The 57413-nt window shown below is 66.1% G+C and carries 49 protein-coding genes and 1 tRNA gene (1 of these 50 running past the window's edge); 36 read left to right on the forward strand and 14 right to left on the reverse strand.

The window, feature by feature from the left end; all coding sequences use genetic code 11:
* The 5 genes from PMI12_RS01085 to PMI12_RS01105 all read left to right on the forward strand — a co-directional run.
* Positions 1–3517: beta strand repeat-containing protein (locus tag PMI12_RS01085; protein ID WP_049965301.1), on the forward strand; the 3517-nt coding region annotated here is incomplete at its 5' end.
* A gap of 52 nt (positions 3518–3569) precedes the next feature.
* Positions 3570–5282, forward strand: coding sequence for a type I secretion system permease/ATPase (locus tag PMI12_RS01090; RefSeq protein ID WP_007828148.1), 1713 nt, complete (start codon positions 3570–3572; stop codon positions 5280–5282).
* Between the two features lie 61 nt (positions 5283–5343).
* The gene (locus tag PMI12_RS01095) at positions 5344–6681 is read left to right on the forward strand and encodes an HlyD family type I secretion periplasmic adaptor subunit (protein ID WP_007828149.1); all 1338 of its coding nucleotides are present in this window, start codon (positions 5344–5346) and stop codon (positions 6679–6681) included.
* Positions 6682–6810: 129 nt separating this feature from the next.
* On the forward strand, positions 6811–7800 hold the full coding sequence (dusA, locus tag PMI12_RS01100; RefSeq protein WP_007828151.1) for a tRNA dihydrouridine(20/20a) synthase DusA: 990 nt from the start codon (positions 6811–6813) through the stop codon (positions 7798–7800).
* A 162-nt stretch (positions 7801–7962) separates the two neighbouring features.
* Complete coding sequence (locus PMI12_RS01105) at positions 7963–8748, forward strand: IclR family transcriptional regulator (RefSeq protein WP_007828152.1); 786 nt, start codon at positions 7963–7965, stop codon at positions 8746–8748.
* A gap of 103 nt (positions 8749–8851) precedes the next feature.
* On the opposite strand, the gene PMI12_RS01110 is transcribed toward PMI12_RS01105, so the two are convergent.
* Positions 8852–9487, reverse strand: a complete 636-nt coding sequence (locus PMI12_RS01110; RefSeq protein WP_007828153.1) for a GntR family transcriptional regulator — start codon at positions 9485–9487, stop codon at positions 8852–8854.
* Between the two features lie 128 nt (positions 9488–9615).
* On the opposite strand from PMI12_RS01110, the gene scpA reads away from it, so the two are divergent.
* From scpA to PMI12_RS01145, 7 genes are read left to right on the forward strand one after another with little or no spacing between them, the layout of a single operon-like run.
* Positions 9616–11778: a methylmalonyl-CoA mutase gene (gene scpA, locus PMI12_RS01115; RefSeq protein ID WP_007828154.1), complete on the forward strand. Its 2163-nt coding sequence runs from the start codon at positions 9616–9618 to the stop codon at positions 11776–11778.
* Between the two features lie 8 nt (positions 11779–11786).
* On the forward strand, positions 11787–12260 hold the full coding sequence (locus PMI12_RS01120; protein WP_007828155.1) for a GNAT family N-acetyltransferase: 474 nt from the start codon (positions 11787–11789) through the stop codon (positions 12258–12260).
* On the forward strand, positions 12254–13303 hold the full coding sequence (gene meaB / locus PMI12_RS01125; protein ID WP_007828156.1) for a methylmalonyl Co-A mutase-associated GTPase MeaB: 1050 nt from the start codon (positions 12254–12256) through the stop codon (positions 13301–13303). The genes PMI12_RS01120 and meaB overlap by 7 nt, the downstream gene beginning before the upstream one ends.
* A 40-nt stretch (positions 13304–13343) precedes the next feature.
* Entirely contained in the window at positions 13344–14888 is a 1545-nt protein-coding gene (locus PMI12_RS01130; RefSeq protein ID WP_007828159.1) for an acyl-CoA carboxylase subunit beta, read from the forward strand.
* Between the two features lie 20 nt (positions 14889–14908).
* A complete protein-coding gene (gene accC, locus PMI12_RS01135) occupies positions 14909–16957 on the forward strand; it encodes an acetyl-CoA carboxylase biotin carboxylase subunit (RefSeq protein WP_007828161.1) in 2049 nt (682 codons plus the stop codon).
* On the forward strand, positions 16957–17985 hold the full coding sequence (gene bioB, locus PMI12_RS01140; protein WP_007828162.1) for a biotin synthase BioB: 1029 nt from the start codon (positions 16957–16959) through the stop codon (positions 17983–17985). Before accC ends, bioB begins: the two co-directional genes overlap by 1 nt.
* Positions 17982–18470 carry a VOC family protein gene (locus PMI12_RS01145; protein WP_007828164.1) on the forward strand — a complete coding sequence of 163 codons (489 nt, stop codon included), beginning with the start codon at positions 17982–17984 and terminating at the stop codon, positions 18468–18470. The genes bioB and PMI12_RS01145 overlap by 4 nt, the downstream gene beginning before the upstream one ends.
* Here the strand turns inward: PMI12_RS01145 and PMI12_RS01150 are convergent.
* Positions 18460–18957 carry an Lrp/AsnC family transcriptional regulator gene (locus PMI12_RS01150; protein WP_007828166.1) on the reverse strand — a complete coding sequence of 166 codons (498 nt, stop codon included), beginning with the start codon at positions 18955–18957 and terminating at the stop codon, positions 18460–18462. The two genes, PMI12_RS01145 and PMI12_RS01150, sit on opposite strands and share 11 nt — an antisense overlap.
* Positions 18958–19073: 116 nt before the next feature.
* On the opposite strand from PMI12_RS01150, the gene PMI12_RS01155 reads away from it, so the two are divergent.
* Entirely contained in the window at positions 19074–19985 is a 912-nt protein-coding gene (locus PMI12_RS01155) for an EamA family transporter (protein WP_007828167.1), read from the forward strand.
* A 112-nt stretch (positions 19986–20097) separates the two neighbouring features.
* Here the strand turns inward: PMI12_RS01155 and PMI12_RS01160 are convergent, their stop codons facing one another.
* The 4 genes from PMI12_RS01160 to PMI12_RS01175 all read right to left on the reverse strand — a co-directional run bounded on the left by PMI12_RS01160 (position 20098) and on the right by PMI12_RS01175 (position 24152).
* Positions 20098–20736, reverse strand: coding sequence for a LysE family translocator (locus PMI12_RS01160; protein WP_007828170.1), 639 nt, complete (start codon positions 20734–20736; stop codon positions 20098–20100).
* Positions 20733–21374 carry an RnfABCDGE type electron transport complex subunit B gene (locus tag PMI12_RS01165; RefSeq protein ID WP_007828177.1) on the reverse strand — a complete coding sequence of 214 codons (642 nt, stop codon included), beginning with the start codon at positions 21372–21374 and terminating at the stop codon, positions 20733–20735. The genes PMI12_RS01160 and PMI12_RS01165 overlap by 4 nt, the downstream gene beginning before the upstream one ends.
* A 20-nt stretch (positions 21375–21394) precedes the next feature.
* Positions 21395–22801 carry a polyhydroxyalkanoate depolymerase gene (locus PMI12_RS01170; protein WP_007828179.1) on the reverse strand — a complete coding sequence of 469 codons (1407 nt, stop codon included), beginning with the start codon at positions 22799–22801 and terminating at the stop codon, positions 21395–21397.
* Between the two features lie 154 nt (positions 22802–22955).
* Positions 22956–24152, reverse strand: coding sequence for an amino acid aminotransferase (locus tag PMI12_RS01175; protein WP_007828180.1), 1197 nt, complete (start codon positions 24150–24152; stop codon positions 22956–22958).
* Positions 24153–24257: 105 nt separating this feature from the next.
* Between PMI12_RS01175 and uvrB the strand changes: the two genes are divergently transcribed.
* The 14 genes from uvrB (at position 24258) to PMI12_RS01240 (ending at position 35703) form a co-directional block, all read left to right on the forward strand.
* Positions 24258–26375: an excinuclease ABC subunit UvrB gene (uvrB, locus tag PMI12_RS01180; RefSeq protein WP_007828183.1), complete on the forward strand. Its 2118-nt coding sequence runs from the start codon at positions 24258–24260 to the stop codon at positions 26373–26375.
* 246 nt (positions 26376–26621) lie between these two features.
* Complete coding sequence (iscR, locus tag PMI12_RS01185) at positions 26622–27158, forward strand: Fe-S cluster assembly transcriptional regulator IscR (RefSeq protein ID WP_007828186.1); 537 nt, start codon at positions 26622–26624, stop codon at positions 27156–27158.
* Between the two features lie 82 nt (positions 27159–27240).
* A complete protein-coding gene (locus tag PMI12_RS01190) occupies positions 27241–28461 on the forward strand; it encodes an IscS subfamily cysteine desulfurase (RefSeq protein ID WP_007828187.1) in 1221 nt (406 codons plus the stop codon).
* Positions 28462–28511: 50 nt separating this feature from the next.
* On the forward strand, positions 28512–28931 hold the full coding sequence (gene iscU / locus PMI12_RS01195) for a Fe-S cluster assembly scaffold IscU (RefSeq protein WP_007828189.1): 420 nt from the start codon (positions 28512–28514) through the stop codon (positions 28929–28931).
* 1 nt (position 28932) lies between these two features.
* Positions 28933–29256, forward strand: coding sequence for an iron-sulfur cluster assembly protein IscA (gene iscA / locus PMI12_RS01200; protein WP_007828190.1), 324 nt, complete (start codon positions 28933–28935; stop codon positions 29254–29256).
* 153 nt (positions 29257–29409) lie between these two features.
* On the forward strand, positions 29410–29928 hold the full coding sequence (gene hscB, locus PMI12_RS01205; RefSeq protein ID WP_007828191.1) for a Fe-S protein assembly co-chaperone HscB: 519 nt from the start codon (positions 29410–29412) through the stop codon (positions 29926–29928).
* A gap of 4 nt (positions 29929–29932) precedes the next feature.
* Positions 29933–31795: a Fe-S protein assembly chaperone HscA gene (gene hscA, locus PMI12_RS01210; protein ID WP_007828192.1), complete on the forward strand. Its 1863-nt coding sequence runs from the start codon at positions 29933–29935 to the stop codon at positions 31793–31795.
* 9 nt (positions 31796–31804) lie between these two features.
* Positions 31805–32143 carry an ISC system 2Fe-2S type ferredoxin gene (gene fdx, locus PMI12_RS01215; protein ID WP_007828193.1) on the forward strand — a complete coding sequence of 113 codons (339 nt, stop codon included), beginning with the start codon at positions 31805–31807 and terminating at the stop codon, positions 32141–32143.
* A 12-nt stretch (positions 32144–32155) separates the two neighbouring features.
* Positions 32156–32863 carry a DNA polymerase III subunit epsilon gene (dnaQ, locus tag PMI12_RS01220; protein WP_007828194.1) on the forward strand — a complete coding sequence of 236 codons (708 nt, stop codon included), beginning with the start codon at positions 32156–32158 and terminating at the stop codon, positions 32861–32863.
* 75 nt (positions 32864–32938) lie between these two features.
* A tRNA-Val gene (locus PMI12_RS01225) sits at positions 32939–33013 on the forward strand.
* A gap of 204 nt (positions 33014–33217) precedes the next feature.
* Positions 33218–33340 carry a hypothetical protein gene (locus PMI12_RS27930; protein WP_007828195.1) on the forward strand — a complete coding sequence of 41 codons (123 nt, stop codon included), beginning with the start codon at positions 33218–33220 and terminating at the stop codon, positions 33338–33340.
* A gap of 31 nt (positions 33341–33371) precedes the next feature.
* Positions 33372–34475, forward strand: a complete 1104-nt coding sequence (locus PMI12_RS01230) for an NAD(P)/FAD-dependent oxidoreductase (RefSeq protein ID WP_007828197.1) — start codon at positions 33372–33374, stop codon at positions 34473–34475.
* A gap of 154 nt (positions 34476–34629) precedes the next feature.
* Positions 34630–34926 carry a glycine zipper domain-containing protein gene (locus PMI12_RS01235; protein WP_007828200.1) on the forward strand — a complete coding sequence of 99 codons (297 nt, stop codon included), beginning with the start codon at positions 34630–34632 and terminating at the stop codon, positions 34924–34926.
* A 54-nt stretch (positions 34927–34980) separates the two neighbouring features.
* On the forward strand, positions 34981–35703 hold the full coding sequence (locus PMI12_RS01240; RefSeq protein WP_007828202.1) for a phage holin family protein: 723 nt from the start codon (positions 34981–34983) through the stop codon (positions 35701–35703).
* Between the two features lie 19 nt (positions 35704–35722).
* On the opposite strand, the gene PMI12_RS01245 is transcribed toward PMI12_RS01240, so the two are convergent.
* A complete protein-coding gene (locus PMI12_RS01245) occupies positions 35723–36802 on the reverse strand; it encodes a quinone-dependent dihydroorotate dehydrogenase (RefSeq protein WP_007828204.1) in 1080 nt (359 codons plus the stop codon).
* Between the two features lie 40 nt (positions 36803–36842).
* Here PMI12_RS01245 and rpiA point away from each other — a divergent pair, with 40 nt between their 5' ends.
* Positions 36843–37547, forward strand: a complete 705-nt coding sequence (rpiA, locus tag PMI12_RS01250; protein WP_007828206.1) for a ribose-5-phosphate isomerase RpiA — start codon at positions 36843–36845, stop codon at positions 37545–37547.
* Positions 37548–37572: 25 nt separating this feature from the next.
* Here rpiA and PMI12_RS01255 read toward each other — a convergent pair whose 3' ends face one another.
* The 5 genes from PMI12_RS01255 to PMI12_RS01275 form a co-directional block, all read right to left on the reverse strand.
* Positions 37573–38214 (reverse strand): glutaredoxin family protein, encoded by a 642-nt coding sequence (locus PMI12_RS01255; protein ID WP_007828208.1) that lies wholly within the window; start codon positions 38212–38214, stop codon positions 37573–37575.
* Positions 38215–38244: 30 nt separating this feature from the next.
* Entirely contained in the window at positions 38245–40302 is a 2058-nt protein-coding gene (locus PMI12_RS01260) for a M3 family metallopeptidase (RefSeq protein ID WP_007828209.1), read from the reverse strand.
* Between the two features lie 5 nt (positions 40303–40307).
* Positions 40308–41159 (reverse strand): bifunctional methylenetetrahydrofolate dehydrogenase/methenyltetrahydrofolate cyclohydrolase FolD, encoded by an 852-nt coding sequence (gene folD, locus PMI12_RS01265; RefSeq protein ID WP_007828211.1) that lies wholly within the window; start codon positions 41157–41159, stop codon positions 40308–40310.
* Between the two features lie 80 nt (positions 41160–41239).
* Positions 41240–41875, reverse strand: a complete 636-nt coding sequence (locus tag PMI12_RS01270; protein WP_007828214.1) for a response regulator transcription factor — start codon at positions 41873–41875, stop codon at positions 41240–41242.
* Entirely contained in the window at positions 41872–44412 is a 2541-nt protein-coding gene (locus PMI12_RS01275; protein ID WP_042672599.1) for a PAS domain-containing sensor histidine kinase, read from the reverse strand. The genes PMI12_RS01270 and PMI12_RS01275 overlap by 4 nt, the downstream gene beginning before the upstream one ends.
* A gap of 216 nt (positions 44413–44628) precedes the next feature.
* On the opposite strand from PMI12_RS01275, the gene aceE reads away from it, so the two are divergent.
* The 4 genes from aceE to lpdA all read left to right on the forward strand — a co-directional run bounded on the left by aceE (position 44629) and on the right by lpdA (position 51534).
* Positions 44629–47343 carry a pyruvate dehydrogenase (acetyl-transferring), homodimeric type gene (aceE, locus tag PMI12_RS01280; RefSeq protein ID WP_007828218.1) on the forward strand — a complete coding sequence of 905 codons (2715 nt, stop codon included), beginning with the start codon at positions 44629–44631 and terminating at the stop codon, positions 47341–47343.
* Positions 47344–47394: 51 nt separating this feature from the next.
* Complete coding sequence (gene aceF, locus PMI12_RS01285; protein WP_007828220.1) at positions 47395–49059, forward strand: dihydrolipoyllysine-residue acetyltransferase; 1665 nt, start codon at positions 47395–47397, stop codon at positions 49057–49059.
* Between the two features lie 70 nt (positions 49060–49129).
* Positions 49130–49723 carry an MFS transporter gene (locus tag PMI12_RS01290; RefSeq protein ID WP_007828222.1) on the forward strand — a complete coding sequence of 198 codons (594 nt, stop codon included), beginning with the start codon at positions 49130–49132 and terminating at the stop codon, positions 49721–49723.
* Positions 49720–51534, forward strand: a complete 1815-nt coding sequence (lpdA, locus tag PMI12_RS01295) for a dihydrolipoyl dehydrogenase (protein ID WP_007828227.1) — start codon at positions 49720–49722, stop codon at positions 51532–51534. Before PMI12_RS01290 ends, lpdA begins: the two co-directional genes overlap by 4 nt.
* Positions 51535–51608: 74 nt before the next feature.
* Here lpdA and PMI12_RS01300 read toward each other — a convergent pair whose 3' ends face one another.
* Complete coding sequence (locus PMI12_RS01300; protein WP_042672602.1) at positions 51609–52184, reverse strand: C40 family peptidase; 576 nt, start codon at positions 52182–52184, stop codon at positions 51609–51611.
* Positions 52185–52425: 241 nt separating this feature from the next.
* Here PMI12_RS01300 and PMI12_RS01305 point away from each other — a divergent pair, with 241 nt between their 5' ends.
* Entirely contained in the window at positions 52426–53556 is a 1131-nt protein-coding gene (locus PMI12_RS01305; RefSeq protein WP_007828235.1) for a PQQ-dependent sugar dehydrogenase, read from the forward strand.
* Between the two features lie 15 nt (positions 53557–53571).
* Here the strand turns inward: PMI12_RS01305 and PMI12_RS01310 are convergent, their stop codons facing one another.
* Positions 53572–54369, reverse strand: a complete 798-nt coding sequence (locus PMI12_RS01310) for an alpha/beta fold hydrolase (RefSeq protein WP_007828236.1) — start codon at positions 54367–54369, stop codon at positions 53572–53574.
* A 132-nt stretch (positions 54370–54501) separates the two neighbouring features.
* Here PMI12_RS01310 and PMI12_RS01315 point away from each other — a divergent pair, with 132 nt between their 5' ends.
* The 3 genes from PMI12_RS01315 to PMI12_RS01325 form a co-directional block, all read left to right on the forward strand.
* Positions 54502–55104: an isochorismatase family protein gene (locus PMI12_RS01315; RefSeq protein WP_007828237.1), complete on the forward strand. Its 603-nt coding sequence runs from the start codon at positions 54502–54504 to the stop codon at positions 55102–55104.
* A 111-nt stretch (positions 55105–55215) separates the two neighbouring features.
* Positions 55216–57153, forward strand: coding sequence for a propionate--CoA ligase (locus PMI12_RS01320; protein WP_081502603.1), 1938 nt, complete (start codon positions 55216–55218; stop codon positions 57151–57153).
* A gap of 178 nt (positions 57154–57331) precedes the next feature.
* A protein-coding gene (locus PMI12_RS01325; RefSeq protein WP_007828239.1) for a 2-oxoglutarate dehydrogenase E1 component crosses the window boundary here: on the forward strand, positions 57332–57413 show its beginning. It continues 2795 nt past the right edge of the window; only the first 82 of its 2877 coding nucleotides appear in the window; it begins with the start codon at positions 57332–57334; the stop codon falls past the right edge of the window.

The raw sequence follows: 57413 nt of genomic DNA on the forward strand, positions 1-57413 counted from the left end.
GGTGACCGAGGATGCCTCGACGCCGAACCTGAGCACCAGCGGCGCGCTGACGATTGCCGATGTAGACCAGGGGCAGTCGAACTTCACGCCCCAGGCTGGCACCGCGGGTAGCAACGGCTACGGCAACTTCACGCTGGCGGCCGACGGCACTTGGATCTATGCGGCCGACAACAGCCAAAGCGCGATCCAACAGCTTGGCGCAGGTCAGTCGATCAGCGAGAGCTTCACCGCAGTTTCCTCCGACGGCACAGCCAACCAGCTCGTGACCGTGACCATCACCGGCACCAACGACGTGCCGGTGATTGGTGGCGTCGCCAGCGGCGCGGTGACCGAGGATGCCTCGATGCCGAACCTCAGCACCAGCGGTGCGCTGACGATTGCCGATGTGGATGCGGGCCAGTCGAACTTTGCGCCCCAAGCGAGCACGGCCGGCAGCCATGGCTATGGCAACTTCACGCTGGCGGCGAATGGCAACTGGAGCTTCACGGCCGACAACAGCCAAAGCGCGATCCAGCAGCTCGGTGCGGGTCAGTCGATCAGTGACAGCTTCACCGCCGTGTCGTCCGATGGGACGGCCAGCCAAATGGTGACTGTGACCATCACCGGCACCAACGACGTGCCGGTGATCGGCGGCGTCGCCAGCGGCGCGGTGACCGAGGACGTATCGACGCCGAACCTGAGCACCGGTGGTGCGCTGACGATTGCCGATGTGGATACGGGCCAGTCCAGCTTCGCAGCCCAGGTTGGCACTGCCGGAAGCAGCGGCTATGGCAACTTCACGCTCGCAGCCAATGGCAACTGGACCTACACGGCCAACAATGGCCAAGCGGCGATCCAACAGCTCGGTGCAGGTCAGTCGATCAGCGAGAGCTTCACCGCGGTCTCGTCCGACGGAACGGCCAGCCAAGTGGTGACGGTAACGATCACCGGCACCAACGACGTGCCAGTGATCGGCGGCGTCGCCAGCGGCGCGGTGACCGAGGATGCCTCGACGCCGAACCTGAGCACCAGCGGTGCGCTGACGATTGCCGATGTCGATCAGGGCCAGTCGAACTTCGCGCCCCAAGCGGGCACTCCCGGCAGCCATGGCTATGGCAACTTCACGCTGGCGGCGAATGGCAACTGGACCTACGCGGCCAACAATGGCCAAACGGCGATCCAACAGCTTGGCGCAGGTCAAACGATCAGCGACAGCTTCACTGCAGTCTCGTCCGACGGAACGGCCAGTCAAGTGGTGACCGTGACGATCACCGGGACCAACGACGTACCGACGATTGGTGGTATGGCCAGCGCTACGGTGCAAGAAGACGTCGCGGTGTCCGGTGGCAGTCTCGCGGCCAGCGGCGCGCTGACGATTGCCGACGTGGATGCGGGTCAGTCGAATTTTGCGCCTCAAGCGAGCACCACCGGCAGCAATGGCTACGGCAGCTTCGCATTGGCAGCCGACGGCAACTGGACCTACACGGCCAACGACGGCCAGACGGCGATCCAGCAACTGGGCGCCGGTCAATCAATCAGCGACAGCTTCACCGCAGTCTCGTCCGACGGCACCGCCAGCCGGGTTGTGACCGTGACCATCGCCGGCACCAACGATGCCCCTGTACTGAATGCTGCCGCGACACCCGCCCTGGCGTCGGTCAACGAGGATGCCGGCGCGCCGGTCGGTGCCGTCGGGACGCTCGTATCGAGCCTGGTGAATCTGAATCCGCCGGCCGGCGGCCTCGACAACGTGACCGATGCGGACAACGGCGCCATCACCGGCATCGCGTTGTCGGGGGTGAATGCCTCCAACGGAAGCTGGTGGTATTCCACCAACGGCGGCGCCAGCTGGGCAGCGGTGGGTGCGGTGTCGGACGCGTCCGCGCTGCTGTTGGCCGCGGACGCGAACACGCGTGTCTACTTCCAGGCGAATTCGAACTTCAATGGGACAATCGGCAATGGCGTCACCTTCCACGCCTGGGACCAGACGAGCGGCACGGCAGGCACCACGGCCAGCACCGTGACGAATGGAGGCAGCTCCGCGTTCTCGAGCGCCACCGACACGGCGAGCATCACCGTCAACGCGGTGAACGACGACCCGGTCGCCGCGACCGACAGGGTCATCGTGTCCAGCAGCACGCTGGTCACGCTGTCGGCGAGTTCGCTGCTCGGCAACGACACCGACATCGACGGTCTTGCCTTGACGATCACAAGTGTCAGCGGCGCGGTCGGGATTTCGGGCCTGACCCTGGACGCCACCAACGGCACGATCAGCTTCACCAGCGGCAGCACGGCGGGCGCCGCGGCCGGCAGTTTCCAGTACACCGTGTCGGACGGGGCCGGCGGCACCGCCACGGCAACGGCGACGATCGACGTCATGGCCGTGTCCACCGGCAACGCAGCCGACACGATCGATCTCAGCGCGGCCGGCACCTACCAGGCCTCCTTCATCGATGGCCGCGGCGGCGCCGACAACCTGACCGGCGGTGCGGGCGGTGACGTCTTCATCGGAGGCAGCGGCAACGGAGCCGACACGCTGCTCGGCTCTTCCGGCAACGACCTCCTGATCGGTGGCGACGGCAACGACACCCTGTCGGGCGGTGCCGGCAACGATGTGCTGCGAGGCGGCCTGGGCAGCAACGACTCGATGGATGGCGGTGCCGGCACCGAGGACCTGCTCGACTTCTCGGATGGGACCGTGGCGGTCAATTTCACGCTGGTCCAGAGTGCCGTATCGACCAGCATCGTCAACGGCACCGGCGGACTCGGTAACAACGACACCTACCAGAACATCGAAGGCGTGATCGGAACGGGCCTGGCCGACACCCTCACCGGCAGCGCCTCGAACGACATCATCCGCGGTGGTGCCGGCAACGACACGCTCGATGGGGCAGGGGGCACCGGTGACCTGCTCGACTTCTCGGACGGCACCGCCGGGCTCACGTTCACGCTGACGCAAAGCAGCAGCCCGACGAGCTTCAATGCCAGCGCCGCCGGGCTTGGCACCGACAGCTACAGGAACTTCGAGGGCGTCATCGGCACGGCCTTCGCCGACACGATCACCGGTTCGGCGTCGAACGATCAATTGCGCGGCGGCGGCGGCAATGACGTGATCAACGGCCTTGCGGGCGACGACCGCATCGTCGGTGGGGCCGGCGCCGACATACTCACCGGCGGCGCGGACAACGACACCTTCGTCTTCGACTCGGCACCCAATGCTGTGGATTCGATCACCGACTTCGATGCGTCGGGATCGGCGGCGAGCGGCGACCTGATCGAGCTGTCGCGCGGCACGTTCACGGCCCTCACGACTGCGAGCGGAAGCACGCTGTCGGCGGCCGAGTTCGCGTCCTTGAACGGCGGTGGCGCGGGAGACGTGGTGGGGGCGGGCGTGCACGTGATCTACGACAGCGCGACGGGCAACCTGTATTACGACGCCGACGGCCTGGGCGCCGCCAACCGCACGCTGGTGGCGACGTTGACGCTGAGCAATCCGGCCGACACCTTCGACAGCAACGACATCAAGGTCGGGCTGTGAGAAACCGCCCGCCGCCCGCGGGTGCGGGTGGCGGCACAAGAGAGAAATCGACATGAAGCCACTTCTCCAGCTTCTCGAGCGGCCGCTTCTTTTCGTTGCGGGCTTCTCGTTCTTCGTGAACCTGCTGCTGCTCGCCCCCGCGCTTTTCATGCTGCAGGTTTTCGACCGCGTGCTGACGAGCCAGAGCCGGGAGACGCTGCTGGTGCTGCTGATCGGCGTCGCTGTGGCGCTCGGCCTGATGCTGATGCTGGACTACCTGCGCAGCCGGCTGCAGGGCGTCGCGGGCAATCTGATCGCCGATCAGCTGTCTCCGGTGGTGGCCAAGGTCATGCTGGCCCGCACGGCGCGGCGCGCCGAGCGCGTGCCTTCCGAAGGCTTGCGCGACGTCGCAGCGCTGCGCAGCCTGTTTTCCGCCCAGGGCCTGCTGGCCCTGTTCGATGTGCCATGGACATTCGTCTATGTCGCGGTCATCTGGATGGCGCATCCGATGCTGGGCATGGCCGCCGCCGCCGCGTCGGTGCTGATGCTCATCCTTGCCGTGGTGAACGACCGCATCACGCGCCGCGACATCGAAGCCTTGCAGAAGGACGCCGCCAGGGCCACGCGCTACCTCGAATCCTCGATGCAGAACGCGGAGCTGGCGCAATCGCTCGGAATGGGGGAGGCGGTGATCGGGCGCTGGCGGGATCTCAACGCCGGCGTCGCCGCGCGGCAGGGGCCGACCGCGCGCAAGTCGGTGGCGATGGCTGCGCTCACGCGCACCACGCGCCAGGCGGTGCAGGTCCTGTTGCAGGCACTGGGTGCCTACCTCGTCATCACGGGCGAAGGCACGCCGGGCATCCTGGTGGCCTGCACCATCCTGCTCGGCCGGGCGCTGGCGCCGGTCGAACAGGTGGTGGGGAGTTGGCGCGTCCTGGCCGAGGGGCGCCTTGCCTTCGCGCGCCTGTCCGAGGTGCTGGGTGCCGCCGAGCGGCAGCCGCAACGCATGGCGCTGCCGGCGCCGAGTGGCCGCCTGTACGCGGAGGGCCTCGTGTTCCGGCCTCCGCAGGGCGAGCGGATGATCCTCGCGGGCGTGTCGCTGAGCCTGGAGCCCGGCGAGTCGCTGGCCATCACCGGCCCCAGCGGTGCCGGCAAGTCGACCCTGGTGCGCCTGTTGACCGGCCTGTGGCGACCGCATGCAGGTGTCGTACGGCTGGACGAGGTCGACCTCGCGCAATGGCCGCGCGAAGAACTCGGCCCCTGGCTCGGCTATGTGCCGCAGGATGTCGAGCTGTTCGCCGGCACCGTTGCCGACAACATCGCGCGGCTGGGCGAGGTCGATGCGGACAAGGTCGTGCAGGCGGCACAGCGTGCCGGCGTGCATGCGCTGATCCTGGCGTTGCCCGAGGGCTACGACACCGTCGTCGACAACATGGGCGTGATGCTGTCGCCGGGCCAGCGCCAGCGCATCGCGCTGGCGCGCGCGCTCTATGGCAACCCGAAGCTGCTGGTGCTGGACGAGCCCAACTCCAACCTGGACGGGGCGGGCGAACTGGCGCTGGGCGAGGCCTTGAAGGCGCTGCGCGGGCAGGTCACGGTGGTCGTCGTCACGCACCGCAGCGCGCTGGTGCAGCATATGGACAAGCTCCTGGTGTTGGAGGCCGGCCGCGTCAAGCAGTACGGACCGGCGGCGGAGGTGATGCAGACGATCAGGCGTTCGGGCCAGAACACGGGCAGCGCCCAGGTGGTGATGATGCCGTCGCGCCCTGCGGAGAAGGTGTCATGAGCGCCGCGCCGGGCCGCCCCAAGCAAGCTCGCACCGCAGTGCGCAGCACGGAGGTTGTCCGATGAATCACGCGGCGCATGCCATCGCGGCCAACGACCCTCTCGCGCTGCATGTGCGCGAAGCGCGCCGCCTGATGCACTGGGGCCTGGCCGTGCTGGTCTGCGGATTTCTGCCGGCCGCCGCGTGGCTGGGCTTCGCGCCGCTGTCGTCCGCCGTGGTGGCGCAGGCCTATGTGAAGGTGGACCTGAACCGGCGCCCGGTGCAGCATGCCGAAGGCGGCATCGTGCGCGAGGTCCTGGTGCGCGACGGCCAGCATGTGCGGCTGGGCGAGCCCCTGCTGGTGCTGGGCGACGTCTCGGTCGATGCCGACAGGAACCGGCTGGACCACCGCGTCAAGACCGAGCGCGCCAGCCTCGCGCGGCTCGACGCGGAGCAGACCATGGCGCGCACGATCACCTTCGCTCCCGACGTGGTCGAGACCGCGGCGGCCGACCCACGCCTGGCAGCGCAACTGGACAAGGAGCGCGCGCTGTTCGAGGCGCGGCGCGATGCGCTGGTGGGGCAGGTGCGCCTGCTGCGTTCGCAGCGCGAGAAGGTGGCCGAGGAGATCGGCGCGCTGCGCGCTCAGATCATGCAGGCGAGCGAGTCGATGAAGTTCCAGAAGAACGATCTGGAGACCAACCGCAAGCTGCTCAAGGATGGCTTCATTTCGGCCACGCGCATCGCGCAGCTCGAAGGCACCGTGGCCGACTACGGCGTGAAGATCGAGGAGCGGCGCGCGGAGCTGGCGCGCGCCGAGCAGCGCACGGTCGATGCCGATCTGCGCATCCGCTCGCTCGAGAGCGACTACCGCCAGCAGGCGAGCGACCAGCTCAAGGTCACGGCGGCGCGACTGGCCGAGATCGAGCAGGAGCGGCGCAAATCGGCCGACGCCTCGGCGCGCCAGGTGATCACGGCGCCGGCCAGCGGCGAGATCATCGATCTGAAGTATTCGACGCCCGGCGCGGTGATCCCGCCTCGCGAGACCATCGCCGACGTGGTGCCGGACGACACCCGCCTGGTGACCGATGCGCGCGTCCGCCCCGAGGACATCGGGCGGATTCAACGCGGGCAGCCGGCCGACATCCGGTTCACGGCATTCAAGTACCGCACCACGCAATTGGTGCACGGCAAGGTGATCTATGTGTCGGGCGACCGCCTGGTCGACCATGCGACCGGCGCTCCCTACTACTCGGTGCTGGTCGAGGCCGACCCGGCTTCTCTCGCGACGGCGGGAGACCTGAAGCTGCTCGCCGGCATGCCTGCCGAAATCTACCTGCGGGGAGAGGAGCACACCGCGCTCCAGTACATGGTGGAGCCGATCACCCAGGTGCTGCGCCGCGCCGCGCGCGAGCGTTGATGCGCCGCAGCCCTGCGTGCGGCGGCGCTGGCGCAGGGGGCAAAATGCGGGCATTCGCCGTGCGCGCCTTGCGCTTGAAAAATGTTCTGCTGCTTCGGCGGGACCTGAAGCGGCAAGTCATCGTTATCTATGGACATTGAACACACCTGGGCCGGCCGCTTGTCGGTTGCACCGATGATGGATTGGACGGACCGCCATTGCCGGTACTTCCATCGCCTTCTGTCGCGCCACGCATTGCTCTACACCGAGATGGTGACGACCGGTGCGCTGGTGCATGGCGACGTGCCCCGGCACCTGCGCTTCCACGCCGAGGAACACCCGGTCGCACTGCAGCTGGGCGGCAGCGAGCCGGCGGACCTGGCGCACTGCGCGAAGCTCGGCGAAGAGTGGGGCTACGACGAGATCAACCTGAACTGCGGCTGCCCCAGCGAGCGCGTGCAGCGCGGCGCTTTCGGCGCCTGCCTGATGAACGAGCCGCAACTGGTGGCCGACTGCGTGAAGGCGATGGTCGATGTGGTGAGCGTGCCCGTCACGGTCAAGCACCGCATCGGCATCGACAAGATCGAGAGCTACGAATTCGTGCGCGACTTCGTGGGCCAGGTGAGCGAGGCTGGTTGCCAGACCTTCATCGTGCACGCGCGCAATGCGTGGCTGAAGGGACTGAGCCCGAAGCAGAACCGCGAGATTCCGCCGCTGCGCTACGAGCTGGTGCACCGGCTGAAGCACGAGTTTCCGTCGCTGCGGTTTTCCATCAACGGCGGTATCTCGGTCAGCGCACAGGTGCACGAACACCTGCGCCTGCTCGACGGCGTGATGGTCGGGCGCGAGGCGTATCACAACCCCTGGTGGCTGGCCGAGTGGGACGCAGAGTTCTACGGCGCAGAAGCGCAATCGCTGACGCGCGACGAGGTCGAGTCGCTGATGTGCGACTACATGGCGCGCGAGGCGGCCGAGCATGGCACGCAGTGGTGGTCGATCGCGCGGCACATGCTGGGCCTGCGCAACGGCTTGCCGGGCGCGCGGCGCTGGCGCCAGGTCTGGAGCGATCACCGGCTCAAGATGCTGCCTGCGCACGAGGTGATGGCGATGGCGCGCGAGCCGGCTGCGCAAGCCGCCTGAAGCCCCACACGCATCGCACGCTTTCCCCAAAAGCAGGCCCGCCGCGGCTTGCTGCCTTTTGTTGAAACATTGTTCCGAAATCTCTACTTCGCGATAAGTGGCGCGTCAACCGTTTTTTGCTGAAAAATGAGGAGCATCAGGGACATAAAAAGGTTTGGATAAATGAATGACGCGGTTGGCGGCAAAGAAGAGGTAAGTGCGCTCGCCAGGGGCCTGGCTCTCCTCAGGGTCATCGGCATGGCATCGGCACCCATAGGCAATCGCGAACTGGCTGACACCACGGGCATCCCCAAGGCCACGGTGTCGCGGCTCACCGCCACGCTGGTGAGTGCGGGGTATTTGCGACAGTCGCAGGACAGCGAGCGCTTCAGCCTCGGCCCGGCGCTGCTCGACATGAGCAGCCGTTACCTGCGCCAATTCGACCTGCGCACGGTGGCGCGGCCGCACCTGGCGGCGCTGTCGGAATCGGCCGGCGTGAGCGTGCACATGGGCGTGCGCGACGAACTCGACATGCTCATCATCGATTCGGTGCGGCCGCGTTCCATGGTCATCAGCTCGCGCATCGAGGTGGGCACGCGCATGACCATCGCCACCTCGGCCGCCGGGCGCGCCTACCTGGCGGCGTTGCCGGCGCAGGACCAGGCCGAACTGCTGGCGCAGATCCGAGCCGAGAGCGGGGAGAGCTGGAGCGCCATCGAGCCCAGCCTGATGGCCGGCCTCGACGAGTACGCCCGGCTGGGCTACTGCGGCTCTTTCGGCGAATGGAATCCGCACATCCACGCCATCGCCTTCGCACTGGAGGGCCCGCGCGGCGAACGCTACTCAGTGAGCTGCGCCGGCCCCGCATACCTGCTGCCCAAGGACACGATGGTGGTGCGCATCGCGCCGCTGCTGCTGGAGACGGCGCAGCGTCTCGCCGGGGAAGCAGGAACCTCGAGCCAGGAATGAGGGGCGCCCGGCCCTGATTGCTCAGCTTCAGCACGTAGCCCCGGCCGCATTCCAATGCGCCATGGAGGTGTTCCTCGCCGGCACGGCGCCGCGCTGGCAGGTTTCAGTTCGCGGCTTCGAGGCCGTTCTGGAAGTGCTCCCGCATGCGGGCCATGGCGGCTTCCGCGTCGCGCGCCTCGATGGCGGCCATCACCGAGCGGTGCTCCGCCAGCGACTCCGCAATGCGCCCCGCCTTCAACAGCGAGTTGTGCCGGTTGAGCTTCATCACCTTGCGCAGGTCGGCCACCATCTGGTCGCGCCACTTGTTGTTGGCGATGGCCAGCAGCTGCATGTGGAAGCGCTCGTTGATCGCGAAGAAATGCTCGCGGTTTCCGACCGCGGCTTCCAGCTCGGCATGCAGCGCCTTCAGCTCCGCACGCTGCGCGTCGGTGGCACGCTCGGCCACCACGCCGGCGGCATCGCTTTCCAGCAGTGAGAGCAGGTGGTAGACGTCGGCCAGGTCCTGCTCCGACACCTCGGTGACGTAGGCGCCGCGCCGCACCTTCATCGTGACCAGGCCCTCGGCCGCCAGCACTTTCAAGGCCTCGCGCAGCGGCGTGCGGCTGATGCCGTATTCCTCGGCCAGCTTGAGTTCGTCGATCCAGCTGCCGGGCTCCAGCTCGCGGCGGAAGATCCGCTGGCGCAGCAGCTCGGCCACCTCTTCGTAGAGGGCGCGGGGGGTGAGGGTAACGGCGGACATGGGCCGGACTGTACTGCAAAAATGGGGTTTGAATTAATAATTATGGATCGGTTAGACTCGCGGCCGGCTTGCAAATCCGTGCAGGCGAATTTGCGAATACCCTGAAAGACCCTGCGAACGGCCCCTTCATGAGCAGCACACCCGAACCCTCTTTCAAGCCCGCCGATCTCGAAGCCTGGGCCAAGGCCGCTGCCAAGTCAGCGCCGGGCGGCGACGTGAATGCGCTGAACTGGATCACGCCCGACGGCATCGCCGTGAAGCCGCTGTACACCGCCGCCGACCTGCAGGGCCTGAAGTACACCGACACGCTGCCCGGCTTCGAGCCCTACCTGCGCGGCCCGCAGGCCACCATGTACGCGGTGCGCCCCTGGACCATCCGCCAGTACGCAGGCTTCTCCACCGCCGAAGAATCGAACGCCTTCTACCGCAAGGCGCTGGCTGCCGGCGGCCAGGGCGTGAGCGTGGCCTTCGACCTCGCCACCCACCGCGGCTACGACAGCGACCACCCGCGCGTGACGGGCGACGTCGGCAAGGCCGGCGTGGCGATCGATTCGGTCGAGGACATGAAGATCCTGTTCGACCAGATCCCGCTGGACAAGGTCAGCGTGTCGATGACGATGAACGGCGCCGTGCTGCCGGTGCTCGCGGGCTACGTGGTCGCGGCCGAAGAGCAGGGCGTGGCGCAAGACCAGCTCAGCGGAACCATCCAGAACGACATCCTCAAGGAGTTCATGGTCCGCAACACGTACATCTTTCCGCCAGCGCCGAGCATGCGGATCATCGGCGACATCATCGAGTACACGGCGCAGAAGATGCCCAAGTTCAACTCGATCTCGATCAGCGGCTACCACATGCAGGAAGCCGGCGCCAACCAGGCGCTGGAACTGGCCTTCACGCTGGCCGACGGCAAGGAGTACGTGAAGACCGCGCTGGCCAAGGGCCTCGATGTGGACGGCTTTGCCGGTCGCCTGAGCTTCTTCTGGGCCATCGGCATGAACTTCTATCTTGAAGTCGCCAAGATGCGCGCAGCGCGCCTGCTGTGGTGCCGCATCATGAAGGAGTTCAACCCGAAGAACCCCAAGAGCCTGATGCTGCGCACGCACTGCCAGACCTCGGGCTGGAGCCTCACCGAGCAGGACCCGTACAACAACGTGGTGCGCACCACCATCGAGGCGATGGCCGCGGTGTTCGGCGGCACGCAGTCACTGCACACCAATGCGCTCGACGAAGCCATCGCGCTGCCCACCGAGTTCAGCGCCCGCATCGCGCGCAACACGCAGCTCATCATCCAGGAAGAGACGCACATCACGAACGTGATCGATCCCTGGGCCGGCAGCTACATGATGGAGAAGCTCACGCAGGACATGGCCGATGCGGCCTGGGCCATCATCGAAGAGGTCGAAGCGATGGGCGGCATGACCAAGGCGGTCGACAGCGGCTGGGCCAAGCTCAAGATCGAGGCGGCCGCCGCCGAGAAGCAGGCGCGCATCGACTCCGGCAAGGACGTGATCGTGGGCGTCAACAAGTACAAGCTCAAGACCGAGGATGCGATCGACAGCCTCTCCATCGACAACGTGATGGTGCGCGAGCAGCAGGTCGCGCGGCTGCAGAAGATCCGCGCCTCGCGCGACGGCGCCAAGGTGCAGGCCGCGCTCGACGCGCTGACCGAAGCCGCGGAGAACGGCACCGGCAACCTGCTCGCACTCAGCATCGATGCGGTGCGCCTGCGCGCCACGGTGGGCGAGATTTCGGATGCGCTCGAAAAATCATTCGGCCGCCATCGGGCCGACACGCAAAAGGTGACCGGTGTGTACGCTGCTGCCTACGATTCGGCCGAGGGCTGGGAAGCGCTGAAGACCGAAATCAACGCCTTCGCCGAAGAACAGGGGCGCCGTCCGCGCGTGATGATTTCCAAGCTCGGGCAGGACGGTCACGACCGCGGCGCCAAGGTGGTGGCCACGGCCTTTGCCGACCTGGGTTTCGACGTCGACATGGGCCCCCTGTTCCAGACGCCCGAGGAATGCGCGCGGCAGGCCATCGAGAACGACGTGCACGCTGTCGGCGTCAGCACGCTGGCCGCCGGCCACAAGACGCTGGTGCCGGCCATCATCGACGAGCTGAAGAAGCAGGGCGCGGACGACATCATCGTCTTCGTCGGCGGTGTGATCCCGCGGCAGGACTACGACTTTCTCTACGAGGCCGGCGTCAAGGGCATCTACGGCCCGGGCACGCCCATTCCCGCCAGCGCCAAGGACGTGCTGGAACAGATCCGCGCGGCGGTCTCGGCCTGAGAAGCGACGTGGGCGATCTCTTGTCGCGGCTGTCGCTGCAGCCGGTGGATTCCAGCGATTTCGAGGCCATGCTGGCCTTGCGCATCGACGCGATGCGCCCGAGCCTGGAGCGCGTGGGCCGCTTCGACCCGGCGCGTTCGCGCGAACGCCTGAACGCGGGCTTCGTGGTGCCCTACATGCACCACATCGTGCTCGACGGCGACCAGCGCATCGGCTTCGTCACGCTCAAGCCCGAGGGCAGCGACGCGCTGCGCCTCGAGCACCTCTACCTGCGCACAGGCTTCCAGGGGCTGGGCATCGGCGAATGGGTGCTGGAGTGGGCCAAGTCGCAGGCGCGCGAGCAGCATCTCGACATCAAGCTCACTGCGCTCGTGCAGAGCGACGCCAACCGCTTCTATTTGCGGCACGGCTTCGTGCTCGAAGGCGAGGAGGGCGTCGACCTGCATTACCGCTGGCGCGTGTCTCCGGAGGACGCGTGCTGAACACCGTGCAAGCGCTGGAAAGCGCGGTCGTCGATACGTCGGGCATGTCGCAGCGCCGCGCGATCGCCAAGGCGATCACGCTGCTCGAATCGACCCGCGACGACCACCGCGCGCAGGCCGACGAGCTGCTCACCGCGCTGCTGCCGCGCACCGGGAACTCGTTTCGCCTCGGCATCTCGGGCGTGCCCGGTGTGGGCAAGTCGACCTTCATCGAGACGCTGGGCCTGCTGCTGATCGGCAAGGGGCATCGCGTGGCGGTGCTTACCATCGATCCTTCGTCCACCGTGTCGGGCGGCTCCATCCTCGGTGACAAGACGCGCATGGAGCACCTCTCGGTGCACGAGCGCGCCTACATCCGGCCCAGCCCGTCGAGCGGCACGCTGGGTGGCGTGGCCGAGAAGACGCGCGAGGCGATGCTGGTGTGCGAGGCCGCGGGCTACGACATCGTGATCGTCGAGACCGTGGGCGTGGGCCAGAGCGAAACGGCCGTGGCCGGCATGACCGACATGTTCGTGCTGATGCAGCTGCCCAACGCGGGCGACGACCTGCAGGCCATCAAGAAGGGCGTGATGGAGCTCGCCGACCTGGTCGTCATCAACAAGGCCGACATCGACAAGGACGCCGCCACGCGCGCGCAGGCGCAGATCACCTCGGCGCTGCGCCTTTTCGGCCACCAGGGCAACCCGGACCACGCGCATGCGGTGCATGACGCGCACAGCGGCACGGAGGTGCGCTTCTGGCTGCCCAAGGTGCTGCAGCTCAGCGCGTTGGCAGGCACGGGCGTCGACGCGTTCTGGGACGCCGTCACGCAGTTCAGGCAACTGCAGACCGCCAACGGCAGGCTCGCCAAACGCCGCGAGAAGCAGGCCACCGCGTGGATGTGGGAGCGCATCGACGCCGGGCTCAAGCACGCCTTCAGGCATCACCCGCAGGTGCGCGAGCTGCTGCCCGGGCTCACGCAGCAGGTGGCGCAGGGCACGTTGCCCGCATCGACCGCGGCGCGCCAATTGCTTGCGGCAGCCGCCATCACCGCCAGGCCATGACACCACACGAAATTCAGGACCACAGCTTCGGAAGCACACCATGCAAGAACTGATCGAACAACTCGAAAAGCGCCGCGCCCAGGCGCGTCTCGGCGGCGGGCAGAAGCGCATCGACGCGCAGCACGCCAAGGGCAAACTCACGGCGCGCGAACGCATCGAGCTGCTGCTCGACGACGGCACCTTCGAGGAGTGGGACATGTTCGTCGAGCACCGCTCGGTGGACTTCGGCATGGCCGAGCAGAAGATCCCCGGCGACGGCGTGGTCACCGGCTACGGCATGATCAACGGCCGCCTCGTGTTCGTGTTCAGCCAGGACTTCACTGTCTTCGGCGGCGCGCTCAGCGAGGCCCATGCCGAGAAGATCTGCAAGGTGATGGACCAGGCCATGAAGGTCGGCGCCCCCGTCATCGGTCTCAACGACTCGGGCGGCGCGCGCATCCAGGAAGGCGTGGCCTCGCTCGGCGGCTATGCCGACGTGTTCCAGCGCAACGTGATGGCCTCGGGCGTGGTGCCGCAGATCAGCATGATCATGGGCCCCTGCGCGGGCGGCGCGGTGTATTCGCCCGCCATGACAGACTTCATTTTCATGGTGAAGGACTCGAGCTACATGTTCGTCACCGGCCCCGAGGTGGTGAAGACCGTGACACATGAAAGCGTCACTGCCGAAGAGCTCGGCGGCGCCGTCACCCACACCACGCGCAGCGGCGTGGCCGACATGGCGTTCGAGAACGACGTCGAGGCGCTGATGATGCTGCGCCGCCTGTACAACTACCTGCCGCTCAACAACCGCGAGAAGCCGCCGGTGCGCCTGGGCAACAACGGCCAGGGCGACCCGGCCGACCGGCCCGACTATTCGCTCGACACGCTGGTGCCCGACAACCCGAACAAGCCCTACGACATCAAGGAGCTGATCCTCAAGGTGGTGGACGACGGCGATTTCTTCGAGCTGCAGCCCGACTATGCGAAGAACATCGTGATCGGCTTCGCCCGCATGGAAGGCCAGACCATCGGCATCGTGGCCAACCAGCCGCTGGTGCTGGCGGGCTGCCTCGACATCAAGTCGAGCATCAAGGCCGCGCGCTTCGTGCGCTTCTGCGACGCCTTCAACATTCCCGTGGTTACCTTCGTCGACGTGCCCGGCTTCATGCCCGGCACGGGCCAGGAGTACGGCGGCATCATCAAGCACGGCGCCAAGCTGCTCTACGCGTACGCCGAATGCACGGTGCCGAAGATCACCGTCATCACCCGCAAGGCCTACGGCGGCGCCTACGACGTGATGGCCTCCAAGCACCTGCGCGGCGACGTCAACCTCGCCTGGCCGCGCGCGGAGATCGCGGTGATGGGCGCCAAAGGCGCCGTGGAAATCATCTTCCGCGAGGACAAGAACGATCCGGAAAAGCTCGCCGCCCGCGAGGCCGAGTACAAGGCCCGCTTCGCCAACCCGTATGTGGCTGGCGCGCGCGGCTACATCGACGACGTGATCCTGCCGCACGAAACGCGCAAGCGCATTTGCCGCTCGCTGGTGATGCTGCGCGAGAAGAAGCTCGAGAACCCGTGGCGCAAGCACGGCAACATCCCCCTGTGACGGGCACGGAGAAGAAGAACATGTTCAAGAAGATCCTGATTGCGAACCGTGGCGAAATCGCCTGCCGCGTCATTCAAACGGCCAAGAAGATGGGCATCCTCACCGTCGCCGTCTACTCCGACGCCGACAAGGAAGCCCGCCACGTCGAGCTGGCCGACGAGGCCGTGCACATCGGTGCCGCGCCCAGCCGCGAGAGCTACCTGCAGGCCGACCGCATCATCGCGGCCTGCAAGAAGACCGGCGCCGAGGCCGTGCATCCGGGCTACGGCTTCCTCTCGGAGAACGAAGCTTTCGCGCGCAAGGTCGAGGAGGAGGGCATCGCCTTCATCGGGCCGAAGCACTATTCGATCGCCGCCATGGGCGACAAGATCGCCTCCAAGAAGCTCGCGAACGAGGCCAAGGTCAACACCATTCCGGGCTGGAACGACGCCATCGAGACGGCCGAGCGCGCGGTCGAGATCGCGAAGGACATCGGTTATCCGGTGATGATCAAGGCCTCCGCCGGCGGCGGCGGCAAGGGCTTGCGCGTGGCCTTCAACGACAACGAGGCCTTCGAGGGCTTCACCTCCTGCCGCAACGAGGCGCGCAACAGCTTCGGCGACGACCGCGTGTTCATCGAGAAGTTCGTCGAGGAGCCGCGCCACATCGAGATCCAGGTGCTGGGCGATTCGCACGGCAACGTGATCTACCTGAACGAGCGCGAATGCTCCATCCAGCGCCGCCACCAGAAGGTGATCGAGGAGGCCCCGTCGCCCTTCATCTCCGATGCCACCCGCCGCGCGATGGGCGAGCAGGCGGTGCAACTGGCCAAGGCCGTGAAGTACCAGAGCGCGGGCACGGTGGAGTTCGTGGTCGGCAAGGACCAGAGCTTCTACTTCCTGGAAATGAACACGCGGCTGCAGGTGGAGCACCCGGTCACGGAGTGCATCACCGGCCTCGACCTGGTGGAGCTGATGATCCGCGTGGCGGCCGGCGAGGCGCTGCCGCTCACGCAGGAGCAGGTGAAGCGCAATGGCTGGGCCATCGAATGCCGCATCAACGCCGAGGACCCGTTCCGCAGCTTCCTGCCTTCGACCGGCCGCCTGGTGAAGTTCCAGCCGCCGGCCGAGACCATGTTCGCAAGCGACACCGAGCATCTGAACGGCGTGCGCGTGGACACCGGCGTGTACGACGGCGGCGAGATCCCGATGTACTACGACTCGATGATCGCCAAGCTCATCGTGCACGGCAAGGACCGTCAGCATGCGATTGCCCGCATGCGCGAGGCGCTCAACGGCTTCGTGATCCGCGGCATCAGCAGCAACATCCCGTTCCAGGCGGCGCTGCTGGCGCATCCGAAGTTCGTGGCGGGTGACTTCAACACGGGCTTCATCGCCGAGCACTACGGCAAGGGCTTCCATGCGGAAGACGTGCCGCACACCGATCCGTCGTTCCTGGTCGCGCTCGCGGCCTACGTGCACCGCCGCTACCGCGCGCGCGCATCGGGCATCAGCGGGCAGCTCGAAGGCCACGGCGTGAAGGTGGGCGAGCAGTTCGTGGTGGTGGAACTGGGGCCGGAGGGCAAGCATGTGCATCACCCTGTTTCGGTCACCGACTTCCATGGCAAGACGGGCGCCAGCGCCATTGCCGTGGGCGGCAAGAACTACAAGATCGACAGCGGCTTTGCGCTCGGCGCCATCCGCGTGCAGGGCACGGTCAACGACCGGCCCTTCACCGCGCAGGTCGAGCGCGGGGCGGGCAAGAACCCGCTGGCGCTGCGCGTGTCGCACGACGGCACGCAGATCGAGGCGATGGTGCTGTCGCCGCTGGGCGCGCGGCTGCTCGAACTCATGCCCTACAAGGCGCCGCCGGACCTGAGCAAGTTCCTGATGTCGCCGATGCCGGGCCTGCTGGTCGAGGTGTCGGTGCAGCCGGGGCAGCAGGTGCGGGCCGGCGAGAAGCTGGCCGTGATCGAGGCCATGAAGATGGAAAACGTGCTGTTCGCTTCGCAGGACGGCGTGGTGGGCAAGATTTCGGCGGAAAAGGGCGAGTCGCTCGCCGTCGATCAAATCATTCTGGAGTTCAGCTGATGGGTGCCAACGACTTGCAACAAACGATCACGCTGCACCGGCCTGCGAAGGCCGCGGCGCCGCAAGGGCCATGGACGGTCGAAGCGATACAGGCGCTGCTCGACAAGCCGCTGATGGACCTGCTGTTCGAGGCGCAGACCGTGCATCGCCAGCACTTCCCGGAAGGCGACATCGAACTGGCGACGCTGCTCTCGGTCAAGACCGGCGGCTGTCCCGAGAACTGCGGCTACTGCCCGCAGTCGGCCGAGTTCGACACCGGCGTGAAGGCGCAGAAGCTCATGGAAGTCGACGAGGTGGTGCGCGCCGCGCAGGCCGCCAAGGACGCCGGCGCCACGCGCTTCTGCATGGGCGCCGCATGGCGGGCGCCGAAAGACCGCGACGTCGAGAAGGTGGTGGTGCTGGTCGAGGCCGTGAAGGGGCTGGGCCTGCAGACCTGCGCCACGCTCGGCATGCTGGAGCCGCACCACGCGCACCAGCTCAAGGCCGCGGGCCTGGACTACTACAACCACAACCTCGACACCGCGCCCGAGTACTACACCGACGTGGTCGACACGCGCACCTACCAGGACCGGCTCGACACCCTGGCCCATGTGCGCAGCGCCGGCATCAGCGTGTGCTGCGGCGGCATCGTCGGCATGGGCGAGGCGCCGGTGCACCGCGCGGGGCTGATCGCGCAGCTGGCCAACCTGAACCCGTACCCCGAGTCGGTGCCGATCAACAGCCTGGTGCGCGTGCCCGGCACGCCGCTGGCCGATTCGGAGCCGGTCGATCCCTTCGACTTCGTGCGCATGATCGCGGTCGCGCGCATCACGATGCCGACCGCACGCGTGCGGCTCTCGGCCGGGCGCCAGCAGATGGGCGATGCGGTGCAGGCGCTGTGCTTCATGGCCGGCGCGAATTCGATCTTCTACGGCGACAAGCTGCTGGTTACCGGCAACCCCGACGTCGAGGCCGACACGGTGCTGCTGCGCAAGCTCGGGCTCAATGCGCGGCAGGTGCAGGAGCAGCCGGAAGGCTGCGCGGCATGAGCACCAACGCACGCCCCTTCAAGGTCCTGGGCATCCAGCAGATCGCCATCGGCGGACCCGACAAGCTGCGGCTGCAGAAGCTCTGGGTCGACATGCTGGGGCTCGAAGTCACGGGCACCTTCAAGAGCGAGCGCGAGAATGTCGACGAAGACATCTGCGCGATGGGCGCGGGGCCGTTCAAGGTCGAGGTCGACCTCATGCAGCCGTTGGACCCCGAGAAGAAGCCCGCCGTGCACACCACGCCGCTCAACCACGTGGGCCTGTGGATCGACGACCTGCCCAGGGCCGTCGAGTGGCTCACGGCGCAGGGCGTTCGCTTTGCGCCCGGTGGCATCCGCAAGGGCGCGGCCGGCTTCGACATCTGCTTCCTGCATCCGAAGGCGAGCGACGAGTTTCCGATCGCGGGCGAGGGCGTGCTGATCGAGATGGTGCAGGCGCCACCCGAGGTGGTGGCAGCCTTCAGCGCGCTGGCCGCTACGCGTTAAGTACTTTCTTGATCGGCGGCCTGACGTCCGAACGCTGAGGCGGCAGCATCGGCTGGTGCTCGCGCGCCGGGTTCAGGATGATCGAGGTCGCCGTCTCGGTGAGGATGCAGAACTTGGTGACCACCGCATCGAGGTGGCTCACGTCGATCACCGCGATCTCGAGGATCCAGCTGTCGTCGCCGGTCACGTTGTAGGCATTGACGCATTCGGGCGTCTGCTGCACCAGTTCCACCACACGCGCGTAGTCGGCGCGGCCCACGCGGATGATCGCGCGGATGCCGTAGCCGAGCTTGCCGAGGTTCACCGTCGCGCGGTAGCCGCTGATCACGCCCGCGGCCTCCAGCTTCTTCACGCGTTCGGTCACGGCGGGCTGGCTCAGGTGCACGCGGCGGCCCAGTTCTGCCATGGTCAGGCGCGCGTCGTTCTGCAGTTCGGCGAGGATGCGGGTGTCGTGGGCGTCCAGGGCGGGATTCAAGGAAAAGTCCATGCAACTCCTTTAAATCGACGGTTTGGCGAGGGCAGAACCATGAATCTTGCATGGCTGCCGGGGGATCGCTTTCATACCATGACCGGCATCTCACACCAAGAAGAAACACTCTCCACATGCCGACTCTCGCTTCTCCCGCCCAAGCTGCACCCATTGCCGCGCGCCCTGGGCTGCCGCCGCTGCTGTGGCTCTGCCTCGCCGCCACGTGGGTGGTCTGGGGCTCGACCTACCTCGCGATCAAGTACGCCCTGATCAGTTTTCCGCCGTTTCTGCAGATGGGCTCGCGCTTCCTGTTCGCGGGCGTGCTGCTGGCGCTCTGGATGCGCTGGCGCGGCGCGCCGTGGCCATCGCTCGCGCAGTGGCGCAATGCCTTCGTCGTCGGCGCGCTGATGCTCGGCGGTGGCATGGGCGGCACGGCGAATGCCGAGGTGTCGATCGGCTCGGGGCTGGTGGTGGCGTTCATCGCGGTGATCCCGCTGCTGATTGCGCTGATGAACCTGATCTGGGGCGTGAAGCCGTCGCGGCTGGAGGCCGCTGGCATCGCGCTCGGCCTCGTCGGCGTGCTGATGCTGACGCAGGGCAGCGGTTTCCGTTCCTCGCCCGAGGGGCTGATCGCCATCTGCATCGCCTGCGTCTGCTGGTCGCTGGGCAGTGTGCTGAGCCAGCGCAGCCTGCCGTTGGCGCCCGGCGCGATGGGCTTTGCGAGCGAGATGCTTTGCGGCGGCCTGGTGCTGATGGGGCTTGCCGCGATGTCCGGCGAAACGATGAGCTGGCCGCTGCAGCCCGAAGCGGTCGCCGCGTGGATCTACCTCGTGGTGTTCGGTTCGCTGATTGCCTTCAACGCCTACATGGTCCTGCTCGCGAAGGCGCCTGCTGCGCTGGCCGCGAGCTACACCTTCGTCAATCCGGTGATCGCGATGCTGCTGGGCGTGTGGATCGCCAACGAGACGGTCACTCGCTTCGAGTGGTACGCCGTGGCCGTCGTCTTGGCTGGTGTGCTGCTGATGCTCTTCAAGCGAAGAGCATGAAACTCGATTTCCGGTAACACCGCGGAACCGGCTTTGCCGGGCCGCAGGTGTTGCCCCCGGGAGGGGGGTGGCGGAGCGACACGAAGTGCGCGAAGCCTGGGGGAGAGCTTTGCTATGCGCCGGGGCGGCGCCACATCGCAAGCGTAGCCGCGAGCAGCCACATGCCGGCTGCGCAACTGCGGTTCATGGCCTTGAGGCCGCGCTGCGAGAGAAAGCGCACGGCCTGCGTGCCGGCCGACGCATAGGCCAGCATCACGCAGGTGTCGAGTGCGACGAACACCGTGCCCAGCAGCAGGTACTGCGGGCCTTGCGGCTTCGCGATGTCGATGAACTGCGGCAGGAAGGCAGCGAAGAACAGCACCGTCTTCGGATTCGACAATGCCACCGCGAGGCTGCGCATCAGCGCCACGCGGCCCTGTGGCCGGACCTCGAGCGGCGACTTGGCCAGCGCCGTGCCGAGGTCGGCGGCCTCGCTGCGCCAGAGCTTGATGCCCAGCCACACGAGGTACGCCACGCCGGCGATGCGGATCGCGTTGAAGAGCCACTCCGAAGCCGCGAGCAGCGAGCCCAGCCCGAGCGCGACGACGGCGATCAGCGTGACGCTGCCGAGCGACGCGCCGGCAATCCCCCAACTTGCACGGCGCATGCCGCCTTCGATGCCGTTGGACAGCGCCAGCAGCATCGTCGGCCCCGGAATCAGGGCCAACGCGAGCGAGGCGACGACGTAGATGAGCAGGGTGTCGAGTGTCATGGCTTGGTGGTGGTCGGCGGGCGTTGTCGTTGTTGCGAGGCGGCGCGGGCACGCGCCAGTGCGGCTTCGACGATGGCGCGCTTGCGGGCGCCGGCGTCTTGCAGGGCTTCGGGCTCGGGCGCCTTGTCGGCCAGCCGCGCGTCGGTGTTGCGGTGCCGGCCATGCACCTCGTAGCGGCGCCGCGCGCTGGCGGCCTGTTCAGTCGACCAGGCCTGCCAGCCACTGAGGCCGGGCGTCTCGACTTCGAGCGAGATGCAGTCGACGGGGCAGACCGGAATGCACAACTCGCAACCCGTGCAGTGGGCTTCGATCACGGTGTGCATCCGCTTGTTGATGCCGACGATGGCGTCGGTGGGGCAGGCATCGAGGCACAGCGTGCAGCCGATGCACCAGGCTTCGTCGATGACCGCCATGGCGCGCGGGCCTTCGGTGCCGAATTGGGCATCGAGGGGAAGGGCGGCGCGGCCGGTGAGTTGCGCGAGCCGCTCGATGCCTTCGGCACCGCCCGGCGGGCACTGGTTGATGCCGGCCTCGCCGCCGGCCACGGCCTGGGCGTAGCTTGCGCAATCCGGGTAGCCGCACCGCGTGCACTGCGTTTGAGGCAGCGCGTCGTTGATGCGTGCGGCGAGCCCGTCCATGGGGTGAAGCTGCGCGCGCTTCAGCGCGCAGTCGGCCTTTTCTTCACGGCCACGCTCGCGGCCTTCTTCACTGGAACTTTCTTGGCCGCGACGGCGGCTGCCTTGCGCTCCGGCTTGATCGTGTCCTCTGCTGCGAGGCCGCCACGGTTGCCGGCACGGCTTTGCGGCTGGTCGTTGGCCGCGATGAACTTCAGCACCTTCGGATAGACCAGTTCGCGCCAGCGGCGGCCGCTGAAGATGCCGTAGTGGCCTGCGCCCTTGACTTCGTAGTGCTCGCGCTTGTCGTCGGCGATGCCGGTGCACAGGCTGTGCGCGGCTTCGGTCTGGCCCGAGCCCGAGATGTCGTCGAGTTCGCCTTCGATCGTGAGCAGGGCGGTGGAATGGATGTCCTGCGGATGCACGCGCTCCACCTGGCCCTTGGGGTTCTTGACGTCCCAGGTGCCATTGACCAGGTTGAACTCCTGGAACACGGTGCGAATGGTCTCGAGGTAGTAATCGGCGTCCATGTCGAGCACGGCGTTGTACTCGTCGTAGAACTTGCGGTGCGCCTCGGCACTGGCGTCGTCGCCCTTGATCAGGTCCTTGAAGTAGTCGTAGTGGCTGCTGGCGTGGCGGTCGGGGTTCATTGCCACGAAGCCGGTGTGCTGCAGGAAGCCGGGATAGACCTTGCGGCCTGCGCCGGGGAAGCCCTGCGGTACGCGATAGATCACGTTGTTCTCGAACCACTCGAAGCTCTTGTTCATCGCGAGGTTGTTGACCGCGGTGGGCGACTTGCGCGCATCGATGGGCCCGCCCATCATGGTCATGGTCAGCGGCAGCTGCTCGCCGCGGCTGGCCATCAGCGACACGGCGGCCAGCACCGGCACGGTCGGCTGGCACACGCTCACCACGTGGCAGTTGCCATATTCGGCCTGCAGGCGGCGGATGAACTCCTGCACGTAGTTGATGTAGTCGTCGAGGTGGAACTCGCCTTCCGACAGCGGCACGAGGCGCGCGTTTTTCCAGTCGGTGATGTAGACCTTGTGGTCCTGCAGCATGGTGCGTACGGTGTCGCGCAACAGCGTGGAGTAATGGCCCGACAGCGGCGCCACGATCAGCACCACGGGCTGGCTCTTGAGCGTCTTGAGAATGTGCGGCTCGTCGGTGAAGCGCTTGAAGCGGCGCAGCTCGCAGAACGGCTTGTCGAGCTCGACGGCCTCCTGGATCACCACATCTTCACCGTCGACCTTCACTGACTTGATGTTGAACTCGGGCTTCTCGTAGTCCTTGCCGAGCCGGTAGAGCAGGTCGTAGCCGGCGGCCATGCGCTGGGCCATGGGCACCTGGCCCCACACGGCGCCCTGGCCGTAGAGCTTGGAGGCCGCCTGGGCGAAGTCCGAGAAGGGCTCCATCAAGGAACGCTGGGCTTCGTAGAGTTGGTAGAGCATCGCTGGTGTTGGAGTGGAATGTTGCGGTGCAATATATCAGCGCCGTCGGCAAGGTGCAGGGGCCTTACCCCTACGTAGATCCCCCACCGGGACCATTTTTCACCAAATGTGAAGGAATTGTCGTGAAACGCATTCCCTCACATCTAGCTGACCGTCAGATGACCTTGGCAATCGACGCGCAGACGTAGTCGATGTTCTTGCTGTTGAGCGCGGCCACGCACATGCGACCGGTGTCGGTGCCGTACACGCCGAACTCGTTGCGCAGGCGCACCATCTGGTCCTTGGTCAGGCCCGAGTAGCTGAACATGCCGATCTGCGTGGTGATGAAGCTCATGTCCTGTTTCACGCCGGCAGCCTTGAGGCCGTCGACCAGCTTCTGGCGCATGGCCTTGATGCGCACGCGCATCTCGCCGAGCTCCTTTTCCCAGAGGGCGCGCAGCTCGGCGTTGTTGAGCACTGCAGCCACCACGGCGCCGCCGTGCGTGGGCGGGTTGCTGTAGTTGGTGCGGATGGCGATCTTGAGCTGCGACAGCACGCGGCCCGCTTCTTCCTTGCTTTCGCACAGCACCGACAGGGCGCCCACGCGTTCGCCATACAGGCTGAAGCTCTTCGAGAACGAGGTCGACACGAAGAAGGTCAGGCCGGCATCGACGAACTTGGCGACGGCCGCGCCGTCTTCCTTCAGGCCGTAGCCGAAGCCCTGGTAGGCCATGTCGAGGAAGGGCACGAGGCCCTTGGCCTTGACGGCGGCGACCACCTGGTCCCACTGGGCCGAGGTGATGTCGTAGCCGGTCGGGTTGTGGCAGCAGGCATGCAGCACGACGATGGTGCCGGCCGGCGCCGCGTTCAGGGCGGCCAGCATGCCGTCGAAGTTGATGCCGCGCGTGGCTGCGTCGTAGTAGGGGTAGCTTTCGACTTCGAAGCCCGCGTTGGTGAACAGCGCGCGGTGGTTTTCCCAGCTCGGGTCGCTGATCAGCACCTTGGCGTTGGGGTTGAGCTTCTTCAGGAAGTCGGCGCCGACCTTGAGGCCACCGGTGCCGCCAATGGCCTGGATGGTGGCGACGCGGCCCGAGGTGACGGGTTCGCTGTCGGCGCCGAAGACCAGCGCCTTCACGGCGTTGTCGTACGCGGCAATGCCGTCGATCGGGAGATAACCGCGCGCCGTGGGCGCTTTCATCATGTTCTGCTCGGCCGCCTGCACGCACTGGAGCAGGGGCAGTTTGCCGTTGTCGTCGTAATAGACGCCGACGCCGAGATTGACCTTGCTGGGGTTGGTATCGGCTGCAAATTGCTCGTTGAGGCCGAGGATCGGGTCGCGCGGTGCCATTTCGACCGCGGTGAACATAGACATGGAAAGGTCCTTTGGGATGAAAGCTGCGCTGCAACCGGAGGAGGCTTTATCCTTTCCGGTTGCCTTGAATTTTACCGGCGCGAGCGCCACCTGTCGGGAACAGCCATGCCAGAGAACAACGAAGCCATAGCAGACCTGAAGAAACTGGACCCGATCGGCCCGGCGAAACAGGGGGAATTCGTCCGCTATCCGGGCTCGCCCTTCGAGCTTTTCCAGCCCTATCCGCCGGCCGGCGACCAGCCGACGGCCATCGAGGGGCTGGTCGAGGGCGTGATCGACGGCGAGGTGTTCCAGACCCTGCTGGGCGTGACCGGTTCGGGCAAGACCTACACCATGGCCAACGTGATCGCCCGGCTGGGCCGCCCGGCCATCGTGTTCGCGCCCAACAAGACGCTGGCGGCGCAGCTCTACAGCGAATTCCGCGAGTTCTTCCCGAAGAACGCCGTCGAGTACTTCGTCAGCTACTACGACTACTACCAGCCCGAGGCCTACGTGCCGCAGCGCGACCTGTTCATCGAGAAAGACTCGTCCATCAACGAGCACATCGAGCAGATGCGGCTGTCGGCCACCAAGAGCGTGCTGGAGCGGCGCGACACGGTGATCGTGGCCACGGTGAGCGCCATCTACGGCATCGGCACGCCCGAGGACTACATGGAGATGCGGCTGATTGCCCGCGTCGGCGACAAGGTCGGCCAGCGCGACCTGATCTCGCGGCTGATCCGCATGCAGTACCTGCGCAACGAGCAGGACTTCGCCCGGGGCACCTTCCGCGTGCGGGGCGACACCATCGACGTGTTTCCGGCCGAGCACAGCGAACTGGCGATCCGCTTCGAACTGTTCGACGACGAGATCGAGTCGCTGCAGCTCTTCGACCCGCTGACGGGGCGCATCCGGCAGAAGGTGCCGCGCTTCACCGTGTATCCGTCGAGCCACTATGTGACGCCGCGCGACAAGGTCATGGCGGCGGTGGAAACCATCAAGATCGAGCTGGGCGAACGGCTCAAGGAACTGGTGGGCGCGGGCAAGCTGGTCGAGGCGCAGCGGCTGGAGCAGCGCACCCGCTTCGACCTCGAGATGCTCGCCGAAATCGGCCACTGCAAGGGCATCGAGAACTACACCCGCCACCTCTCGGGCGCTGCGCCGGGTGAGCCGCCGGCCACGCTGACCGACTATCTGCCGAAGGACGCGCTGATGTTCCTCGACGAGAGCCACCAGATGATCGGCCAGCTCGGCGGCATGTACAACGGCGACCGGGCGCGCAAGACCACGCTGGTCGAATATGGTTTTCGCCTGCCGAGCGCGCTGGACAACCGCCCGCTCAAGCTCGAGGAGTTCGAGACCCGCATGCGCCAGTGCATCTTCGTCTCGGCCACGCCGGCGCAGTACGAGAAGGACCATGCCGGCAACGTGGTCGAACAGCTGGTCAGGCCCACCGGGCTGATCGACCCCGAAGTCGAGGTGCGGCCCGCCACGCACCAGGTGGACGACGTGCTGGGCGAGATCCGCATCCGCGTCGAGAAGAACGAGCGCGTGCTCATCACCACGCTGACCAAGCGCATGGCCGAGCAGCTGACCGATTACCTGGGCGACAACGGCGTGAAGGTGCGCTACCTGCACAGCGACGTGGACACCGTCGAGCGGGTGGAAATCCTGCGCGATCTGCGCCTGGGCACTTTCGACGTGCTGGTGGGCATCAACCTGCTGCGCGAGGGGCTCGACATTCCCGAGGTTTCGCTGGTGGCGATCCTCGATGCCGACAAGGAGGGCTTCCTGCGCGCCGAACGGTCGCTGATCCAGACCATTGGACGGGCGGCGCGGAACCTGAATGGCAAGGCCATCCTGTACGCCGACCGGATGACCGATTCGATGAAGAAGGCCATCGACGAAACCGAGCGCCGCCGCGCCAGGCAGATCGCCCACAACGAAGCCAATGGCATTACGCCGCGCAGCATCGTCAAGCAGGTGCGCGACCTGATCGACGGCGTCTACAGCGAGAAGACCGGCAAGGAAATGGCCAAGCTCGACCTGGAACGCGCCAAGGTCGAAGACATGAGCGAGAAGGACATCGCCCGGGAAATCAAGCGGCTTGAAAAGCAGATGCTGGAACACGCCCGCAACCTCGAATTCGAGAAGGCGGCCCGGGTGCGCGACCAACTGGCGCTGCTGCGGGAGCAGGCATTCGGGGCGTCGGGCGGCGACAACATCGCGATCCTGCCGCAGTAGGCGGACCGCGCTAGTTCGGAGGTTCGCATTCTTCAAGCGAACCGCGCTGGGGTTTACCCCAGCGCGGTTCAGGGCCTTCTGCTATACTTGACCGAAATACTCAACAACAAAAAAAGAACTTCGCGATGAAGGACCGACTCCCACCGGCTGGTTCACCAGCGTCAGGGATCGGACAGGGCGGAGACGAAGTCACCGCGGTCCAGGCCACGGTGTCATTTCAACGGTAAGCACTTGAAGGAGCTTGCGATGCGTCTCACTACCAAAGGCCGTTTTGCGGTCACAGCAATGATCGATCTGGCGTTGCGTCAGAACACCGGTCCGGTCACGCTGGCTGCGATCAGCCAGCGGCAGCAGATTTCGCTGTCGTACCTCGAGCAGCTGTTCGGCAAGCTGCGCCGCCACGAGCTGGTCGAGTCGACCCGCGGCCCCGGCGGCGGCTACAGCCTCGGTCGCAAGGCTGCGGATATCACCGTGGCCGACATCATTGTTTCCGTCGATGAGCCTATCGATGCCACCCAGTGCGGCGGCAAGGAAAACTGCCTGGGCGAAGCCGGCCGCTGCATGACGCACGAACTCTGGGCCTCGCTGAACCAGCGCATGGTCGAGTTCCTCGATTCCGTCACCTTGCAGAAGCTGGTCGACGACCAGATCGCCAAGGGCGTGCAGATCGAGAACAAGCCGGTCGTCAAGCGTGCCATCTCGGCGCAGCCGGTGGTCAAGCCGATTCGCGTGAATGCGCCGAATTCGGTGTTCGCCCTCGGCAACGCCTTCGCCAAGTCCTGAGACCTGATTTCCGGCGGCGCCTCCGGGCGCCGGCACGAGCAGCCCAGATCAAGAAACAACCCCCCGCCAGCACGAGCCAGCCATGGACGTAACTCCTCATTTCCCGATCTATCTCGATTACGGCGCCACCACGCCGGTCGACCCGCGTGTGGTCGACGCCATGATTCCCTGGTTGCGCGAACACTTCGGCAATCCGGCATCGCGCAGCCATGCCTGGGGTTGGGAGGCTGAAGAGGCGGTCGAGAAAGCGCGCGGCCAAGTGGCTGAGCTGATCAACGCAGATCCCCGCGAAATCGTGTGGACCTCGGGTGCGACCGAGTCGATCAATCTCGCGCTCAAGGGTGCGGCCCACTTCTACAAGGGCAAGGGCAAGCACCTGATCACGCTGAAGACCGAGCACAAGGCAGTGCTCGACACCATGCGTGAACTGGAGCGCCAGGGCTTCGAGGTCACCTACCTCGACGTCGAGGAAAACGGCCTCGTCGACCTCGAGAAGTTCAAGGCGGCCATTCGTCCCGACACCATCCTGGCCAGCGTGCTGTTCGTGAACAACGAGATCGGCGTGATCCAGGACGTGGTCGCGCTCGGCAATGCCTGCCGCGAAAAGGGCGTGATCTTCCACGTCGATTCGGCCCAGGCCACGGGCAAGGTCGAGATCGACATCACGAAGCTGCCCATCGACTTGATGAGCCTCGCTTCGCACAAGACCTACGGCCCCAAGGGCATCGGCGCCTTGTACGTGCGCCGCAAGCCGCGCATCCGCCTCGAGGCGCAGATGCACGGCGGCGGCCACGAGCGCGGCATGCGCTCGGGCACCCTGCCCACGCACCAGATCGTCGGCATGGGCGAGGCCTATCGCATCGCCAAGCTCGAGATGAAGGACGACATCGCCCATGCACGCAGCCTGCAAAAGCGCCTGCTCGACGGCCTGAAGGACGTCGAACAGGTGTTCATCAACGGCGACCTCGAGCACCGCGTGCCGCACAACCTGAACATGAGCTTCAACTACGTCGAAGGCGAGTCGCTGATCATGGGCATCAAGGGCCTGGCGGTGTCGTCGGGTTCGGCCTGCACCTCGGCCAGCCTCGAGCCCAGCTACGTGCTGCGCGCCCTGGGCCGCAGCGACGAGCTGGCCCACAGCAGCCTGCGCATGACCATCGGCCGTTTCACGACCGAAGAAGAAATCGACTACGCCATTTCGACCATCAAGCACAACGTCGCCAAGCTGCGCGAGCTGAGCCCCCTGTGGGAGATGTTCCAGGACGGCGTCGACATCAGCACGATCCAGTGGTCGGCCCACTGATACAGGGCAGCCCAAGGCTCCACGATTGAACAAAGTTTGAGAGGTACACCATGGCATATTCTTCCAAGGTCATCGACCACTACGAAAATCCCCGCAACGTCGGCTCCTTCGAAAAGGGCGACGATTCGGTCGGCACCGGCATGGTCGGCGCACCGGCCTGCGGCGACGTGATGAAGCTGCAGATCAAGGTCAACCCCGAAACCGGTGTGATCGAAGACGCACGCTTCAAGACCTACGGCTGCGGCTCGGCCATTGCCTCGTCGTCGCTCGTGACCGAATGGGTCAAGGGCAAGACACTCGACGAAGCGGCTGCGCTGAAGAACGCGCAGATCGCCGAAGAGCTGGCGCTGCCGCCCGTGAAGATCCACTGCTCCATCCTGGCCGAAGACGCGATCAAGGCCGCCGTGAGCGACTACAAGGCCAAGCACGGCGTCAAGACCGCCGAGTCCGCTGCCGAAGCCGTCCACTGACATGGCCGTTACGCTGACCGAAGCCGCTGCGCGACACGTCACCCGCTACCTCGGCAAGCGAGGCAAGGGCGTGGGCGTGCGGCTGGGCGTGAAGACCACGGGCTGCTCGGGCCTAGCCTACAAGCTCGAGTACGTGGACGAGTTCACGCCTGAAGACGTGGTGTTCGAAGACCACGGCGTGAAGGTGCTGGTCGACCCGAAGAGCCTGGCCTACATCGACGGTACGCAGCTCGACTTCGTGCGCGAAGGCCTGAACGAAGGCTTCAAGTTCATCAACCCGAACGAGCGTGATCGCTGCGGTTGCGGGGAAAGCTTTCGCATTTGATGCGTCGTCGCTGAGCGCGACCACAGCCGCCACCATGTCATGTGCTGGCGGTTTTTTCTTGATCCATATGAGCCCCCACGTTCGGCACTTTGTGTCCTCACTGCCCCCCGAGGGGGCCCAGACCGCCTTTGGGGCGGCCCGGCAGGCAGTCTGATGAACCTGAACGACACCGACTTTCAACTGTTTGCCGTCCCGGCGACTTTCGCGCAGGACCGCGCCGCGCTCGACGCGCGCTGGAAAGAACTGCAGCGCGAGGTTCACCCGGACCGCTTTGCCGCGCAGGGCGCCGCGGCGCAGCGCGTGGCCATGCAATGGTCGGTGCGCATCAACGAGGCCTACCAGCGGCTCAAGGACCCGATCCGCCGTGCCAGCTACATCTGCGAATTGCACGATGCGCCGCTGAACACCGAGAACAACACGGCGATGCCGGCGGAATTCCTGATGCAGCAGATGGAGTGGCGCGAGGCGCTGGACGACATCGACAGCACCGCCGCGCTCGACAAGTTGCTGGCCGAGGTCGAAGCTGCTCGCGCACGCGCACTCTCGTCCCTCGACTGGCTGATCGACGAAAAAGGCGACTACCCCGCCGCCGCGCAGCAGGTGAGAGCCCTCATGTTCATTGAGCGCTTCGGACAGGACGTCGAAGCCAAATTCGATCAATTGGGACAATAAGGGCATGGCTCTTCTTCAGATTTCCGAACCCGGCCAGGCGCCCGACCCGCATCAGCGCCGCATCGCCGTGGGCATCGACCTTGGCACCACCCATTCGCTGGTCGCCGCGGTGCGCAACGGCGTGGCCGAATGCCTGCCCGACGACAAAGGCCGCGTGCTGCTGCCTTCAGCGGTGCGCTACCTTGAAGGCGATCGCCGCCAGATCGGCTTCGATGCAGCGGCCGCGCGCGCGCAGGACCCCGCCAACACCATCACCTCGGTCAAGCGGCTCATGGGCCGCGGCCTCGCCGACATCGCGAACCGTGACGCCATGTCGTACCGCATCGGCGGCGACGATGGCGGCATGGTGAAGGTGCACACCTCGGCCGGCGAGAAGTCGCCCGTCGAAATCAGCGCCGAAATCCTGGCCACGCTGCGCTTTCGCGCCGAAGACACCTTCGACGACGAGCTCTACGGCGCCGTCATCACCGTGCCGGCGTATTTCGACGAAGGCCAGCGCCAGGCGACCAAGGACGCCGCGCAGCTGGCCGGCCTCAACGTGCTGCGACTGATCAGCGAGCCTACCGCCGCGGCGATCGCATATGGACTGGACAACGCGAGCGAAGGCGTCTACGCGGTTTACGACCTGGGCGGCGGCACATTCGATATTTCGATCCTGCGGCTCACTCAGGGCGTGTTCGAGGTGATTGCCACGGGTGGCGACTCCGCCCTCGGCGGTGACGACTATGACCATGCTCTGGCCGGCTTGGTGCTTGCCCAGACGGGCCTGCACGCCGACAGCGATGCCGACAAGGCGGCGTTGCTGGTTGCCGCGCGGGCCGCGAAAGAGGCGCTGACCGATTCGGAATCCACCGTATTCCGCGCGGAAGTGGCAGGCGCAGCCGCCAGCCTCGAGCTGACGCGCGAGCAGTTCTACACCGCCACCCAGTCGCTCACCGACCGCACCATCGCCGCCGTGCGCAAGGCGCTGCGCGACGCGAAGCTCAAGCCCGACGACCTGAAAGGCATCGTGCTGGTCGGCGGGTCCACCCGCATGCCGCAGGTCCGGCGCGCCGTTGCCGATTTCTTCGGCCGCGAACCGCTGGTCAACCTGAATCCCGACGAGGTCGTGGCTCTCGGTGCTGCCATCCAGGCCAACCAGTTGGCCGGCAACAACGGTGCGGGCGAGCTGCTGTTGCTCGACGTGATCCCGCTGTCGCTCGGCATCGAGACCATGGGAGGGCTGGTCGAGCGCATCGTGCCGCGCAACCAGACCATCCCGACCGCGATGGCGCAGGACTTCACGACGTATCAGGATGGCCAGACCGCGTTGGCGCTGCACGTGGTGCAGGGCGAGCGCGACCTCGTGTCCGACTGCCGCAGCCTCGCGCGCTTCACGCTGCGCGGCATTCCGCCGATGGTGGCCGGCGCGGCGCGCATCCGTGTGACCTTCACGGTCGATGCCGACGGCCTGCTCAGCGTGAGCGCGAAGGAGCAGGGCAGCGGCGTTGAAGCCAGCGTGGCGGTCAAGCCGTCGTACGGCCTGTCGGACGACCAGATCGCGACCATGCTGCAGGAAAGCTTTTCCACCGCGCAGCAGGACATGCAGGCCCGCGCACTCGTGGAAGCACGCGTCGATGCCGACCGCATGCTGCTGGCCACGCAGAGCGCGCTCGATGCCGACGGCGACCTGCTCAGCGTCGAGGAGCGCGCGGTCATCGACGCATCGATGGCGCAGTTGCGCGAGGCCGCCAAGGGCAGTAACGAGGCCGCCGCCATCGACGCGGCCACCAAGAAGCTGGCCGATGACACCGAGGCCTTCGCCGCCCAGCGCATGAACGCGGGCATTGCGCGCGCGCTTGCCGGGCGCAAGGTCGAATCTCTCTAGAACAACAACATGCCCACGATCAAGATCTATCCGCATCCCGAATACTGCCCGCAAGGCGCCGAGATCACCGCGCCGGCCGGCACCTCGATCTGCGAGGCCCTGCTCGACAACGACATCAACATCGAGCACGCGTGCGAGATGAGCTGCGCGTGCACCACCTGCCACGTGATCGTGCGGGAGGGCTTCAATTCGCTCAATGAGGCAGAAGAGGGCGAGGAAGACCTGCTCGACCGTGCCTGGGGCCTGGAGCCGCAGTCGCGCCTGAGTTGCCAGTCGATCCTGGCGCAGGAAAATGTGACGATCGAGATTCCCAAGTACTCGATCAACCACGCCAAAGAGAATCACTGAAAGAGCCACCGCATGTCGCGCCAGATCGTCCTCGACACCGAAACCACCGGCCTTTCCGCCGAGAACGGCGACCGCATCATCGAGCTCGGCTGCGTGGAGCTCTTCGCCCGCAAGCTCACCGGCAACGACCTGCACATCTACTTCAACCCCGAGCGCGAGAGCCATGAAGACGCGTTGAAGGTTCACGGCCTGACGACCGACTTCCTGCGCGACAAGCCGAAGTTCGCGACGCTGGCCAACGACATCGTTGAATACCTGCGCGATGCCGAGCTGATCATCCACAACGCGGCCTTCGACGTCGGCTTTCTCAACAAGGAGTTCGAGCGCGCCGGATTGCCGGCGCTGCGCACCTTCGTCAGCGAAGTGACCGACACGCTGGCCATGGCCAAGCAGGTCTACCCCGGCAAGCGCAATTCGCTGGATGCGCTGTGCGACCGTTTCGGCGTCGACCGCTCCAACCGCACCTTCCACGGCGCCAAGCTCGACGCGCAGCTGCTGGCGGACGTGTACATCAACCTCACGCGCGGTCAGGATGCGCTGCTGATCGACGTGGCCTCGAACGAGCCCGCGCAAGGTACAACCGTGGTGGCCATCGACCTGAGCCAGTTCGAGCTGCCGGTGATCATGGCGGCCGAGCACGAACTGACCGCGCACGAGGCGGTGTTGGTGCAACTCGACAAATCGAGTGGCGGTCGCACGCTGTTTCGGGAAAACGGCTGAAAAGCTATGGCATAATCTGAGGCTTCGCACAACGCGATACGTTTTCAAGACGCTGAAGGCAAACAGCAGCGTTTCGGGCGGTTAGCTCAGGGGTAGAGCACAGCATTCACACTGCTGGGGTCGGAGGTTCGAAACCTCCACCGCCCACCAAATCAAAAAGCGACCTGGATTTCCAGGTCGCTTTTTTGTTGCGCGTTTTCTTCTGGATCCACTGCGCGCCGAACAGGTCGGGTTCTGCGGCATGCCCGGCGTGCGGCACATGAGCTGTCGGTCCGCACCGACGGCAAGTGCAGCCAAGGGCCGTTTGAACTTTCCATGTCGGAGTTCTAGAACCAATGGGAAAGGAGCGCCACCATGGCCACCCATCCCGACCTTCCGACACCTGTCACACCGGATCTGCCCGTCGAGCCCGACGAAGGGCCGAGCACACCACCCGACGAACCCACCGATCCCGAGCCGCCGCCCTCCGTAAAGTGATTCCACGCGCGGGCCGCGCTAAGCTCGCGCGATGGAAGAAATTGATTGCGCCGTCATCGGCGCCGGTGTGGTGGGGCTGGCAGTGGCGCGCGCCTTGGCGCTCGCCGGGCGGGAGGTGCTGGTGCTCGAATCCGAAGGTGCGATAGGGACGGGCACGAGTTCGCGCAACAGCGAAGTCATTCATGCAGGCATCTACTACCCGCAGGGCTCGCTGAAGGCGAAGCTTTGCGTTGAAGGGAAGGAGTTGCTGTACGCCTATGCGGCGGAGCGCGGTGTGCCGCATCGACGCTGCGGCAAGCTCATCGTGGCGACATCGCCGGGGCAGGCGGACCAGCTCGATGCCATTCGGGTCAAGGCTGCGGCGAACGGTGTCGGCGACCTGGCGATGCTGACCGCGCAGCAGGCCGGTGCGCTGGAGCCGCAGCTGCATTGCGTCGCGGCGCTGCATTCGCCAAGCACCGGTATTGTCGACAGCCATGCCCTCATGCTGAGCCTGCTCGGCGATCTGGAGAACGCAGGCGGCATGCTGGCGCTGAAATCGTCCATCACGCGCGCCGAATGTGGCGCTGGGGCTGTTGTCCTGATCGCGGAGGACGGCACGGCGTTGCGTTGCCGTAGCGTGGTCAATGCGGCAGGTCTCGGTGCCCCTGCGTTGGCGCGGTGCTTCGAGGGCCTGCCGCCTTCGGCGGTGCCCGTGGAGCACTTTGCCAAGGGCAATTACTTCACTCTGTCGGGGCGTGCGCCGTTCGGGCGCCTCGTCTATCCCGTGCCCGAGCCCGGCGGATTGGGCGTACACCTCACGATCGACCTGGGCGGCCAAGCCAAGTTCGGGCCCGACGTGCAGTGGGTGTCCTCGCCTGGCGACCTGGTGGTGGACCCGACGCGCGGCGACGGTTTCTATGCCGAGGTGCGCAAGTACTGGCCCGCGCTGCCCGACGGTGCCCTGATTCCGGGCTATGCGGGGATGCGGCCGAAGATCTCGGGCCCAGGCGAGCCGGCGGCGGACTTCATGATCGACGGACCCGATTCGCATGGCATACAAGGGCTGGTCAATCTCTTCGGTATCGAGTCGCCGGGCCTCACGAGCAGCCTGGCCATCGGGCGGCACGTCGCGCGCCTGCTGGCGGGTGAATGAAGCGTGCTAGTACGCAATGAAGTCGCATCTCGCACCAAAGTCTGACCATCTGTCGCGCCCGAGGGCCTTTTGTGCCTGTAACATGACAGGACGCCATCGCTGGCGTGAAAGCCGCCGGCGCGGTGCCGGTGTCATCAATGGAGGAAAGATTCCAATGAGTGCATCCCAAAATCTTGAAGCAGCGGCCGAAGACATCGCAAGCGACGTGCGCGGCGTGCTGGCAAGCAAGGACCTGGATTCGGTTCCCCACATCAAGGCGCTGCGCCAGCGCATCGACACCAAGCTGGCCATCGCACGCGAACTAGCGGCCGAGAAGAGCAAGCTCGCCGCCAAGAAGGCCCGCGAAGCGGCCAACTCCGCCAACGCCTACGCCCATGACGAACCATGGCAGATCGCCGGTGCTGCACTGGCTGTCGGCGTGCTGGTGGGCCTGCTGCTTGGCCGCCGCTGACCTGAGCATTCGCCGCCGCAGCATCGTTCGCCCGGACATGGCCGGAGCCAGCCCATGAGGCTGTCGTCCCTGTTCGGATTGAACGCCCGGATTCGCCGGCTGCGCATCGCCGCCGCCGAAGGCGCGCTGGCGGCCGAAGACCGGGTGCAGCTGCTGCGCATGGCCTGGGAGGACGAGAAGCAGCGCCTCAAGCTGTTGCTTGTCTTCAGTCTGGCCGTGTTGGGGCTGACCACGGTCACGGTGGCTCTGCTGTCCGTGGCGGTGGTGGTTCATTTCTGGGAAACGCCCCACCGCATCGTGGCCGCATGGTCGGTGGCGGGGGTGTGGATCGTGCTTTGGCTGGCGGCCGCCATCGGCTTGCTGCTGTCGCTGCGCAACGCATCCAACAGCTTCGTGCCGGCACGCCGCGAGTTCGAACGCGACTGGGCCTGGGTCCAGGACCGTTTCGGCCTCGGCAAGGACCCTGAGCAGGACGAAGAGGCGCCGCGCCCCCCGCGGCCTGCCACGCGCGAGGAACTGCTGGCGCGCATGGAGCGTCAGCGCGAGCGCATCGCGACGTTGCAGGGTGGACGCGAGCAGGCGCAGCCGGTCGGCGGTTCAGGCGAGGGCGAAGCGCCTCCGCCCAACGAATCGGCGGCCGCCGCGGCACTGCGCATTGCACGTGCGCATCCGGTGGCTACCGGCGTCGTTGCTGCGGCCGCCGTGGTGGTGATCCGGCCGAAGCGCCTGCTGCGTTGGGCCGCGGTCATCGCGCCAATACTCTGGCGCATGCGCTGAAAGAGACGAAGAAAGAAGCTCAGGCCTGGCTGCGATCCCGCAGCAGCGCCCGGGCGGCTTCGCGCACCAGCGCAGGGCCGCGGTAGATCAGGCCGGTGTAGATCTGCACCACGTCCGCACCCGCGGCGATCTTGGCCTTGGCATCGGCTGCGCTCAGGATGCCGCCGACCCCGATGATCGGAAAACCCGACCCGAGCGCCGCACGCAGCTGGGCGACCACGCGGTTGCTGGCCTCGCGCACCGGCGCACCCGACAGTCCGCCCGCTTCATCCGCATGCGGCAGGCCCTTGACCGCATCGCGCGCGAGCGTGGTGTTGGTGGCGATCACGCCGTCCATGCCGTGACGCTTCAGCGTGGCGGCAATCACCGCCACCTGGGCCTCGTCGAGATCGGGGGCGATCTTCACGAACAGCGGGGAGCGCTTGTTGTGGCTCGCGGCCAGCGCCTCGCGCCGTTCGGCCACCGCGCCGAGAAGCGCATCGAGCGCCTCATCGCTCTGCAGCGTGCGCAGGTTGGCGGTGTTGGGGCTCGAGATATTGATTGTCACGTAGTCGGCGTGCGGGTATACGCCGTCGAGGCAGAGCAGGTAGTCGTCCACCGCGCGCTCGATCGGCGTGGCGGCGTTCTTGCCGATGTTCAGGCCCAGCAGCATCGGCGACGTGGTGCCCCTGCCGGTCTTGCGGAAACGCGCCTTCTGCACATTGGCCAGGAAGGCGTCGAGTCCTTCGTTGTTGAAGCCGAGCCGGTTGATCAGCGCATCGCGCTGCGGCAGCCGGAACATGCGAGGCTTGGGGTTGCCCGGCTGCGCCTTCGGCGTCACCGTGCCGACTTCGACGAATCCGAAGCCCATGGCGGCGAAGGCGTCGATGCAGCGGGCGTTCTTGTCGAGCCCGGCCGCCAGGCCCACGCGGTTCGGAAAGTGCAGGCCGGCGAGCTGGATCGGGTCGTTCACGCGCGGTGCCGAATAGGCGCAGGCCAGCGGCGTGTTCTGGGTGTGTGCCAGGCCGTCCAGCGTGAGTTCATGGGCGTGCTCGGGGTCGAAGCCGAACAGGAAAGGGCGGGCCAGGCCGTAGAGCGAAGAGGGCATCAGCAGGGGCATCGGATAATTCTGAACTTCTATGAGCCAAGGATTCTCCGCGATGACCGCACCCGCCACCCCAACCCCTCTTTCTCAGGATGAACTCAAGGCCCAGGTCGGCCTTGCCGCGCTGGCCTACGTGGTCAAGGGCGAGATCGTCGGCGTCGGAACCGGCTCCACGGTGAACAAGTTCATCGACGCGCTGGCCACCATCAAGGACGAGATCAAGGGCGCTGTCTCCAGCTCGGTAGCCTCGACCGAGCGCCTGCGCGCGCTGGGCATCCCGGTGTTCGACAGCAACGAGGTGGAAGAACTGGCTGTCTACATCGACGGCGCCGACGAAATCGACCACCGCGGCTTCATGGTGAAGGGCGGTGGCGCCGCGCTCACGCGCGAAAAGATCGTGGCGGCGCAGTCGCGCAAGTTCATCTGCATCGCCGATGCGTCCAAACTGGTCGATGCGCTGGGCGCGTTTCCGCTGCCCGTGGAGGTGATTCCGATGGCCGCGCGCCGGGTGATGCGCCAGTTCGCGAGCATGGGTGGCATCGCCCAGGTGCGCGAGAAGGACGGCCTGCCGCTGGTTACCGACAACGGTCAGCACATCGTGGACGTGACTGGCCTGCGGATCACCGATCCGCTGGCCTTCGAGTCCGAGGTGAGCCAATGGCCTGGCGTGGTGACGGTGGGCGTCTTTGCGCACCAGAAAGCCGACGTGTGCCTGCTGGGTACCCCGACGGGCGTGAAGACGATGCAGTTCGCCCGATGATCCGCGGCCGCGAACGCGGCCTGGGTCAGAACTTGATGCCGGCCGGGTTGCTCGGGGTCGGTTCGCTCGAGGCGGGAGGCGGCGACGCGGGCTGCGCAGCTGGTGCCGCAGGGGCCCGGGTTGCGGGTGCTGCCTGTTGCGCGATCAGTGGCCGCGCCAGGCCGTTGCGATAGCCCGCGGGCAGGCTGTTGCTCTTGGGATAGCCGGCCGCGTCGAGGTACTGCGACCACTCGGCATCCGAAAAGCCCTTGAGCTGCTGCGATCCGATGGTCAGCAGCGGCAGCGAACTCTGGCTGCTCAGGCGCTGTAGCGCCTGGACTTCCTCGTTGCTCTTGACGGTTCGCTCTTCGAACGGGATGCCACGCGTGACAAGCAGCGAGCGTGCCGTGCTGCAGGGGCCGCATTCGTCGCTGCTGTACAGGGTGACGGGGTAGCGCTGCGCCACCTGCCGCAATTCATACGGCAGGCCCGCATTGGCGGGCGTGGTGACGCCGCCCTGCGGCCCCGAAGCCGCTTCGGTGCTGGCGGTCGGAGCGCGATCTGAAAAGGTGACCTTGCCGTTTTTGTCGACCTGGCGGTAGATGGGCTGTGCCATCGCGCCCGCGGCAACGAGCGCAAGGGCGAGGCCGCTCAGGCGATGCAGTGAGAGTTTGTGAATCGGATGCATCGCCCGAGTATCGCAAGCTTCAGCGCCGCATCAAACGGGCTGGGGCTCCGCCATGCCCTGATGTCGCAGCAGCGCATCAAGCTGGGGCTCGCGGCCGCGGAAGGCCTTGAACGAATCCATGGCGCTGCGGCTGCCGCCGGCCTCCAGGATGGCCTGGCGGTACTTGCGGCCGGTCTCGATGTTCGGCTCGCCGTCGGCGCCCACGGTTTCCTCGAAGGCCGCGTAGGCGTCGGCACTCAGCACCTCGGCCCACTTGTAGCTGTAGTAGCCGGCCGCGTAGCCGCCCGAGAAGATGTGGCTGAAGGTATTCGGCGTGCGGCTGAACGGCGGCGAGGGCATCACGGCCACCTCGGCGCGCACCTTGCCGAGCAGCGCCATCACATCGCCGGGCTTGGCCGCCGCTGCGTGGTACTCGGTATGCAGCAGCATGTCGAACAGCGAGAATTCGATCTGGCGCAGCGTCTGCAGGCCGCTCTGGAAGTTCTTGGCGGCCGTCATCTTGTCGAACAGCGCGCGCGGCAGCGGCTCGCCGGTGTCGACGTGGGCGGTCATGTGCTTGAGCACGTCCCACTCCCAGCAGAAGTTCTCCATGAACTGGCTCGGCAGCTCGACCGCGTCCCACTCGACACCGCTGATGCCCGAGACGTCGCGCTCGTTCACCTGCGTGAGCATGTGATGCAGGCCGTGGCCGAACTCGTGGAAGAGGGTGGTCACGTCGTCGTGCGTGAGCAGCGGCGGCTTGCCGTCGACGCCGCTGGCGAAGTTGCACACCAGCTGCGCAACCGGCGTTTGCAGCACGCCGTTGTCGGGGCGTAGCCAGCGGGCGCGCACATCGTCCATCCAGGCGCCGCCGCGCTTGGCGGCGCGCGCGGAGGGGTCCAGGTAGAACTGGCCGACCTTCTGGCCGGCGCGCTCGATGCGATAGAACTCCACGCTCGGGTGCCACGTGGGCGCCGAGTCGCGGCGGATCGACACCTCGAACAGCGTCTCGACGATCTTGAACAGCCCGGCCATGACCTTCGGCGCGGGGAAGTACTGCTTCACCTCCTGCTCGCTGAAGGCATAGCGCGCTTCCTTGAGCTTCTCGCCGATGTAGTTCCAGTCCCAGGGTTGCGGGTCGGTGATGCCCAGTTGCTCCGAGGCGAAGACCCGCAGGTCGGCCAGGTCGCGCTCGCCATAGGGCTTGGCCTTGGTGGCGAGATCGCGCAGGAACTTGACGACTTGCTCGGGCGATTCGGCCATCTTCGGCACGACGGACAGCTCGCCGTAGTTCCTGTAGCCCAGCAGCTTCGCTTCTTCCTCGCGCAGCGCGAGGATCTCCGTGATGAGCGCCGTGTTGTCGAAGGCGGCATCGCCGAATTCGCTGGCGCGCGTGACGTAGGCGCGGTAGAGCTTCTCGCGCAGCGCGCTGCTCCTGGCGAACTGCATCACCGGCAGGTAGCACGGCATCTTGAGCGTGAGCTTGTAGCCTTCCTTGCCCTCGGCTTCGGCGGCTGTGCGAGCGGCGCTCACGACGTCCTCGGGCACGCCCTCGAGCTCGCCCAGCGAGGCGTAGTAGGCAAAGGCATCGGTCGCGTCGAGTGCGTTCTCGCTGAACTTCTGGCTCAGCTCGGCCTGGCGCTCCTGGATGTCGGCGAAACGCTTCTTGGCGTCGCCCTGCAGTTCGGCGCCGCCGAGCACGAAGTTGCGCACGGCGTTCTTGTGCGCCTGGCGCTGCTCGGGGTTGAGCGTGGCCGGATCGATGGCCTTGTATTTGGCGTACAGGCGCTCGTCGGAACCCAGGCGGGTCCAGAACGCGGTGACGCGCGGCATGGCCTCGTTGTAGGCAGCGCGCAGCTCCGGCGTGTCGGCCACGGCATTGAGGTGGCCGACGGCACCCCAGGCGCGGCTGAAGCGTTCGGAGGCCACGTCGAGCACCCTGGAGATCGCGTTCCAGTCGGCCGGGAATTCGGACGCCGTTACCGTCTGCAGCGCGGTCTCGGCATCGGCCAGCAGGGTGTCGACCGCGGGCGACACATGCTCGGGCCTGATGCGATCGAACAGCGGGAGATCGGTGAAGTCGAGGAGTGGGTTGTTCGTGGTGGCCATGGAAATCACTTGGCGGCGCGTTCCGCAGCTTCAAGGGTATTGACGAGGAGCATGGCGCGGGTCATCGGGCCGACGCCGCCCGGCACGGGGGTGATCCAGCCAGCCACTTCCTTCACGCTGTCGAAATCGACGTCGCCGGCCAGCTTGCCGTCGGCCTTGCGGTTCATGCCGACGTCGATGACCACCGCTCCGGGCTTCACCATGTCGGCCGTCAGGAGATCGAGCTTGCCCACGGCAGCCACGATCACGTCGGCCTGCCGCGTGATGGCGCCGAGGTCTTGCGTGGCGCTGTGGCAGATGGTCACGGTGGCGCTCTTGGCCAGCAGCATCATGGCCATCGGCTTGCCGACGATGTTGCTGCGGCCGATGACCACCGCGTGCTTGCCGCGCAGGTCGTAGCCGATGGATTCGAGCATCTTCATGCAGCCGTGCGGCGTGCAGGGCCAGAAGCCGGGTGCGCCGGTCATCAGCGCGCCGGCGCTGGCGACGTGGAAGCCGTCGACGTCCTTGGCGGGCGAGATCGTCTCGATGACTTTCTGGCTGTCCATGTGCTTGGGCAGTGGCAGCTGAACCAGGATGCCGTGCACCTTCGGGTCGTCGTTGAGGGCGCGGATGCGGGCCAGCAAGTCAGCTTCGCTCAGGTCGGCGGGGTAGGTCTCGAGCGTGGCCTGCAGACCGGTCTCGGTGCTGTCGTTGACCTTGTGCTTCGTGTAGACCTGGCTGGCCGGATCGCTGCCCACCAAGATGATGGACAGTGCCGGGTTCACGCCGCGCGCCTTCAGCGCGGCGGTGCGGCCGGACACCTCGGCACGAATGGTTTTGGCGAGGGCGTTGCCGTCGATCAGTTGGGCGGTCATCGGTTTTGATTTTCCAAGTAAAAACGCCCGCTTGCGCAGGCGTGGGGAAGGTGCGTGGCTATCGGCGGGATAGCTGCGGCTCAGGAGGCCTTGGCCGTGGGGGCCGCTTGCCCGAGCGCTATCTTGAGCAGATCGGCCACAGTATTGGCATTGAGCTTTTCCATGATGTTGGCGCGATGCGCCTCGACCGTCTTGATGCTGATGCCGAGGTCGTCCGCGATCTGCTTGTTCAGGCGGCCGGCGACGATGCGTTCGAGCACCTGCGCCTCGCGGCCCGTGAGCTTGGACAGCAGCGCATCGCGGCTGGCCGACTGCTGGTGCTGCGTGAAGGCGCCGCGCGCATGTTCGAGCATGCGCTCGACCAGCGTGACAAGCTCTTCGTCGTTGAAGGGCTTCTGGATGAAATCCATCGCGCCCTTCTTCATGCTGTCGACCGCCATCGGCACGTCGCCGTGGCCGGTGATGACCACGATCGGCAGCGGGGAGCGGCGTTCGATCAGGCGATCCTGCAGTTCGAGGCCGGTCATGCCGGCCATGCGGATGTCGACGATCAAACAGGCGACTTCGCGCGGGTCGTATCGGGAGAGAAAGGATTCGGCGGAATCGAAACAGCGGACTCTGTAGTCCTTGCCCTCGAGCAGCCATTGCAGCGAATCGCGTACGGCTTCGTCGTCGTCGACGACATAGACCGTGCCCTTCTTCGGAATCAAACTCATGCAGGTACCTTTGCCTCGTCGCTAGCTACGGAACTGATAGCGTCCAACACCGGAATCCAGAAGGAAAAACGGCATCCGATCACATCCGGGCCATTGTAGATGTTCTCCGCCTGCATCCGGCCGCGGTGCGACTCGACGATGGTGCGGCACAGATTGAGCCCGATGCCCATGCCCTCGGGCTTGGTGGAGAAGAAGGCTTCGTAGAGCCGGTCCATCACTTCCGGAGCGAGCCCCTTGCCCGTGTCCTGCACCGAGAACTCGATGGCGTTGTGGCCTTCGATGACCTTGGGCAGCACGCGCAGCTCGACGCTGCGGCGCGCCAGCGGGCGCTCGGCGATGTCGATGGATTCGGCCGCGTTCTTCAGCAGGTTGACCATCACCTGCTCGATGAGGATCGGGTCGACGCGCACCACCGGCAGCCGCGCGGCCACGTAGTGGTTCAGGCGCACGTTGCGCCGGCGCAGCTCGATGCCTGCCAGCTCGACCGCCTCGCTCACCATGGTGGCCACGTCGGCCGGCGTGCGGTTGGGTTCGCTGCGCTTCACGAAAGAGCGGATGCGCTGGATGATCTGGCCGGCGCGCTGGGCCTGCTTCGACGTTTTCTCGAGCGCGGCGAGCAGCGCGTCGTTGTCGATCGATTGGCCCTTGATGCGCGACATCATCCCGTTGCAGTAGTTGGTGATGGCGGTCAGCGGCTGGTTGAGCTCGTGGGCCACGCTGGAGGCCATCTCGCCCATCGTGATGAGGCGGCTGGCAGCCTGGGCCTTGTCGGCCTGCGCGGCGGCCTGTTCCTCGGCGTCGCGGCGCGGAGTGATGTCGGTGGCGATCACCAGCTGCGCGAGGCGGCCGTCGACCCATGTCAGGTAGCGCGAACGCACTTCGAGCCATTTGCCGAGGTGCGGCACGAAGATTTCGTTGTTGGCCGCCTGCGCCGCGGTGAGCGTGTCGATCGGCAGGCCCGCGTACGGATCGACGTCGTCGAGGCCTTCGTCGTGCGCATTCGAGGCTGGCACACCTGCCTGCGCGACCATGCCCAGATGGCCCACGGTGTCGGAGCCGAACCAGAGCCGGTACAGCTTGTTGGCGAACAGCAGTTCCTCGCTGCCGATGGGCGCGACGGACACGGCCGCATCGAGCGCTTCTAGCACGGTGGTGAAGCGTTCGTACGAAGCCGACAACTGCTCGCGGATGCGCGTGGGCTCGGTGATATCGGTCATCGACGTCATCCAGCCGGTCTGGTGGCCGCGCGCGTCGATCAGCGGCGACACGTAGAGCCGGGCGTTGAACACGCTGCCGTTCTTGCGCTTCACGCGCACCTGGAAGCCGCCGGGCAGGGCTCGGCCATGCAGCTCTTCTTCCAGGCGCTCGTTCATCACTTCGCGGTCGGATTCGAGCCAGTAGGGGAAGGGCGGCGACTGGCCGACGAGCTCGGCCTCGCTCCATCCGGTCATCGCGCAGAAGGCGGCGTTCACGTAGGTGATGCGGCCCTGCAGGTCGAGCACGCGCATGCCGGTCAGCATGGAGTTCTCCATGGCGCGGCGGAAATTGGTTTCTGCGACCAGCCGCTGCTGTGCCTGCAGCCGCCGCCGCGTGTGCCGCCAGGTGCCGATGAGCATCCAGCTCGTGAGCACGCTGAGCGCGCAGACCAGCCAGAACAGCCCGTTGCCGACCACGCCCTGCGAGGTGCGGTAGGCCTGCGCCCGCAGCACCAGAGCATTGCCCACCGGGGACACCGGCACTTCGTATTCGTTGGTCCGCTCGGTCCAGGGCAGCAGGCGCGTGCCGCCTTCCTTCAGGGTGGTGGTGTTGCCCGCGATCGCGTGGCCCTTGGCGTCGAGCAGCGACACCGCATAGCGCGCCTGTACTTCGGACGGCATGCCGTAGCGCAGCAGCCCGTCGACCGAGAACTCGCCAAGCACGACGCCCGCGAACAGTCCTTGATCGAAAAGGGGGATGTGCAGCTGCAGCATCGCAGGGGGGGCGCCTCCGGCCACGGGCTGCGAATACACCGGCTGGCGCAGCTCGCGGGCCAGCGCATAGTTGCTCTCGATGTCGCCGGGACGCAGCACGTCGCCGATCAGGTGCTGCTGGGCCGGGTGCACGCTGGGCGCCGCATAGCCGGCCTTGAAGCGGCGGCGGTCGTCGATCCAGGTGATGGTCTGCAGCTCGGGGAACTGGCTCACCAGCGACTCGGCTCGGCTGGTGAATTCGACCGGGTCGATCTCGCGGTTGGAAGCGTCGCGCGCGATGCGCATCAACTGCTCCTGCCGCTCCAAAAGCCGCAGGCGCATGCGCTGCTGTGCGTATTCGACGTCGCGGCGCACCGACTCCTGCTCGCGCTCGACTTCCTCGGTGCGCAGGTACCAGAAGGCGGACACGATGGCGGCAAGAAACAACAGCACGGCCGCCATCGGCGCGAGCATGGCGACTGCGTCCTGCAGCACCGGCGTCTGCCGGCGCCACCACCTGCGCCACCAGGACAGGGGCGAGGCATTCACGGCACTGCGGGCAACTGCCAGCGGAGAGGAAAAAGGCATGGTCCGAGTTTAGGTGAAGCCCTTCGGAAACGACGGCAAAGCAACGTCGGCCCGGGCTTGCGCGCGGTTTTGCGCAGGGCAAACGCGAACTGAAAATTTCATATTAAGAAATTGATACGCACTATTTGAAATCTCGATGTTTCTATGCGAAACTCCGCCGCGTTCGCTGCACAGCGCACTTAAATTACAGCCACAGCCCTAAAAGGAGAGACAAGCATGTCGGCAAATCCCGAGAACCTGTTCGGCTCGGCCGCAAACGATGCGGACGCCCAGGAGACCCGTGAATGGATGGATGCACTGTCCTCCGTCATCCAGAGCGAGGGTCCGGAGCGGGCCCACTTCCTTCTCGAGCAACTGCTCGAACATGCCCGCCAGAACACGGTCGACATGCCGTTCTCGGCCAACACGGGCTACGTCAACACCATCGAGCCCTCGCAGGAGGCCCGCAGCCCCGGCAACCTCGAGATCGAACAACGCCTGCGTGCCTACATGCGCTGGAATGCCATGGCGATGGTGGTCAAGGCCAACCGCATCCACCCGCCCGAAGGCGGCGACCTCGGCGGCCACATCGGCTCCTTCGCCTCGCTGGCCAGCATGTTCGGCGCCGGCTTCAACCACTTCTGGCACGCCGAGAGCGAGAACCACGGCGGCGACCTGCTCTACATCCAGGGCCACGTTTCGCCCGGCATTTATGCCCGCGCCTACCTCGAAGGCCGCCTCTCCGAAGAGCAGCTGCTCAACTTCCGCCAGGAAGTGGACGGCAAGGGCCTGTCGAGCTACCCGCACCCCAAGCTGATGCCGGAGTTCTGGCAGTTCCCGACCGTCTCGATGGGCCTGGGGCCGCTGATGGCGATCTACCAGGCGCGCTTCCTCAAGTACCTGCATGCACGCGGCATCGCCAACACCGAGAACCGCAAGGTCTGGGTGTTCTGTGGCGACGGTGAGATGGACGAGGTGGAATCGCTGGGCGCCATCGGCCTGGCGGCGCGCGAGAACCTCGACAACCTGATCTTCGTCATCAACTGCAACCTGCAGCGCCTGGACGGTCCGGTGCGCGGCAACGGCAAGATCATCCAGGAACTGGAAGGCGAATTCCGCGGTGCCAACTGGAACGTCGTCAAGCTGATCTGGGGCAAGGGCTGGGACGCCCTGCTCGAAAAGGACCATGACGGCGCGCTGCGCAAGATCATGATGGAGTGCAACGACGGCGACTACCAGGCCATGAAGGCCAACGACGGTGCCTACGTGCGCAAGAACTTCTTCGGCCGCGACCCGCGCACGCTGAAGATGGTCGAGCACATGACCGACGACGAGGTCTGGAGCCTGCAGCGCGGCGGCCACGACTCGCAGAAGGTGTACGCCGCCTTCCACGCCGCCCAGAACCACAAGGGCCAGCCCACGGTGCTGCTCGTCAAGACCGTCAAGGGCTTCGGCATGGGCAAGATCGGCGAAGGCAAGAACACGGTCCACCAGACCAAGAAGCTCGGCGACGAGGACATCAAGGCCTTCCGCGACCGCTTCAACATTCCGATTCCCGACAGCCAGATCGCCGAGCTGCCGTTCTACAAGCCGGCCGACGACACGCCGGAAATGCGCTACTTGCACGAGCGCCGCAAGGCGCTCGGCGGCTACCTGCCGCATCGCCGCGCCAAGGCCGACGAGAGCTTCACGGTGCCCTCGCTCGACACCTTCAAGTCGGTGATCGAGCCCACGGCCGAAGGCCGCGAGATCTCGACCACGCAGGCCTACGTGCGCTTCCTCACGCAGCTGCTGCGCGACAAGGCGCTGGGCCCGCGCGTCGTGCCCATCCTGGTGGACGAGGCCCGCACCTTCGGCATGGAAGGCTTGTTCCGCCAGATCGGCATCTACAACCCGCACGGTCAGCAGTACACCCCGGTCGATAAAGACCAGGTCATGTACTACAAGGAAGACAAGGCCGGCCAGATCCTGCAGGAAGGCATCAACGAAGCCGGCGGCATGTCGAGCTGGATCGCGGCGGCCACGTCGTACAGCACGAACAACCGCATCATGGTGCCGTTCTACGTGTACTACTCGATGTTCGGCTTCCAGCGCATCGGCGATCTCGCCTGGGCGGCCGGCGACATGCAGGCCCGCGGCTTCCTGCTGGGCGGCACCTCGGGACGCACCACGCTGAACGGCGAAGGCCTGCAGCACGAAGACGGCCACAGCCACATCCTGGCCAACACCATCCCGAACTGCGTGAGCTACGACCCGACCTTCGCGCACGAAGTCGGCGTGATCCTGCACCATGGCCTGAAGCGCATGGTCGAGAAGCAGGACAACGTCTACTACTACCTGACGCTGCTCAACGAGAACTACGCGATGCCCGGCCTCCAGCCCGGTACCGAAGAGCAGATCATCAAGGGCATGTACCTGTCGAAGCAGGGCCCTGCGCTCAAGGCCAAGGCACCGACCGTGCAACTGCTGGGCAGCGGCACCATCCTGCGCGAAAGCTTTGCCGCGCAAGAGCTGCTCGAAAAGGACTGGGGCGTGTCGGCTTCCGTGTGGAGCTGCCCGAGCTTCAATGAGCTCACGCGTGACGGCCAGGACGCCGACCGCTGGAACCTGCTGCACCCGGACCAGACGCCGCGCGTGCCCTTCGTGGCCGAGCAGCTTGCGCCCACCACCGGCCCGGTGGTCGCCTCGACCGACTACATGAAGGCCTACGCCGAACAGATCCGCCCCTTCATCCCGAAGGGCCGCAACTACAAGGTGCTGGGCACCGACGGCTTCGGCCGCAGCGACTTCCGAAACAAGCTGCGCGAGCACTTCGAGATCAACCGCCACTACATCGTGGTGGCTGCGCTCAAGGCGCTGAGCGAAGATGGCACCGTGCCGGTGGCCAAGGTGGTGGAAGCGATCAAGAAGTACGGCATCAATGTCGACAAGGTCAACCCGCTCTACGCCTGACCCTCAACAATCAACGAACGAAACGGCGCCTCAGGGCGGGAGACAAACGATATGGCAGCAGTGGAAGTCAAGGTGCCGGACATCGGCGATTTCGATGAAGTCGCGGTGATCGAGGTGCTCGTGAAGGTGGGCGACACGGTCAAGGCCGAGCAGTCGCTCATCACGGTGGAGTCGGACAAGGCATCGATGGAAATTCCGTCGTCGACCGCCGGCGTGGTCAAGGAGCTGAAGGTCGAGGTCGGCAGCAAGGTCAAGGAAGGCTCGGTGGTGCTCGTGCTCGAGGCCGAGGGAGCGGGTGCTGCAGCAGCACCGGCGCCCGCGGCTGCTCCGGCAGCAGCGCCGGCTCCTGCGCCGGCCGCAGCGGCCCCCGCGCCGGCTGCTCTCGCGGCACCCCCAGTGGCCTCGGGCCCGGTGGAGGTCAAGGTGCCCGACATCGGCGACTTCAAGGACGTCGCCGTCATCGAAGTACTCGTGAAGGTGGGCGACGTGATCAAGGCCGAGCAGTCGCTCATCACGGTGGAGTCGGACAAGGCCTCGATGGAAATTCCGTCGTCGGCTGCGGGCGTGCTCAAGGAACTCAAGGTCAAGGTGGGCGACACGGTCAACATCGGTGACCTGATCGCGGTGCTCGAAGGCGCTGCAGGGGCCGCTGCTCCGGCGCCGACCCAGGCAGCGGCTGCCGCACCGGCAACCGCAACCGCCAGTGCACCAGCACCGACTGCTGCATCGGCGCCTGCTGCCGCCGCTGCTCCGGCTCATCAGCCGACGGTCGCCCCCAGCGCCAGCCTTCCGCACGCCTCGCCCTCGGTGCGCAAGTTCGCGCGCGAACTCGGCGTGCCGCTCGAAGAGGTCAAGGGCTCCGGTCCCAAGGGCCGCATCACGCAGGAAGACATCCAGAACTTCACCAAGGCCGTGATGAGCGGCCAGGCCAGCACCAAGGCCTCGGCGGCCAAGGCGCCGGCCGGTGGTGGCGACGGCGCCGCGCTGGGCCTGATTCCATGGCCCAAGGTCGACTTCACGAAGTTCGGCACGGTCGAGCGCAAGGACCTGTCGCGCATCAAGAAGCTCAGCGGCGCGAACCTGCACCGCAACTGGGTGATGATCCCGCACGTCACCAACAACGACGAAGCCGACATCACCGAGCTCGAGGCCTTCCGCGTCTCCACCAACAAGGAGAACGAGAAATCGGGCGTGAAGGTCACGATGCTGGCCTTCGTCATCAAGGCGGTGGTCGCGGCGCTGAAGAAGTTCCCCGAGTTCAACACCAGCCTGGACGGCGACCAGCTCGTCTACAAGCAGTACTACAACATCGGCTTCGCGGCGGACACGCCGAACGGCCTCGTGGTGCCGGTGCTCAAGGATGCCGACAAGAAGGGCATCCTGCAGATCAGCGCCGAGATGGGCGAGCTCGCCAAGAAGGCGCGCGACGGCAAGCTCGGCTCGGCCGACATGCAGGGCGGCTGCTTCTCGATCAGCTCGCTGGGCGGCATCGGCGGCACGCACTTCACGCCGATCATCAACGCTCCCGAAGTGGCCATCCTCGGCCTCTCGAAGGGCCAGATGAAGCCGGTGTGGGACGGCAAGCAGTTCGTGCCGCGCCTGACGCTGCCGATGTCGCTGTCGTACGACCACCGCGTGATCGACGGCGCCCTGGCTGCGCGTTTCAACGCCTACCTGGGCCAGGTGCTCGCGGACTATCGCCGTATTCTTCTATGACCCCCCGAGCACCTGCGGTGCTCCCCCCAGAGGGGGGCGCCTCCCTTGGGGCGGCCCGGCGGGAGGCGCTATGACCACCGTAGTGGCCGTCCGCAAAGGCGGCCAGGTCACGATGGCAGCCGATTCTCTGGTGACCTTCGGCGACACGCGGCTTTCGCACCGCGCCGAGGCGAACCAGAAGATCTTCACCGTCGAGGATGCGGCGGGGCAGAGCCTGTTCGCGGTGGCTGGTGCCGCCGCGCACTTCCTGGTGCTGCAGCACGCGCTGGCCGCGCAGCCGCGCGAGCAGTTGCTGTTCGGCAGCAAGCACGAGATCTTCCGCACCTTCACGATGCTGCATCCGGTGCTGAAGGACTCGTTCTTCATGCAGACCAAGGAAGACGAGCACGAGCCCTACGAGTCGAGCCAGTTCACGATGCTGCTGGCCAACCAGAGCGGCATCTACGGCATCTACAGCTACCGCGAGGTGTTCGAGTTCAAGGAGTTCTGGGCCATCGGCTCGGGACGCAGCTTTGCGCTCGGCGCCATGCACGCGGCCTATGACATCAAGTCGCGCAACTCGCGCGACGTGGCGGAGGCAGGCATCGCCGCCGCCTGCGAATTCGATCGCAATTCGGCCCCACCGGTCGACGTTCTCACACTCAAACTGAAAGTGTCCAAATGAGCGAACAACAAATCAAGGTGCCCGACATCGGCGACTTCGACGAAGTGGCAGTGATCGAGGTGCTGGTCAATGTAGGAGACACGGTCAAGGCCGAGCAGTCGCTGATCACGGTCGAATCGGACAAGGCCTCGATGGAGATTCCGTCGTCCGCTGCCGGCGTGGTGAAGTCGCTGGCCGTGAAGGTGGGCGACAAGGTCAAGGAAGGCTCGGTGGTGCTGACGCTGGAGGTGGACGGTGCCGCGGCGGCAGCGCCTGCAGCGGCCGCACCGGCGCCCCCCGCATCCAAGGCAGCGCCCGCACCGGCCCCTGCATCGGCGGCCGTGGCGGTGTCGAGCTATGGCGGCAAGGTCGATGTCGAATGCGACGTGATCGTGCTCGGCGCCGGCCCCGGCGGTTACTCGGCCGCCTTCCGTGCCGCTGACCTGGGCCTGAAGGTCGTGCTGATCGAGCGCTACGCCACCCTCGGCGGCGTGTGCCTGAACGTCGGCTGCATCCCGTCGAAGGCGCTGCTGCACGTGGCTTCCGTGATGGACGAGGTCAAGCATTTCGCCGACCTCGGCGTGAGCTTCGCCGCGCCCACGGTCGACCGCGCCAAGCTGCTCGGCCACAAGAACAAGGTGGTGGGCAAGCTCACCGGCGGCCTCACGGCCATGGCCAAGATGCGCAAGGTGACGGTGCTGCGCGGCGTCGGCAACTTCATCGATCCGTACCACCTCGAGGTGGAAGAAACCTCCGGCACGAGCTGGGGCACCACCGGCAAGAAGCAGACGGTCAAGTTCCGCAACGCGATCATCGCGGCCGGTTCGCAGTCGGTGAGCCTGCCGTTCATGCCGAAGGACCCGCGCGTGGTCGACTCGACCGGCGCGCTCGAGATGGGCACCGACCCCAAGCGCATGCTGATCCTGGGCGGCGGCATCATCGGCCTCGAAATGGGCACGGTGTATTCCACGCTCGGCGCGCGCCTGGACGTGGTCGAGATGCTCGACGGCCTGATGCAGGGCGCCGACCGCGACCTCGTGAAGGTCTGGCAGAAGATGAACACCCCGCGCTTCGACAACATCATGCTCAAGACCAAGACGGTCGGCGCCGAAGCCACGAAGGAGGGCATCAAGATCACCTTCGAGGGCGAGAACGCGCCGAAGGAACCGCAGGTCTACGACCTCGTGCTGCAGGCCGTGGGCCGCAGCCCGAACGGCAAGAAGATCGGCGCCGAGAAGGCAGGCGTCACGGTGAGCGACCGGGGCTTCATTCCGGTCGACATCCAGATGCGCACCAACGTGCCCCACATCTTCGCCATCGGCGACATCGTGGGCCAGCCCATGCTGGCGCACAAGGCGGTGCACGAGGCGCACGTGGCAGCTGAAGTCATCGCCGGCGAGCAGAAGGGGGACAAGGAGTTGTCCAGCGCCGCCTTCAATGCCCGCGTGATCCCCAGCGTCGCCTACACCGACCCCGAAGTGGCGTGGGTCGGCCTCACCGAGGACCAGGCGAAGGCCGAGGGCATCAAGGTCAAGAAGGGGCACTTCCCGTGGACGGCCTCGGGCCGCGCCATTGCCAACGGCCGCGACGAGGGCTTCACCAAGCTGCTGTTCGATGCCGAAACGCACCGCATCCTCGGCGGAGGCATCGTCGGCACGCATGCCGGTGACATGATCGGCGAGATCGCTCTGGCGATCGAGATGGGCGCGGACGAGATCGACATCGGCAAGACCATCCACCCGCACCCGACGCTGGGCGAAAGCATCGGCATGGCGGCGGAAGTGGCGCATGGCACCTGCACGGACCTGCCGCCGGCGAAGAAGGCCGCATGACCCAGGGCGCGACCGAGCGCCCATGAAAAAATCCCGCCGAGGCGGGATTTTTTTCGTCCTGGTTTGCGGAGGGCTCAGTTGCCGGTGTTGGCGAGAGCCGCAGCCTTGACTTCTTCCGTCGGTCCGCCGAGCACGCGGCGGGCGCCGTCGAAGCGGTGTTGCCAGTAGCTTCCGTTCATGTCTTCCACGCGAACCTGGGCGCCGGAGCGGGGCGAGTGGATGAACTTGCCTTCGCCGACGTAGATGCCGACATGGCTGAAGGCGCGGCGCATGGTGTTGAAGAACACGAGATCGCCGGGCTTGAGCTGGCTGCGATCGATCTTCTCGGTGGCGGCGGCTTGCTCTTCGGCGCGGCGCGGGAGCATGTGGCCCACGGTCTGGTTGTACATGGCGCGAACGAAGCCGCTGCAATCGAAGCCCGATTCGGCGGTGTTGCCGCCGCGGCGGTATGGAACGCCGAGGAAGCCGATGGCGGTCACCACGAGATCCGAAGTGCGTTCGGTGACGGTCTGGCGAACCTGCTTGAGCTGTCCGATGATGCCCTTGTCGGCGAGCATTCGTGCCAACTCGTCATCGGTCTTGTCTTGTTGGGGGGCCGCATGAACGGCGACAGCAAATAGAAGGGACGCGGGAAGGACGAAAAAACGCATGGCGCGTAGGATATTGATGACGCGCGGTTATGTCAATTTAAACAGAATTAGCGAATCCGTTTGTAAGCCATTGATTTACATGGGAAATTTTAATCCGGGCCAAGAAAAAATGTAACGGCGAACGTTTATGGCCCATAAGCGGTTGACCTCGAAAGGTCCTTCGGACCGCGGGCTGATCAACGCTTTTGCTGGATTCAGTCGCTATTTCCATTCAAGATCGCGTCAACTTCACGGAAAAGCCATGAATTTGCCGCGTCTATCACTTTTGGCTTCTCTTCGTCCCTGGACATTTGTCACGGTAATCGGTTTCTGCGCCACCGCCGCGGCGCAGATGAGGCCTGAAACGTTGGTTACCGGTCTTGAAAACCCGTGGGGCGTCGCCTTCCTCCCGGGTGGCCGTTTCGTGGTGACGGAGCGGCCCGGCCGCCTCCGGCTGGTCGGTGCCGACGGGAAGATCTCGGCGCCCATCGCGGGCTTGCCTCTCATCGCGGCGGGCGGGCAGGGCGGCTTGCTCGATGTGCTGGCCGATTCCGACTTCGAGAAAAACCGCACGCTGTACTTCTGCTTCTCCGAACCCGATGCCGGCGGTTCGGCCAACAGCACCGCGCTGGCCCGCGCCAATCTGTCGGCCGACGGCACCAAGCTCGAGGGGCTGAAGATCATCTTCAGCCAGCAGCCCAAGGTCGCGAGCCGCAACCACTTCGGCTGCCGCATCGTAGAGGCGCGCGATGGCGCGCTGTTCCTCACGCTGGGCGACCGCTTCAGCCGCAAGGAAGACGCGCAGAAGCTCGACAACCACCTGGGCAAGATCGTGCGCATCGGCAAGGACGGCACGGTGCCCAAGGACAACCCCTTCGTCGGCAAGGCGGGCGTGCTGCCCGAGATCTGGAGCTACGGCCATCGCAACGGACAGGGCGCCACGCTTGCGCCCGACGGCCGCCTCTGGATGACCGAGCACGGGCCGCAGGGCGGCGACGAAATCAACATCTCGCAGGCCGGCCGCAACTACGGCTGGCCCGTCATCACCTACGGCGAGAACTACGGCGGCGGAAAGATCGGCGACGGCATCACGGCCAAGGAGGGTATGGAGCAGCCGCTGCACTACTGGGTGCCGTCGATCGCGCCGTCCGGCATGGCGTTCCTGACCAGCGACCGCTACGGCGCGGGCTGGAAGGGCAACCTGTTCGTGGGCTCGCTCAAGTTCGGCTATCTCGACCGCATCGAGCTGAAAGGCGCAAAGGTGGTCGCCGAGCACAAGCTGCTGGCCGAGGGCCGCGCCCGCATACGCGACGTGAAGCAGGGGCCGGATGGATTGCTCTACGTGCTCACCGACGAAGCCGACGGCAAGCTGCTGCGCCTGCGGCCGAACTGAGTTCGGCGCGAATTTTCAGCCAGGGCAGCCCGGCAGCGGCAAGGTCGGCAGCATCCGGCGCCAGAGGCGGTTCCACTCAGGCCAGTCGTGGCCGCCTTCTGTCGTGAAAACGCGCTCGGGCGGCAGTACGTTCGCCAGTAGCCGGTTGCTGAAGGCAAAGCGGTCGTCCACGCCGTAGCCCAGATAGAGCGGCGGCCGCGCGCCTGCCGTGTTCGTGAAGCCCGCGTAACCGCGCAGCCATTGCCAGAGCTGCGTCTCGTTGGGCGTTCGCGGAGGGCTCGCGGCCGGGTCGACCAGCGGCCCGTTCCACCTGGCGAGGCCGCCCGCGTTGGCGATGTCCGTGCCGAGCGCGCGCTCGCCGAGATAGGGCGCGAGCGTCACCACCCCGGCGAGTTCGCCGGGGTGTGTCTGCGCATAGAGCATTCCGCCGAAACCGCCGAGGGAAATGCCGACGAACCAGATGTGGCGGTAGCCCTGGCTGCGCGCCGGCGCGACCACGTCGGCGCTCAGGCGATCGAGGATGGTCTTGTCGTTGTAGTAGCCCAGATGTGCGTCGACCAGCATCACGTCTGCCGCGACGCGATTCTCCTGAACGGCATGGACGAAGCCCTCGCGCGCGAACTCGTCGGGCGCCGAGTAGGCGCCGGGAAGCATGACCAGCAGCGTGTCGACCTCGCCGCGTGCGCAGCTGCTCTTTTCGAGCGAAGTCGCCATCGGCACCACGGCCTTGCGCACGCCGCCGCAGGCCACGGCGAGCAGCGCGGCGCCGAGGCCCAGCGCCGCGAGGCACGCCCGTTTGGAGAACAGCTTCATGCGTCGCAGTTTAGGCGTGCCTCGATGCGGGCAGACGGCCCGTGCCGGCGGGCGCACGTCGAGAGAGCCCGATGCGGTCCTTTCGGTGGTACGGTTCAGCCCAACTCAACCGATACCTGAAAGACACCGCTCATGCTGCTCGACGCCTCGCTCTCCCAACTCGTTCTGGTCGACTACCAGGCGCGGCTGATGCCGGCGATCTTCGAGGGCGAGGCCGTCGCGCAGAACGCAGTGCGCCTCGGCAAGATGGCGCACCTGTTCCAGGTGCCGGTGTTCGGCACCGAGCACAACCCCTCCAGCCTTGGCGAAAACCTGCCCGACGTCCGCGCGCTGTGCCAGCGCACCCTGTCGAAGATGCATTTCAGCGGCGTGGAGGAAGGCCTCGGCGAATGGCTGCGCGTGCCGGCCAAGGCGCCGCAGGGCAATGCGCGCAGCCTGCCAAAGCATCTGCAAAAGCCCGCCGCCGCGGCCGAGGAGCGCAACAGCATCGTGATCGCCGGCTGCGAAGCCCATGTCTGCCTGCTGCAGACCGCGCTCGACCTGCTGGAAGACGAGTTCGAAGTCTGGGTCGTGACCGATGCCTGCAGTTCGCGCACCGAGCGCAACCGCGACGCGGCCTTCGACCGGCTGGCGGGTGCCGGTGCCGAACTCGTGACGACCGAGATGGTCGGTTTCGAGTGGCTGCGCACGGCGGAACACCCCGCGTTTCCTGAATTGCTTTCGCTCGTCCGGTAACCGCATCTGCGGCGGGAGGCAGGGCTCGGCCGGATTGTTCCGGCCGTCAGCTTGCTGCAAGATCGGTCTCCATAATTATGAATTCAGTTTTGGTGGTGCCGCCAGACCCGAATGAATGACAGGAGACATACCCAGATGAGCCGCTACGAAGAGTTCTATCGCCAATCCGTCGATGCGCCCGAGGCCTTCTGGGCCGAGCAGGCGAAGCTGATCGACTGGCAAAACCCCGCGCAACAGATCCTGGATGCCAGCCAGCCGCCTTTTGCGCGCTGGTTCGCCGGCGGCACGACCAACCTGTGCCACAACGCGGTCGACCGGCATCTGGCCGCGCGGGGCGATCAGCCCGCGCTGGTCTTCGTCTCCACCGAAACCGGCGTCGAGAAGAGCTGCAGCTTCAACGAGTTGCATGCCGAGGTGCAGCGCACCGCCGCCAGCCTGATCGAACTCGGCGTGGGCAAGGGCGATCGCGTGCTCATCTACATGCCGATGATTCCCGAGGCCGCCTTCGCGATGCTGGCCTGCGCGCGCATCGGCGCCATCCATTGCGTGGTGTTCGGCGGATTCGCCAGCGGCTCGCTGGCTACGCGCATCGAGGACGCCGAGCCCAAGGTGATCGTGAGCGCCGATGCGGGCTCGCGTGGCGGCAAGGTCATTGCGTACAAGCCCTTGCTCGACGAGGCGATCCGCCTGTCGAAACACAAGCCCTCGGCGGTGCTGCTCACGGACCGCGGCCTCGCATCCATGGACCTGACTGCGGGCCGTGACCACCTGGCCGCCGAACTCAGGCGCAAGCACTTCGACGCCAAGGTGCCCTGCACATGGCTCGCCTCCACCGACATCAGCTACACCATCTACACCAGCGGCACGACCGGCAAGCCCAAGGGCGTGCAGCGCGACGTGGGCGGCTACGCGGTCGCGCTGGCCGCCAGCATGAAGCACATCTTCGACGGCCGACCCGGCGAAACCTACTTCTCGACCAGCGACATCGGCTGGGTGGTGGGCCACAGCTACATCGTCTACGGCCCGCTCATCGCGGGCATGGCGACGATCATGTACGAGGGCCTGCCCACGCAAGGCATCGACCGGCAGCCCGACGGCGGCATCTGGTGGCGACTCGTCGAAAAGTACAAGGTGACGGTGATGTTCAGCGCCCCCACCGCGGTGCGCGTGCTCAAGAAGCAGGACCCGGCGCTGTTGAAGAAGTACGACCTGTCGAGCCTGCGCGCGCTGTTTTTGGCGGGCGAGCCGCTCGACGAGCCCACCGCACGCTGGATCAGCGAAGGCCTGGGCGTGCCGATCATCGACAACTACTGGCAGACCGAATCGGGCTGGCCGATGATCACCATCGCCAACGGCGTGGAGGCCAAGCCCAGCAAGTTCGGCAGCCCGGGCGTGCCGATGTACGGCTACCGCATCAAGATCCTGCATGAATCGACCGGCGAAGAACTGACCGCCCCGAACGAGAAGGGCGTGGTGGTGGTCGAAGGCCCGACGCCGCCCGGCTTCATGCAGACCGTGTGGAAGGACGATGCGCGCTTCGTCAACACCTACTGGAAGAGCGTGCCCGGCAAGATGGTCTACTCGACCTTCGACTGGGGCATTCGCGACGAAGACGGCTATTTCTACATCCTCGGTCGCACCGACGACGTGATCAACGTGGCAGGCCACCGCCTCGGCACGCGCGAGATCGAGGAGAGCATCTCGGGCCACGCCAACGTGGCCGAGGTCGCTGTGGTGGGCGTGGCCGACGCGCTCAAGGGCCAGGTCGCGATGGCCTTCGTCGTTCCCAAGGACGGCAAGGCCGTGGGCGACGCCGATGCGGCACTCAAGCTCGAAGGCGAGATCATGAAGATGGTGGCAGACCAGCTCGGGGCGCTGGCGCGGCCAGCGCGCGTGCGTTTCGTGAGCGGCCTGCCCAAGACGCGCAGCGGCAAGCTGCTGCGCCGTGCCATCCAGGCCGTGTGCGAGCAGCGCGACCCGGGCGACCTGACCACCATCGACGACCCCGCCACGCTGCAGCAAATCAAACAGTTACTCTCTTCCGCCTGAATGAGCAGTGGAGGGGTTGCGAAGCTCCTTTGGGCCGTCATATGGTTGACGTGGCACAATGCCAAGGTACTCAGGCCCTTCCCCAGCCACAGTCGCATCCGCCAATCGGTTCAGCCGTGTCGCGGAAGGTTTCTTAACCAGCTAGTGCTTCCTTCAGGGAAGCGAAGGTCAGCGGATCATGAGCGATTCTTCTACGCCCACGGCGTACACAGCCTATCAAGGCAACACCTACCTCTTCGGTGGCAATGCGCCCTATGTCG

Source organism: Variovorax sp. CF313 (assembly GCF_000282635.1).
Taxonomy (GTDB): Bacteria; Pseudomonadota; Gammaproteobacteria; order Burkholderiales; family Burkholderiaceae_C; genus Variovorax.

Excerpts from the sequence above, each read along its gene's own strand:
- PMI12_RS01300 (WP_042672602.1), bottom strand. The coding sequence starts at position 52,184 with ATGCGTTTTTTCGTCCTTCCCGCGTCCCTTCTATTTGCTGTCGCCGTT.
- PMI12_RS01105 (WP_007828152.1), top strand. The coding sequence starts at position 7,963 with ATGAATGACGCGGTTGGCGGCAAAGAAGAGGTAAGTGCGCTCGCCAGG.
- PMI12_RS01150 (WP_007828166.1), bottom strand. The coding sequence starts at position 18,957 with ATGGACTTTTCCTTGAATCCCGCCCTGGACGCCCACGACACCCGCATC.
- PMI12_RS01130 (WP_007828159.1), top strand. The coding sequence starts at position 13,344 with ATGCAAGAACTGATCGAACAACTCGAAAAGCGCCGCGCCCAGGCGCGT.
- PMI12_RS01235 (WP_007828200.1), top strand. The coding sequence starts at position 34,630 with ATGAGTGCATCCCAAAATCTTGAAGCAGCGGCCGAAGACATCGCAAGC.
- PMI12_RS27930 (WP_007828195.1), top strand. The coding sequence starts at position 33,218 with ATGGCCACCCATCCCGACCTTCCGACACCTGTCACACCGGATCTGCCC.
- dnaQ (WP_007828194.1), top strand. The coding sequence starts at position 32,156 with ATGTCGCGCCAGATCGTCCTCGACACCGAAACCACCGGCCTTTCCGCC.
- PMI12_RS01165 (WP_007828177.1), bottom strand. The coding sequence starts at position 21,374 with ATGGACGGGCTCGCCGCACGCATCAACGACGCGCTGCCTCAAACGCAG.
- accC (WP_007828161.1), top strand. The coding sequence starts at position 14,909 with ATGTTCAAGAAGATCCTGATTGCGAACCGTGGCGAAATCGCCTGCCGC.
- PMI12_RS01310 (WP_007828236.1), bottom strand. The coding sequence starts at position 54,369 with ATGAAGCTGTTCTCCAAACGGGCGTGCCTCGCGGCGCTGGGCCTCGGC.
- bioB (WP_007828162.1), top strand. The coding sequence starts at position 16,957 with ATGGGTGCCAACGACTTGCAACAAACGATCACGCTGCACCGGCCTGCG.
- aceE (WP_007828218.1), top strand. The coding sequence starts at position 44,629 with ATGTCGGCAAATCCCGAGAACCTGTTCGGCTCGGCCGCAAACGATGCG.
- rpiA (WP_007828206.1), top strand. The coding sequence starts at position 36,843 with ATGACCGCACCCGCCACCCCAACCCCTCTTTCTCAGGATGAACTCAAG.
- PMI12_RS01275 (WP_042672599.1), bottom strand. The coding sequence starts at position 44,412 with ATGCCTTTTTCCTCTCCGCTGGCAGTTGCCCGCAGTGCCGTGAATGCC.
- PMI12_RS01305 (WP_007828235.1), top strand. The coding sequence starts at position 52,426 with ATGAATTTGCCGCGTCTATCACTTTTGGCTTCTCTTCGTCCCTGGACA.
- PMI12_RS01155 (WP_007828167.1), top strand. The coding sequence starts at position 19,074 with ATGCCGACTCTCGCTTCTCCCGCCCAAGCTGCACCCATTGCCGCGCGC.
- PMI12_RS01230 (WP_007828197.1), top strand. The coding sequence starts at position 33,372 with ATGGAAGAAATTGATTGCGCCGTCATCGGCGCCGGTGTGGTGGGGCTG.
- folD (WP_007828211.1), bottom strand. The coding sequence starts at position 41,159 with ATGACCGCCCAACTGATCGACGGCAACGCCCTCGCCAAAACCATTCGT.
- PMI12_RS01090 (WP_007828148.1), top strand. The coding sequence starts at position 3,570 with ATGAAGCCACTTCTCCAGCTTCTCGAGCGGCCGCTTCTTTTCGTTGCG.
- iscU (WP_007828189.1), top strand. The coding sequence starts at position 28,512 with ATGGCATATTCTTCCAAGGTCATCGACCACTACGAAAATCCCCGCAAC.
- PMI12_RS01110 (WP_007828153.1), bottom strand. The coding sequence starts at position 9,487 with ATGTCCGCCGTTACCCTCACCCCCCGCGCCCTCTACGAAGAGGTGGCC.
- iscR (WP_007828186.1), top strand. The coding sequence starts at position 26,622 with ATGCGTCTCACTACCAAAGGCCGTTTTGCGGTCACAGCAATGATCGAT.
- PMI12_RS01255 (WP_007828208.1), bottom strand. The coding sequence starts at position 38,214 with ATGCATCCGATTCACAAACTCTCACTGCATCGCCTGAGCGGCCTCGCC.
- PMI12_RS01160 (WP_007828170.1), bottom strand. The coding sequence starts at position 20,736 with ATGACACTCGACACCCTGCTCATCTACGTCGTCGCCTCGCTCGCGTTG.
- iscA (WP_007828190.1), top strand. The coding sequence starts at position 28,933 with ATGGCCGTTACGCTGACCGAAGCCGCTGCGCGACACGTCACCCGCTAC.
- PMI12_RS01145 (WP_007828164.1), top strand. The coding sequence starts at position 17,982 with ATGAGCACCAACGCACGCCCCTTCAAGGTCCTGGGCATCCAGCAGATC.
- PMI12_RS01260 (WP_007828209.1), bottom strand. The coding sequence starts at position 40,302 with ATGGCCACCACGAACAACCCACTCCTCGACTTCACCGATCTCCCGCTG.
- hscA (WP_007828192.1), top strand. The coding sequence starts at position 29,933 with ATGGCTCTTCTTCAGATTTCCGAACCCGGCCAGGCGCCCGACCCGCAT.
- lpdA (WP_007828227.1), top strand. The coding sequence starts at position 49,720 with ATGAGCGAACAACAAATCAAGGTGCCCGACATCGGCGACTTCGACGAA.
- hscB (WP_007828191.1), top strand. The coding sequence starts at position 29,410 with ATGAACCTGAACGACACCGACTTTCAACTGTTTGCCGTCCCGGCGACT.
- PMI12_RS01190 (WP_007828187.1), top strand. The coding sequence starts at position 27,241 with ATGGACGTAACTCCTCATTTCCCGATCTATCTCGATTACGGCGCCACC.
- PMI12_RS01170 (WP_007828179.1), bottom strand. The coding sequence starts at position 22,801 with ATGCTCTACCAACTCTACGAAGCCCAGCGTTCCTTGATGGAGCCCTTC.
- PMI12_RS01270 (WP_007828214.1), bottom strand. The coding sequence starts at position 41,875 with ATGAGTTTGATTCCGAAGAAGGGCACGGTCTATGTCGTCGACGACGAC.
- PMI12_RS01245 (WP_007828204.1), bottom strand. The coding sequence starts at position 36,802 with ATGCCCCTGCTGATGCCCTCTTCGCTCTACGGCCTGGCCCGCCCTTTC.
- PMI12_RS01290 (WP_007828222.1), top strand. The coding sequence starts at position 49,130 with ATGACCACCGTAGTGGCCGTCCGCAAAGGCGGCCAGGTCACGATGGCA.
- PMI12_RS01315 (WP_007828237.1), top strand. The coding sequence starts at position 54,502 with ATGCTGCTCGACGCCTCGCTCTCCCAACTCGTTCTGGTCGACTACCAG.
- uvrB (WP_007828183.1), top strand. The coding sequence starts at position 24,258 with ATGCCAGAGAACAACGAAGCCATAGCAGACCTGAAGAAACTGGACCCG.
- scpA (WP_007828154.1), top strand. The coding sequence starts at position 9,616 with ATGAGCAGCACACCCGAACCCTCTTTCAAGCCCGCCGATCTCGAAGCC.
- dusA (WP_007828151.1), top strand. The coding sequence starts at position 6,811 with ATGGACATTGAACACACCTGGGCCGGCCGCTTGTCGGTTGCACCGATG.
- PMI12_RS01175 (WP_007828180.1), bottom strand. The coding sequence starts at position 24,152 with ATGTCTATGTTCACCGCGGTCGAAATGGCACCGCGCGACCCGATCCTC.
- PMI12_RS01240 (WP_007828202.1), top strand. The coding sequence starts at position 34,981 with ATGAGGCTGTCGTCCCTGTTCGGATTGAACGCCCGGATTCGCCGGCTG.
- fdx (WP_007828193.1), top strand. The coding sequence starts at position 31,805 with ATGCCCACGATCAAGATCTATCCGCATCCCGAATACTGCCCGCAAGGC.
- PMI12_RS01095 (WP_007828149.1), top strand. The coding sequence starts at position 5,344 with ATGAATCACGCGGCGCATGCCATCGCGGCCAACGACCCTCTCGCGCTG.
- aceF (WP_007828220.1), top strand. The coding sequence starts at position 47,395 with ATGGCAGCAGTGGAAGTCAAGGTGCCGGACATCGGCGATTTCGATGAA.
- PMI12_RS01320 (WP_081502603.1), top strand. The coding sequence starts at position 55,216 with ATGAATGACAGGAGACATACCCAGATGAGCCGCTACGAAGAGTTCTAT.